This window comes from Terribacillus saccharophilus, from assembly GCF_002272745.1.
GTDB classification, from domain to species: domain Bacteria; phylum Bacillota; class Bacilli; order Bacillales; family Amphibacillaceae; genus Terribacillus; species Terribacillus saccharophilus_B.
Window position 1 is genome coordinate 634,388 of record NZ_NPBD01000007.1, and the last position, 57,671, is coordinate 692,058.

Sequence of the window (57,671 nt, forward strand, 5' to 3'; positions counted from 1 at the left end):
TGCAGACAGCACTCGGACAGCGTGAACATATCAGCATCTTCGGTGACGACTATCCGACAGAAGATGGAACATGTATCCGCGACTATATCCATGTTGTCGACTTGATTGATGCCCATCTGCTGGCTTTAGAATACTTGGATAAAGGCGGTCAGAGTGATGTCTTCAACCTCGGCTCAAGTCAAGGCTTCTCTGTTAAAGAGATGATCGACGTCGCCCGTTCCGTTACTGGCAAAGAAATCCCGGCTAAAGTCGGCCCGCGCCGCGCTGGTGACCCAGCTGTCTTAATCGCAAGCTCTGCGAAGGCGAAGGAAGTACTCGGCTGGAACCCAACACGTACAGACATGACAGACATTATCGGTGATGCGTGGAGATGGCATCAGAATCGTCCCAATGGTTATGATGCATAATTCCTTCCCCTCCTAATTAGGAGGGGTTTTTTCTTTGAGGTAAACAAGTACAGGTTTGTTATGGCGCTCAATTCTTTTCCAAACATGCATCCCTAGCTTCTCCGCAACTCTACAGGATGCGATATTATCTGGATAAATTAAAGCGATGATTCTATTTTTGTTCAATTGCTCAAGTGCAATGTCTCGGAATGCGGCAGCAGCTTCGCTGGCAAAGCCCTTTCCCCAAAAGGCAGGCGCAATCCAATATCCCACCTCAAGCTCCGTTACACCGTCTACCTCTTGTGGAACCAACCCTGCATGACCAATAGATTCGCCGCTTACTTTCTCAACCAAAACCTGCAGCCCAAATTGCTGATCTTCCTTCATATGAGACAAATTCCAATTGAAAAACAAACGGGCTCCTTCCTTGGTTCTCGGTCTTCCGTTTCCGATAAAGCGGACCACTTGCGGGTCGCTGACTAAGCTCTCCAAAAAATGCATATCCTCAGTTGTATAAGGCCGTATTAGCAGACGATCTGTTTCGATCAATCGTATTCCCTCCTTTTCATGCTTAGATGATAGTAATTCAGGTAATAAGTAATCCATATAGTGGTATTATTACTATAGCAGGTAATACATACATAAAGGGAGTGGAGAAAATGGCAGAAGCGAAATTATTAATTGATGCAAAGCAGAGCTTAGCCGAAGGTCCTTTTTGGCGAGAAGAAACGGAAGAGTTATATTGGGTGGATATAAATGGTCAGGCAATTCATGTTTACGATACGAAAACGGAAGAACATCGGGAGATGCCCGTGGATCAGAAAGTCGGCGCGGTCATTTTGAAAAAGGATGGCGGCCTTATTATGGCAATGGAGGAAGGCATTTATGAAACGGATAGCGATCTGAAAGCGAAGGTTCTGCTGCACAGCCCCGAATCCGATAGACCTTCCAACCGCTTTAATGACGGCAAAGCAGATCCTTACGGCAGGCTGTGGGCGGGAACCATGCCTAAAAAAGGCGACGGCTATAAAGGAGCTTTCTATCGGATGGAAGTAGATCAGTCACTAACACGTATCATCGACGGCATCGGTAATTCCAATGGACTAGCCTGGAGCCCGGATCATAAGTATTTCTACTACATCGACACGCCGACTGGTGAGGTGCAGTGCTTTGATTACGATGGAGAAAAAGGTGAGATCAGCAATCCGCGCACTGTTGTTTCGTTCAAGGACGGTAAACCGGATGGTATGACGATTGATGAAGAAGGCAATCTGTGGATCGCTCATTACGGCGGATCCAAGGTGTCCCGCTGGAATCCTGAAACAGGTGAGCGGCTCGAGAACGTTCATTTGCCGGTCAGCCAAGTAACCAGCTGTACGTTCGGTGGTCCGGAGCGGAAGACATTGTTTATCACGACAGCGAGACAAGGACTGACAGAAGAGGATCTGAAAAAGGAACCACTTGCTGGTGGTATCTTTGTATACGAAACTGATGTTGTTGGAGCACCAAGCTATAGATACGGCAAATAAGAAAAGCCCGGCTTAGGCCGGGCTTTTCGCTTTTTAAGTATTAGAAGTCTGTGTAACGAATGGAGTCAGGTATATGCCCTTTTTCAATTGCAGAGTCAGTGAAAGAGTAACCAGCAACGCTACTTAGGATTGTAACTAGCGCTAGGATTCCTAGAATCTTTTTCTTGGCCATTTTGTCACCTCCTTGAATGAAACATGATTAAGTTGTTATGATGACCTAAAGCTAGTCTATAAAAGTGGTTAGCACGCTCAAAATCACGTTCATTGGAATAGAATGTTGCTAATTCATCTGCACAAGTTTGTAACTCATAGAAACGGTTTTTCTCTTCAAAATATTTAACTGCATTATTTAGTACATTTATATAATTTTCTTTTTCAACGTACTTAACATAAAGAATTTTAAATTTCCAATAGTAGTCTTCGTCCGGTTTTTCTTTATGATAATCCATGGCTTTCTCATGATACTGTTTGCCTAAGTCAAAGTCTCCTTCTTCAAAGGCAATGCTTGTAAGCATATAGATAGTGGATAAATAGTTATCAAATTCTGTGTGCTCCAATACTTTAACCAGATATCTTTTAGCCGCTTCAAAGAGCCCTTTTCTTTCATAGAGAAAACCTAAATTGTGATATATGCTAACTTGTAGCATATAGTCATACTTAGTCGATGTATCTTGTAAAGCGGAATGTAAGTATTCTTCTGCTAAATCAAATTCGTTCATGTCGATGTAGTTTAAGGCGATCATGATCTTTGTACGCGTAAGCTTCCGTTCATACGCCGGATACAACTGGTAGATATAAATCGCCTTCTCCGCATAAATAGCAGAACGATTCGTATAATCCAAGTAGTAGAGCGCAGATGCAAACAGATCAAAGAATTCCGCTTTTTCTATTTCGTCGTCGATATAGTTGAGATAGGGTTCGACTTCCCCGTATTCTTCAATGGCGTTGTAATAGTCTTTTACCGAATACAGGTACATGCCTTTGAAAAGGTGCAGATAGTAGAGATGCTCTTCCTTAAGATAAGGAGAAAACCCTTCTACTTGGCTGATCAGCTTTTCAGCTTCCAAATAATTCTTGCAGAGTATATGGTGGCGGCTATGGATCAGAAGTGCTAGCTTGACGACGTCGTCATTCGCTTCACCTTTAGCGAGCTGTTCGGATACTTCCGTTTTAAGCTTTTCCGCTGCTTGGACTTTCTTCAATTTGATATTCATATACCACAAATTGAGCAGTTCCCTTAGCTCTTCTGAGTTGAATGTGACGTCAGAACGCATCAGTTACACTCCCTAGTCTGTAAGATTTTGCCTGAATCAAGCATAGCATGTTTCCTAGTAAATTTTTATTGGGAAAGTAGGTCGAATTTTTAGACATTAATTTGAGATTGAAAGCGTTGTTCGCGGAAACTAGGAAAGTTATACAAAAAAAGCACCTCCGAAATGGAGGTGCTTATACAGCAGCTTGCTCTTGTTTGCGCTGGATGAACCGCAGCCGCAGGAAGAAACCAATAGCGGCACAGGTCAAACCAAGTGTGATGCCAACCCAGAATCCGAATGGTTCGAGGGTGGTAAAGCGGGAAAGTAAGTAACCGCTTGGCAAACCGACAATCCAATAAGATACAAAGGCAATGATAAACGGAATAGTAACATCCTTATATCCTCGTAATACACCTTGCAGGGAAGCTTGAGCTGCATCGGAAAACTGGTACATAATCGCAAACAGCATGAACTGCATCGCCAGCAGTACAACGGTACGATCAGATGTGTAGAAGTAGCTGATCTGTTCCCGGAAAAGGAATAATAACAAGCTTAAGATTCCAATAATCACGAGTGCAGAGCTGACGCCAAGGATGGCATATTGCTTGGCGTGTTTCATCCGGCGGGCACCAACTTCATGAGATACAACAATCGTCATACCAATTGAGATGCTGAGCGGTACCATGAACATGAGTGTCGTAAAGTTTAATGCTGTCTGGTGAGCTGCAATGACTGTCGTGTCGAACAGAGAACCCATTAGCAGCGTAACGACACTAAAGATACTCGCTTCGAAAAATGTGCTGAGTCCCATCGGCACGCCGATTTTCAATTGTTCCTTCCAAGCCTGGAGTGATACCTTATACCAGCGGACAAACAAGTAGTGCGTGCGCATTTCCTTCAGCTTGAATGTCAGGAACACACTTGCACCGAATATGAACCAATATGTAATAGCTGTCGCATAGCCGGCACCAGCTCCGCCAAGCTCTGGAAAACCAAAGTTGCCGAAAATGAGCAGATAATTAAGTGCTGCATTGATTGGCAGAGCCATCAACAAAATGACCATAGATACTCTCGTATAGCCTTGTGCATCAAAGAAATTACGCAGTACGGCGCTTGCAAACAGCGGTATGATACCGATAGAAAGGCCGTGCAGATAATCTGTTGCAACTGTATGTACGTCAGCACTCAAATCCATGATCCCGAGTACAGGCTGCAGAGCAACGGCACCGATAGCCAGTACAACCAATGAAATCACTATTGCTAAATAAAATCCTTGCATAACCGTCCGTCCAACATCGCTCCGACGGTTGTTACCGATCAGTTGTCCAACCATCGGCGTGATGGCCAGCATGATTCCGGTCAATCCGGTATAGACAGGCATCCATAGACTGGAACCGACGGCAACACCAGCCAAATCATCTGTACCAGCTCGTCCAGACATCATTGTATCCAGCACAGTCATGGCATTGTAGCTGATCTGTGTTATGAGGATAGGCCATAATATGTGAAAGAATAAAGACGCTTTTTCGCGTATCGTGTTCGTAGGATACATAAGTCTGCCCCCAGTTGTCGAATAAAGTAAAATCACAGCATTTAGTGTATCATACCCCCTGTTATAAAGCATATTTGTCATGGTGCGAAAGTTTCATAAAGCCTGTGGATAAGTCGTTTACTTTTCTGTTGGAAGGGTACATAACAAGTAGCAAGCCACCTAAGAAAAAGCTTTGCATCTGCTTAGACAGGAAAGGAGTGGTAAGATGACTTGCCCTTCATTGACGTTAAGTGTGCAGGATTTTGTCGAACGAACAAAACAAGGTTCGTCCATCAACGATAAATACTTTTTCGTTTTCAACCACAAGCCGATCGTGGCGAAAATATATATAGCTAATCATATGATCGAAATACCTGATCTTCATGACATCGTACTCGAGAAAGGAACGGATGGTAAAAACAGTCTGTTCTTTATGCCACAATCATTCATTTATGAAAACCCAAAAGCGAAGCGGACACTTGACGATATGCCTCGCATCATCCTGGAAGGAGAAGAATTATCCATGTCGATGGAGCAGAACGACGAAGCCTACACGATGACGATTACAATTCGTTAGTGCAGGCTTTTTTTTATACCCAAAAATGCTTCTATACAGTAAAATATAATAGAAATTAATAACCAGGAAAAAGGTACACGAGAATGGAAATCAAAGACAAACAAAATGTAGTGGCAGGCTTCACTGCAAGGCTTTTACGAAAGCATTTCGGAAAAGGACCAGAAGCGGTATTCGTTTCCTTTGCAGATGATGTCATCTGTATCTATGTACGGGACTTACTCACGCCTGTCGAGAAAGTGCTGTTGGAGAATAATCAATTTGGCATGGTTTATGCAACACGGGATAGCTTAATGGAAAAGTGCCTTCCTGAACTGAAAGAACAGATTAAGGATGAGACTGGTCACTATTTCAACCATTTCTATTATGACTGGAATATGGAGACCAATGGCGGCGTCATCGTTGCAATCAAGGATCATCTTAGCGATGAATCTGATTATCCAGGTATGCAGATGGTGAATGAGCTGGTTGCAGCTGTCACGAAGAAAACAGAGAGGTTGCCGGACAAGGTAAAATCTGTTAAGCTAAATAATAGAACACTCGTAATCTATCGCGAGGGCATACTCGTTAATATCGAGAAAGAGATTGTCCGCAGCGGTGAGGAAGAAGTATTGCGAAAAGCAAAAGGGAATCTTGAAAAGCAGGAGCTGCGTAAGGCATTTGATAAAGAAAGTCAATTGCTGCAAGGCACTGCACTGGAAATTTTCGTCGATTGGTCGTTTGAAAGTGATCAGAGCATGATTGTCGTCATTATCGACCCGAATGATAATTAAATGAATTGGCTAGCATTAGCTGGGCATGGAACTAGCAATAAAGCCAAAGTAAGGACAAATTGTCTTTGCTTTGGCTTATTTTATTGTATCCAAGCCAAAGAAGGGGACCTATCTATCAGTATATGGAATCAAGTTGCGTCAGCTCCTAGTTGTGAGGGGAAGGTGACTGAAATGAAGATAGAATCTGAGAAAGATATCGTCACGAGCAGATCATGCGGCAGGAAGCTTGCAGCTGACCTGGGATTTAGTGCGGTCGAACAAGCACGCATCACTGCAGCCATCTCAGAGCTTGCCCGGAACATTTATAAATATGCAGGCAGCGGAACAATCTGTATTCACAGCGAACAAGACGCAAGAAAGGTTGGTATCTACATTACCGCTAAGGATAATGGACCTGGAATAAGCAATCTGCAGGAAGCCATGCTGGATGGCTATACGACAGGCGGAGGATTAGGACGCGGACTTCCAGGGGTGAAGCGTTTAATGGATAACTTTGATATTACGTCTTCCACAACAGAAGGTACATGTGTACAAGTTGCCAAATATCGGATCATTCATAAAAAAGGCTTATTTCGAATATAGGAATAAGCCTTTTTTGTGTCTAACGATATTTTTTCAAAATTCAATTGAATTAATTTTTATAACATATTACATTCGTTAAGTAAGTAAATCAAATAAAGAAAGAAGGATGAAGATGCAAGTGAAAATCGAAACCATCCCAACTTACCGAATTGCTTTCTTTCGCAGAATAGGACCTTATGGCGCTGCTAATTATCAAACGATGCAAAGATTGAAGGAATGGGCAGCGGCAGAAAAACTGCTGGATGACACCTCGATCATCCTAGGAATCTCGCAAGATAATGTCGAAACGACAGCCCCGCAGAATTGTCGATATGATGCGGCACTTGTTGTACCTGAAGATTTTCAAGATGATGCGGTACTTATAGGAGAGTTAAGAGGAGGTAAATATATCAGTTTAAGAGTGAAGCATACTGTAGAGGCGATGATACAAGCATGGACAGACATATTCCAGAAGCTAGCAGACCTTGGATATAAAGTGGATAGTCGTCCTACTTTTGAAAGATTCACTACGGAAATGCTTAGAGAGCATTATTGTGAAATATGCATACCAATAAAATAAATTGAAACCAATATGCCCTCCGAACCGTCTATTAAGTAACAAACATAGGAGGGAACGACATGTTCCAAATTGTTTTCTATCTCATTGGTGTCCTTGTTATGCTCTTCCTGGTAGCAGAAGTTGCTCGCCAGATGACAGATCTTCGCCTGCTCATTACGCCAGAAAACAAAACAAAAAAGCCTGAGACAGAAGGTTCTGTCCCAAGCTCTTATCATCAATAGAAACGTTTGTAGCTATCGAAATGCTTAGCGTAGTAAGAGTTGCTTGTGCTAGTAATACGTACGCCATCGTTATCCGCATGAATGAACTGACCGCCGCCAAGGTAGATACCCATATGAGAGATACCAGCTTTGTATGTACCTTTGAAGAAGATCAAGTCACCAGGCTGCGGTGAGCTTACATAGTAAGAACGGTTGAAGTAACCTTCCGCAGATGTACGGGAGATATCATACCCAGCGTTCTTAAATGCATAGTAGATAAATCCGCTGCAATCGAAGCCAGCAGTTGTAGCTCCGCCCCATACATAAGGTTTGCCAAGCTGAGTTTTAGCAACGCTGATCAGCTTGTCCACACTCTTAGAAGTCTGTGCAGAATCCACTTGAGTGTTGTTCGCAGGCTTCGAAGAAGAAGATGAACCGCTGCTTGCTTTACCATTGATCTTCAATGTTTGACCAACACGGATCACATCAGAAGATAGGTTGTTCCAGCTTTTCAGGTTCGCAACAGAAACGCCATTGTTGTTAGCAATCTTCCATAGTGAGTCACCAGACTTCACTTTATAAGTAGAAGAAGAACTGCTGCTATTATTATTGGATGAGCTTCCAGAATTGGAGGAAGAGTTATTCGATGAAGAAGAACCACCTGCAGAGACCTTCAGCTTATCACCAGGATAGATCAAATATCCGGAGATATTATTCCATTTTTTTAAGTTGTTCAAAGAGATATTATGTTTAGATGCAATACCACTCAACGTATCACCGGATTTAACAGTATATGTAGATGCACTGCTAGAAGATGATGAAGATGTATTTGTATTAGGTTTATTCGTAGAGCTGGATGAACCAGTTGTCTGCAATACTTGGTTAGGGAAGATAATGGAGTTTTTCAGTCCATTGATTTCCATCAGCTTAGAAACGGAAGTGTTGTTTTGGCTAGCAATCTTCCAGAGCGAGTCGCCCTTCTGAACCTTGTAAGATGCAGCGTCAACAGTTGTGGCATATGAACTAGCAATTACCGCAGTAGCAGCAAGGGTAACAATCGTCTTTTTCATTCTAGTAACGTTCTCCTTTATTTTCATAATCCATAGAAATTAATCATACTATAGCATAATTTGGCACCTAGATTACCAGAATTTACGTCATTGTAATGTAACTGTAATATTAAACTCGTATATTGTAGGGAAATGTAGAATGGATGTTATTGAGTAAGCAAACTTAATATGTTACTATTTTTACAAATCCAGTAAGGGTATAGGGACTTTTGTATGAGTTGTATGACGCCTGTTAACGAAGTTGTTTTATCTTCTGCACATCGGGAAGTATAATTTGTACGAAACACTCTATACGCAATCTACATATACTACATAAAGAGGTGCAGAACGTATGAAAATCAAAAAGGCCATCATCCCAGCAGCAGGTCTAGGTACACGCTTCCTGCCAGCAACTAAAGCACAGCCGAAGGAAATGCTGCCAATTGTCGATAAACCGACAATTCAGTACATTGTTGAAGAAGCTGTTAAATCCGGTATCGAGGATATTATCATTGTCAGCGGCCGCGGTAAACGCGCAATCGAAGACCACTTCGACAAATCCTACGAACTAGAGGATCAGCTTATTAAGAAAGATAAGATGAAGATGCTTGAAGAAATCCAAGACATCTCCAACTTGGCTGATATTCACTACATTCGCCAAAAAGAAGCAAAAGGACTTGGCCACGCCATTTCCACAGCGAAGAAATTTATCGGCAATGAGCCATTCGCAGTATTGCTTGGTGATGACATCGTGAAAACAGATGGCACACCGGCATTGAAACAATTGACAGAGGCTTTCGAAAAATATCGCGGTTCTGTTGTTGGTGTGCAGCAAGTACCAGAATCTGAAGTATCCAAATACGGTGTGGTTGCACCTCAGGGTTCTACGAGCGAACCTAACTTGATGCAGGTTAGTGACTTGGTTGAGAAGCCTAAGAAGGAAGAAGCTCCATCTAACTACGCAATCATGGGTCGTTATGTATTGACTCCAGAAATCTTTGATATATTGGAAACTCTTCCTCCAGGCGCTGGCGGAGAGATTCAGCTTACAGATGCAATCAAGGAATTGAATAAGAAGCAAGCTGTTTATGCTTGTGAATTCACTGGTGACCGTTATGATGTTGGGGATAAATTCGGATTCATCAAGGCAACGATCGAATTTGCACTTGATCGTCCTGACCTAAAAGATCAACTACAGGATTATCTAAATAATAGTGTTGTAACAGAAGATAAATAAGAAAATAAATCAGAAGAAACCGAACCTGCGCAAGTGGGTTTGGTTTTTTTAATATAATTTGGTAATTCTATGTTGCGTCTGGGAAATTTGTGGTATACTTTTCATGTTTTTAACTGCTAACTATGAAATTTGAACTATATATTATAAAGATGTTTCGACAAGATGCAAGTGACAATTGTAGCGCTTACATATTTTCGACAAAAACAGTCATTGCATGGTTAATCAAACCCTATATAATAAAAAAGTACATATAAATTTCTAAAAGTTAGCATTTTTCTTTGTCTTTGGACTTATCTTTTTTTAGTACATCTCATCGGAGGGACATGAATGGAAGAGACAATCTCTTTAAAGGAAATATTTGCAGTATTGAAGAAACGGACGCTAATGATTTTATCCTTAATCGTCAGTTTCGCTGCAATCGCTTTTTTAGTCAGTTACTTTTTGATTACCCCAACCTACCAAGCTAGTGCATCTGTCGTAGTCAACCAGGAAGAAAATGTGGATGTTTCCACACTGAATACCGCCATCCAATCCAATATCAGCTTGATCAATACATATAAGATTGTCATGACAAGTCCAGTCATCCTGGACGAAGTCGCAAAGGAAATGAACTTATCCCTCTCTTCCAGTGAATTGGCAGAGAAGCTGGAAGTTGCCTCCGAAGCTGATACACAGATCATCACCGTAACAGCAACTGATACAAGCCAGGCAAAAGCTGCAGAGCTTGCCAACACTACAGTTGATGTTTTCCAAAAAGAAATTCCGGAATTAATGAATTTAGAAAACGTTAAGCCTTTATCTCTAGCTGAAACAGTAGAAAATCCATCACCAGCTAGTCCAAACGTCCTTTTGAATACTGCTATTGCTCTTGTACTGGGTGCGATGGTGGGAATCGGACTCGCATTCCTATTAGAGTATCTTGATAATACTGTTAAGACAGAAGCCGATATTGAGAAACGCATTGGCATCCCAGTCATCGGCATCATTAGTCATATGACCGAGGAAGATATGAAAACCAATAAGCAATATGCAACACCTGCTGATAAGAGACAAGTTAGGAGAGAGTACAGTGGCCAAAAGAAAAAAACAGTTTAAGACAAATGTCCGATCTCTCATAACAAAGTTCAATCCGAAATCTCCTATATCTGAGCAGTATCGTACAATCCGTACAAATATTGAATTTGCATCAGTGGATGCAACGATGCGCTCACTTCTAGTGACATCGTCGGGTCCATCCGAAGGGAAATCATCTACAACGGCAAACCTGGCTGTTGTCTTTGCGCAACAAGGTAAAAAGGTATTGTTAATTGATGCTGATCTACGTAAACCAACTGTACATTACACATTCAAGCTAGATAATCGTGCGGGTCTTAGCACTGTACTAGTAGGCGAAAAATCTTTAGAGGAAGCAACCAAGGAAACGGATGTTCCGAATTTAGACATTCTTACATGCGGACCTATACCGCCGAACCCCTCTGAACTATTAGGTTCTAACGCTATGAAGCAACTGATTCTAAAAGCACAGGAAACGTATGACATGGTTATCTTTGATACACCGCCAGTATTGGCTGTAACGGATGCACAGATCCTAGCTAATACGTGTGACGGAGCTCTAATCGTCGTGCGCAGCGAACAGACGGAGTACGATGCGATTCAAAAAGCAAAAGAGCTGCTTGAACCTGCGCATGCTAAGCTGCTTGGAATTGTACTGAACGACGTAGCACAAAAGAAATCGAATACTTATTACTACTATGGTAGTTAACCTATGCCAAGATATGTCCTCGATCCACGAGGATATATTTTCGCACTGGATATAGGGAATATGTCATTATTTTTTTCAATAATTTGGGGAAATGAAGGGTGTAGATTGTATGATAGATATTCATTGCCATATACTGCCGGGTGTTGACGATGGAGCAAGAACATTGGAAGACAGTATAGAAATGGCAAAGGCAGCAGCGGCACAAGGTATTCATACCATTGTCGCTACCCCGCATCATCGCAATAATCAATTTGATAATTATCGAGAAGATATTCTGACTCGTGTGGATGAATTAAACAGAATATTAGAGGAAGAAAACATAGAAGTTAATATCCTGCCAGGACAAGAAACCAGAATATACGGTGACTTAGCTGAGGGGTTATCAGCCAAAGAAATTCTACCCGTCAATCTTGATACCCCTTATATCCTTGTTGAATTGCCTACCTCAACTGTTCCTAAATATACGAACAAACTTTTATATGATCTTCAAGTAGAAGGGTATACGCCAGTAATTGTGCACCCTGAACGTAATAGTGAATTATTATCAAAACCAGATAAACTCTATGAGCTTGTCAAAAGTGGAGTGCTGACTCAAGTAACAGCAGCAAGCTTAGTCGGGAAGTTTGGGAAGAAAATAAGGAATTTCAGTCATGAAATTATTCAATCTAATCTTACTCATTTTATAGCTTCAGATGCACATAATGTACATAACAGAGGATTCATTATGCAGGATGCATTACAAGAAATAGAAGATACATATGGTGTAGAACTTGTCTACTATTACCAAGAAAATGCGGAATTTATGATAGCTGGCGGGTCAATAGTTGGAGGCGTTCCAGAAAGAATTGTGAAGAAGAAGTTTTTGGGCATCTTTTAGGGTAGGAGGGAGACAAAAAGTAAATGGCAGAATCAAAGCAAATTTATAAGGCAATTGATGCAAAAGATGTAATAAAAAGTGACAATAAGTACTATCTTTTTACCAAAAGAACTATGGATATTGTGTTGTCATCGTTTGGTATTATCTTACTCTTACCTATATTTATATTAATTGCACTATTAATTAAAATTGAAGATAAAAGAGGTTCTATTTTCTTTTGCCAAGTAAGAGTTGGAAAAGATGGTCAAACTTTTCAAATGTATAAATTTCGTTCTATGGTATCAAATGCAGAGGATTTACTTGAAAAATTAGTTAAACAAAATGAGGCAAGCGGACCATTGTTTAAGATGAAAGAAGATCCAAGAGTAACTAGGATAGGAAAAATTCTTCGTAAAACTAGTCTTGATGAATTACCACAATTATTTAATGTACTAAAGGGTGAGATGTCATTAGTTGGTCCACGTCCCGCTCTACCGAGAGAAGTAGACACATACTCATTATTTGAACGAGAAAGACTTAAAGTGGTTCCAGGATTGACTTGCTATTGGCAAGTTAAGGGTAGAAGTGACTTAACATTTGAACAACAAGTTTTATTAGACCTCAAATATATTAATGACAGAAATATGTTTCTTGATATTAAGTTAGTTTTAAAGACTGTAATAGTTCTTTTTAAATCAAAAGGAGCATACTAAGGATATGAATAATATAAAAAAAGTTAATTTATTCAATATTACTATTGATAATTTCACAATGAATGAAACATTAGAACAAATACAGAGATTGATATATACCAATATACAAAATAGGAAGTATAGCTATGTCTTGACGCCTAATGTAGATCATATTATTAACATTCAAAAAGACGATGAATTTAATAATATATATGAAGGTGCAGAAATTAAAATAGCAGACGGTATGCCTATAGTTTGGGCGTCCAAAATACTTAGGAAACCATTAAAAGAAAGAGTAACCGGAGCTGATTTAACCCCAAAATTAATTGAGATGGCATATCAACAAAAGCTAAAAGTCTTTATCTTTGGTTCAAAAGAAGGCGTTGCTGCAAAGGCAGTTGCCAAGTATAAGAAGAGTTTTGGGGAAGAGTTTGAAATAGAATGTTATTCACCGCCATTCGGTTTTGAAAACTCTATAAATGAAGTGAATAAATCTATAGATAAAATCACTTCATTCAGACCTGATATTCTTCTAGTATCGTTAGGATCTCCAAAAGGAGAATTCTTTATAAAAAGGTATATTGATGAGTTAAGAGTGCCAGTAAGTTTGCAAATAGGTGCAGCTATTGATTTTATTGCTGGGACTGTTAACAGAGCTCCGAAATGGATGCAAAAATGTGGATTAGAATGGTTTTATCGTTTCTTACAAGAACCCAAAAGGATGTTTAAACGTTATTTTGTACAAGATATGTTATTTATAATTTTACTAATTAAAGAATTTAGAAGGAAAAAGATATATGAATAAAATCAATGTGTTGATGGTTGGATCGAGTTTGGATGTAAAAGGTGGGATGACTACTGTTGTAGAGTCATTCTTAAAAGAAAGTCAGAACTCAGAAAGAATTAGCGTGCAATTTATTCCTACTCATTTTGAAAAAAACAATAATCTTATAAAGTTGTTTTACTTCTTTATTGCATGCCTGAAAATTTTCTTAACTTTATTAAAAAGTCAGATTGATGTGGTTCATCTTCATATGTCAGAGCGAGGAAGCTTTAAGCGTAAATACATAATTTTATTAATATCAAAGATGTTCCAAAAAAAAGTGATAATACACACTCATGGGGCTGAATTCAAAGAGTATTATCAAGAATCAAATAATTCCACTAAAGTTAAAATTAGAAAACTCTTACAGAAAGCTGATTTAGTAATTACTCTAGGAGAAAAATGGGACCAAATTATAAGAACAATCGAACCAAAAACAAACACTTATATATTGAGGAATTCTGTAGACTTACCGAGTGACTTCAATGTGAATAAAGAATTCGGCAGTAGCATCAATATTTTGTTTTTGGCAGTAACTACAAAGAGGAAAGGGATTATTGACCTTATTAATGCATCTCCTGGGATAATAGAACACCTAGAATCCAAAAGAAGAAAAGTTATCTTTACTATAGCTGGAGATGGTGATTTATTAAATGAGAGTAAACAGCTCACAAAAGAGCTTAATTTACAAGATAACTTTGATTTTAAAGGTTGGATCTCAAGGCAACAGATTCAAAACTTGCTTAAAGATACTGACTTGTTTGTGTTGCCCTCATACAATGAAGGATTACCAATGTCTATTTTGGAAGCATTAAGTTATGCTGTTCCTGTAGTTTCTACTAATGTAGGTAGTATAAACGAGGCCATTGAAGACAACAAAAATGGTTTTCTCATAGAACCAGGAAACTTAGAAATGATTGAGAATTCAGTAGTGGAAATATTAAATAGCCCTCATTTAGAAGAATATAGAAGAAACTCTAGACTAATATGTGAGAACAAATTTAATAACAAAAAATACTTTAATACAATGTATTCAATATATCAAAGCCTTCAAGGGAGATGAGGTCATGGGGTTAAGTAATATTATACAGAGTATAAAGTTAAAAAGGTTAATCAAGAGAGGTTTGGAAATAGGTGAGAATTGTAAAATTTATGATACGCATATCGATTACGGCCATTGCTTTTTAATCAAGATTGGCAACAATGTTACTATAACAAATAGTTCTATTTTAGCGCATGATGCCTCTACAAAAATATTTCTTGGTAAAACAAAGGTAGGTAAGGTAGAGATAAAAGATAATGTTTTTATTGGCTGGGGAAGTATAGTATTTCCCAATGTTGTGATTGGTGAAAATGCAATTGTGGCTGCGGGGAGTGTGGTAAATAAAGATGTCCCTCCTAATACAATTGTAGGAGGAAACCCAGCGAAAAAAATTGGTGATGTACAGCAATTTATTAATAAGAATAAGATTTTAATGGAAACCTCTCCTACCTATTCAACTGAATGGTCTAAAAAAACTACTGAAGAAATGATAGAAATGAAGGAACAACTCAATACAGGCATAGGATTTGATGAATAGTCTTGGGGGAGCCTAGATGTTAATTATTTTTTTGATTTTAGCGATATATACGAATTTATTGGAAGAGTTTTTACCGTTTTTTAGCTATACAGATGAATTTTTCACAATAATTCTTACTCTATATGGAATAGTATCACTTTTTATATATTCCAAAAGAAATGAAACAATATTTAACAAGTTTGAAAAAATAGCGTTCTTATTTTCTATATTAGTAGTACTAACTGGAGTTCTATCTACTGTACTTAGTGATTATAGAAACTCTTTATTTAATGAAATATATACCCTGTTTGGAGATGTTAAATTTATTTTAATTTACTTTGGAATAAGGTTATATTGTCACTCCTTAAACAAACAAAAATTTAAAAGAGTAGGTAAATATGTTATTTCCTTCTCTTACATTTTTACTGGATACAACCTACTGCTATTCTTTTTGGATCTGCCATTTAACTTTCTTACAGAATATAGTTATAGATTTGGTATGAAAAATGTGGCATTTGGTTTTGGCCATCCATCGGAATTTGCTATATCACTTCTTCTTATAACAACGTTAAACCTTTATTTTTCAATTAAGTATTTCAAGAAAATTAATTATATCTACTTATTCTTGAATTTATTTCTTTTGATTATAGGAGGGAGATTAACTTCAATTGGATTCTATATTGTTATTTTGTTGTTGCTAATCTCCTATCGTTATTTTAGAAGATATATTGTTGGAGGGCTCATTGTCAGTGGTGTAGTTGGCTTCATTTTTGTGAAAGATAAATTAATAGAAACTTTCTTCAGTCTTGAACAGCCAAGAGGGGTACTGATGGTTGCTGGTTTAAAAATTAGCCAAGAGCATTTTCCTTTAGGTAGTGGTTTTGGAACCTACGGATCGAATGCTGCAAGGTTAATATACTCGCATGTTTATTATGAGTTTGGTTTTGATAAGATCTATGGTTTAGCACCTTGGTATGATAATTTTCTTACAGATTCATATTGGGCGATGATACTAGGGGAGATAGGAATTTTAGGGGCAATACTAATGTTGATTGTAATGATATTCCTCCTATTAAATGCTTACTCTATAAATAAAAGTACCGTGGGATTAATAGTATCAATACCCTTATTTTACACGTTCCTAAGTACTCCTGTTGATACAGCGATTGTTTCGAATAGTGCTTTTTCTATAATGGTAATTGCAGGCTTGTTGATTACTGTAGAAAAAAAAGACAAAACAGAGATATTACGGAGGTAGTATTTTGAATAATGTAGCTTTTATAATTCCGTCATTATCTGGAGGAGGAGCAGAACGTACTGTTTCAAACTTATCCAAAGCTGTTCCAGATAATATTAATAAAATCATTATAATTTACCATGAGAAGGAAAACTCTTATGAACATGATGGAACTGTTATAAATCTTAACGTTGAAGGTAGCAACAATGTATTAGTTAAGTTTACTAAAACCTTGAAAAGATTAAAACAAATAAGAGATATCAAAAAAGAATATGCAATAGACAAGACGTTTAGTTTTTTAGATAATCCCAACCTATTAAATGTTTTGTCATTTAGTGATGATGAGGTTTATGTTTCCATTAGAAATCAACAATCTCTTGAATTTAAAGGGTTTAAAAAGATATTGCATAGATGGATAGTTAGTAAGATATATACAAAAGCAAAATATATTGTGGCGATATCTGAAGGTGTCAAAAGCGATTTAATTGATCATTTTGATATTGATAAAGAAAAAATAAAAGTTATACATAATCCAGTGGATACAAATATGATTGATGCTATGAAAATGGAGAGGGTTGATCTTAATGATTCTCCAACCATTGTAACTGCTGGAAGATTAGAGAATCAAAAGGGACAATGGCATTTAATTAGAGCCTTTAAGAAAGTCGTTAATAGTTTCCCTAAGGCACGATTGATAATCTTAGGAGAAGGTAGTCTGAAAGAGAGATTAGAAGTACTGGTAGATGAACTAGATCTTAAAGAAAATATACAGTTTATTGGGTTTCAAAGTAATCCATATAAGTATATATATAATTCTCATTTATTTGTTTTACCCTCTTTGTATGAGGGGTTCGGAAATGTTATTTTGGAGGCAATGGCCTGTGGGATTCCAGTAATTTCTACGGATTGCAAGTCTGGTCCACGAGAAATAATAGCTCCAAATACCTCATATAGTTTAGAGTTAAAAGACTATGAGATTTGTGAGTACGGTATACTAACGCCAAATTTAAACAACAATAATTTCAATTCGGTGGATAGACTATCACGAGAAGAAGAAAGTATAAGTACAGCAATTATAAATGTGTTGCAAAATGCAGAATTAAGAGAGCAATTATCTGAAAAAAGTACTTTAAGAGTTCAAGATTTTAAGCCGGAAAATGTTATTAAGAAATGGTTAGAGATGTGACGATATAAAATGGTAAAACTAATTTTTAAGTATGCACCCTCTGTAATAATTCCAACAATGTTGTCTTTAATATTATTTATTATCTATGGTAACCACTTATCGCCTAGTTCTTATGGGAAATATAACTTATTTATGACTACTGTTATCTTGTTGGACTCAACCCTGATATATTTCATGTACGGATCAATATTAAGACTGTATAACAATTACCATAGACAGGGACAAGTCGTAAAGCTTTTTAGCACATTCACCTTGTTGACTGTGATTATTGTGTCTAGTTTATTTATTTTAGGAGTACTAATTAACAAACCTATCTTATCTTATTTATCACTGGCCCTATGTGGTTTTTCATTTATCAATATACTTTCAAATTATATAAGAGCTCAAAATAATTTACTGTTATTTAATATACTTAAGATGTGCCCACCGATTTTCACTTTATTGTGTATATTATTGATTATTTTCTTCGATAAATTATCGGTTGAATCAGCTGTTTTTAGTCTTTATGGACCAATGTTAATTGTATCTTTAATTATAATTGTGATTTTCTATTTGAAAAAGAAATTTATTTTCAATATAAACATAAAAATAATTAGCGATGCGTTTACTTACGGAGTACCACTAACTGTAGTAGGGTTAATGGGTTTTATTATATCAAGTTCTAGTCGATATATAATTAGTTTTGTACTAGGAGATGAACAATTAGGATATTACTCTTTTTCTTATAAGTTGGCAGAATTATTACTTGTAACTATCTCAATGTCAATAGTTATGGCAATGTATCCGCAACTAATTAAAGAATATGAAGAGAAAGGCAGATTTAAAGCAGAAGATTTGTTAAAGAGATTTGTAAGTGTACATTTTATTATTGTTATACCGGTTATTTGTCTTCTATTTCTCTTTGTAGATGATGTTGTAGAAGTCCTTTTTAGTCAATATAAAGACGCAGCTTCACTGATTAAATTCACATCATTAGCTCTGATTTTCTTAAGTCTCACCTTCTATACTAATAAAGGATTTGAGTTAACAAAAAACACTAAGCAAATGATGTTTATATTAATATGGTCGGCTATTATAAGCGTTGTATTGAATATAATATTAATTCCTATTCTGGGTTTAAATGGTTCTATAGTTTCTACTCTGATTAGTTATCTAATCTATGTGGTAATCTCGATTATTAAAAGTAAAAAGAATTTTACGATAAAATTCCCATATAAGAATATATTATGGATTTTTTTAATTAGTCTACTACTATGTTTTCCAGTAAAACTCATTAGCTTCAGTGGACTAAATAATTTTGCTAATACCATAATCTGTATAGCTATATATCTTGGTTTATATTCTTTCACAACTTTTATGTTAATAAAAGTAAAACTATTAAAATTTTAAGGGGGATTACGCATGCAACTAATTTTATTATCTGGGGGGTCAGGTAAAAGGTTATGGCCCTTATCAAATGATTCTAGGTCAAAACAATTTTTAAAAGTACTTCATAACAAGAATAATGATAAAGAATCAATGATTCAAAGAGTGTGTAGGCAACTAAAGGAAAATAATCTTTTAGATAAATCAATAGTTTCTACGAGCAAAGGGCAGGTTGAAATTATTAAGAATCAAATAGGTGATGATATGCCTATCGTTATTGAACCCTCCCGTAGAGATACATTTCCTGCTATTGCTCTTTCTACTTCTTATCTTCTATCCAAGTCAGTTATTAATAAAGAAGACGTTGTAATTGTTCTACCGGTTGATGCATATGTAGATAATTCATTTTTTAAAAAGGTTAAGGAGTTAGAGAAAACTCTTATCGAATCTAAGGCAGATATTGCTTTATTGGGTGTAACACCTTCAAGCCCTTCTGAAAAGTTTGGTTACATAGTTCCTGAAGAAACTATACATAGCCATTATCTTCATGTTGATTACTTTCAAGAAAAACCTACTAAAGAGGTAGCAAAACATCTAATTGAAAAAAATGCTTTATGGAACTGTGGTGTCTTTTGTTTTAAAGCTGAATATTTAATAAAATTACTTACACAGAATGGTTATAGTTATGAGTACGATGATTTATTTAATTTCTATAATGACTTATCTAAGAATAGCTTTGATTATGAGGTGGTAGAAAAAACAAAAAATATAGTTGTTTTACCTTATGATGGTTCTTGGAAGGACTTAGGAACATGGAATTCACTTACAGATGAAATGAATTATTCACTAACTGGAAAAGGCATAATAAGTGAAGATAGTATAGGTTCTAAAGTAATAAATGAATTAGATATTCCTATAACTTTAATAGGAATAGAGAACGCAATAGTTGCTGCAAGCCCAGACGGTATTCTAGTAACTAATAGGGAAGCTAGTCCTACTATAAAAGAATATATAGGGGAATTTAACAATCGACCTATGTACGAAGAACGAAGATGGGGATGGTATAAAGTATTAGAATACGTTAAATATGAAGAAGGAAACGAAGTATTAACAAAAAGAATAGGTATAAATGCTGGTAGTAACTTAAGTTATCAATTGCACTTTAAAAGGACAGAAACTTGGACAGTTTTAAAAGGAGAAGGTATTTTATTGCTGGAAGGGAAACCTTTTCACTTAAGAATTGGGGATACCATAACCATACCTTTGGGGAAAAAGCATGCTTTAAAAGCAATAACAGTTATGGAAATTTTAGAGGTCCAAAGTGGAATAGAATTAGTAGAAGATGATGTACATAGAATTTCTTTGAATTGGGAAGAAATAATAGCAGAACATCAATTAAGTAGTTAGAAAAAAGTTAAGAGTTCAAATTAACTAGTTTGAACTTTTATTTGCCCGAGTTGTTAAAATACTGAATTAATAAAATTTCCAATTAACTTATTGATAGCCATAAATTACAAGTTATAGAGAGAGGGAATGCTTTGAAAACTACTACACTTGGTAAAGTGGCAGGAAAACTAAATATTAGTAATACAAAATTAATATCGAATAACGTTTTTTCATCTATTATAAAAAGCCGGATACCAGAGATTAACTTTAATATTAGGGATACTAATTACGCAAGGGAACTACTTGAAAGTTACTCTAACAAGCCTTCTGCATATAGTTTGATAGATAATAAAAATATCCAAAACATAGATGTTGATTTATGTTTTATTATACCAGCATACAATGTAGAAGATTTTATAGAAGATTGTATTGATTCCATTTTAAATCAGAAAACAACATATAGCTATCAAGTCATTGTAGTTAATGATGGGTCAACTGATCAAACAGCACAAATTCTAAAAAAATATTCTCAAACGTCTAACTTGAAGGTCATACACCAAGATAATAAAGGATTTTCTGGATCTCGTAATACCGCTTTGGAATATGTTACCAGTAAGTATATTATGTTTGTAGACTCGGATGACAAGTTATTTGATGATTCAATCGAGAATTTATTGAGCACAGCTTATAATGGTGATTTAGACATAGTAGAAGGTGGCTATTCTACGTTCAAAGGGGATAAAACTCTTCGAGAATATCGTCACTCTAATGTTAATTCCAGCAGAGCAATAGGATTAATAAGAGGATTCCCGTGGGGAAAGGTAATTAAATCAAGCCTATTTTCCAATATTAGATTTCCAGAAGGCTACTGGTTTGAAGATACCATATTTGCTTATCTTGTATTTCCACAAACACGTAAAGTTGCTACTATTGATACCCAGGTGTATCTATATCGAAGAAACCTCAATAGTATATCGCATACTGCAAAAGTGAAAAATAAGTCAATAGATACTTATTGGATATTAGAACTTATGTTAAATGAGATAAAAAAGATAGAATTAGATACATATCAAGATATTTATGAGCATACATTACAACAAGTAATAACTAATTTTAATCGTACTGCAAGGTTAGCCGAAGAGATTAAACAAAGTATATTTATACTTACTTGTCATCTTATAAATGACAATTTTAAAGATTATAAGACACAGAATGATAAATTGGTAAGATTAGAAAATTCAATAAAAGAGATGAACTATAAGGAATATTATATTAATTGTTGCTTTTATTAGAAGAAAGAAGTAATCAATTATATATATATATAAGGACAGTATTTAAATAGGTGCTTTACAGCAAAAGTGTTCTAGTATTTGATGGAACATCTTTTACTCCATCGCTCATGAACGGGATAATATCTGCACATACTCTGTTTCTTACATTAGACATCTGGTGTAGTTGTTTGATTGATTGTTATATTTATAAATTCCTCCTTCTTTTTATGACATGTTAAGGACATTAAGAAAAGAAGGAGAACTAAACTTGTTCTCCCTCAATCATTTTCTAATGACAGATTGAGAGGGAATTTTTGTTACAATACTTTAAAATCATTATCTAGTATTGGTAGTTCCCTCACCCGCTTTGCCGGGACTCCCGCATATAGTCCATGGGGTAGGCAATCTTTTGTTACAACCGAACCTGCGGCTACTATGCATCCTTCACCAATAGTTACCCCTGGTAAAATTGTAGCCCTTGCGCCAATCCAACAGCCATTCCCAATTATAACTGGTTTTTTAATAACTGGGCCACCCCTTCTTCCGGGATATCCAATTTCGTGAGAACTTGTGCAGAAAAGAACCTGCATTCCAATTCCACAGTTCGAGCCAATATGAATATTCTCGTTATCTCCATCAAAAAAGCAATTACTATTAATCCAGCTGTCATTTCCTACGTTTACCTTTAATCCGTTAAAATAACTTCCTGGGCTAATTGCTACGTTTTTACCGATTTTCATCCCACATTTAATGTAAAAATAACGTCTTACTCGAACTGGAAATATGCCATAACCAGCAATGTTCACTATATTCTTCTTTATTTTATCAATTACCCCAATTTACTCACTCCTTCGAGAATATTTTACAATATCTTATAAGAAATAAACTTAGTTTCTAAAAATAAATTTACCTTTTTACAATCATCCTCAATAAAGCAAAAGAGGCTTTGTAACTCCCAAAACAATATATTTAAGTTGTTAGATATTCAAGTATAATATAACAAATCTAAAATAGGCAGAAAGATGTAACAGAGCTAAGCCAACATGAGACATACATGAGACGTCTTTAACTTAGTCTCATGCTACAATTTCAGTAACAACAGCTTACTGAAATTGGGGGATTCCTGATGATAGATATTCACTGCCATATCTTGCATGGTCTGGATGATGGTCCGAGTACGTTGGAGGAAAGCTTGAAGATGGCGGAGGAAGCTGTATTTGAGGGAATTGATACGATTGTGGCTACTCCGCATGACCAGAGTAAGAATAGTTATAATAATAGACAAAGGATCTATGCCAGCATAGATGAATTTAATGAAGTACTTCGGGAAGAGGGAATTCCGCTACAGGTTCTCCCTGGACAAGAGACGCTTGTATCCAATGATTTGCTCGAAGAACGGGATTTTATGGATTTGCTAGCGGTTAATACGAATACAAGCTATGTTTACTTGGAATTACCGGAAAATCCGCTGCCTAGCTATGTGAAACAATTGATACGGGAGATGCAGGCTTCTGGATTTCATCCGGTGATTGCTAGCCCAGAGAAGATTGCGTATGTGAATCAGCAACCGGAATTTCTCTACGAGCTAGTTAAAAATGGCAGTTTCGTTCAGATTGCGGCGGGTAGTATTATTGGGGATTATGGTGGAAAGGTGCGGAAATTTACGCAGCAGTTGATTGCTTCCAATCTGGTTCATTTTATTGGGTCAAATAACCATCAATCTGGTAAAGGCTTTGGTTTGCTGAAGGCATATCAGGAAGTGGGAAAACAATTTGGCAATCAAGCTGCTTATATGTTGATGAATAACAGCTGGAAGATGGTAGAAGGTTCAGTGGTCATTAGGGAAGAGCCTGAGAGAATTGGAAAAAAAGGGCATAAGAAGCGATTTGTATAATACATAAAGAAGCGACACTATGACTCACAGTGTCGCTTCTTTTTTACAATGCTAACATATCAGTCAGCTTTTTTATTGCCTTCTTCTGATGGCGATAAAAAGTGGCTCTGCTCATATTGCAAGCAGCTACTGCTTTAACTGTATTATTCGGGTGGCGGACGAAGCTGCTCAATAATACTTCTTGTTGTTCACTGGTAAAGCCGACTGGATTATGGAGAATTTGCATAACCTTTTGTTGCACAGCGTGTCCATCACTACAGTCCGTGAGCAACCTGCAATATTGGCTTAGCTCGCTAGGCGATTGAATGGTTTGGAGAATACGCCGCACGTGATTTACAGTCAAGCTGTTATTCTTTTGTTCTTCCGGCATCATGTGCAAAACCCAATCACCGAAAGGTCGTGTACGCAGGTCCAGCTCCATAATTTCTGCTTTAGACCAAGATGTATCGCAGCTTGTGTCTGCTGTAGGGCGGCTTTTAAAGCCTATTGTACGCAGGAACTGTTTCAGTGAATCATTCGTAGCTACGATTATAGCTCTTCTTCCAGACTCGAATTTTACAAGCTGTTCGACAATCAGCATGCCAACTAGTTCTTCCCTTGTATAAGCAGTCAGGTTATCCTGTGCTGACACTAGGATAGGTATATAAGTATCCGCTTGCAGTGCTGCTTGCCGGCAACCTTCTGCCGTAAAGATAGCATTTAGCTCATCCTGAAAATGCTGGAGCAGCAAAGGAGCGGTTCTCGTCGTATAAAGCAGCACGATGAACATGCCGATCGGCTTATTATTAAAATCGCGTAAAATCGTTATACTGTCTGGTTCTGTTTGAACAATTGCATCCAAGAAATCATGGTAGTTCTGGTTATGTTCTTTATCTACACTATAAGAACACCAGTCTTCCAAAAGATCATGAAGCAGGGGAAGGTCACTAGCAATTAGTTTGCCTGTTCGAACCTGATGTATTCGCTGCGTAAAACTCGCATAGACATTATGTTTCGGCCACATAGCTTGATTCATTTTGAGCAGGGCAGACGCGATAATTGCTCTATCAGTTTGCGAAGCATGTGTAAGCTCTTGATACAGTGCCTGCATACAAGATCGGTGCAACTGATATAGTCTTGTCGGCTCCCGCAGCTGGAAGTCTTGTAGTAAGTAGCTCTTGGCTACATCATGCAGCTTCAATCCGTAAGGGTGCAAATCAATGAACGACAGCATTTGCAGATTGCGATAATCTTGCAGGCTGACCTGCCGCCCGAGTACAGCTTCCAATATCTCTTGGTTGGCATATTCCATGACAATCAATACCTCAAGAAGCGGGTGGAGTGAAACAGCTGTCACTTCCTTTAATATTTTCGCGCTGATCGTTTGACTAACAACTCGTACATCTGGATTCGTACTCTTTGTCATCATATCAACCGCTAAGGCAAGACTTAAAGGCAGTCCGTCTGTCTTGTTCGCTAAGTCTTGAATTTGTTGCGGAAACAAAGAGGTTGTCTTTTCGATATACTGTACCGATTCCTCATAGGAAAGATATTCAAGAGGGAAAGATTGCGTCTGTATATGCGAAATTGATACAGGCAAAGGCTTTCTTGCTGCAATCACTATTCCAATACCATTAACAGCTAGTTGAGGAATAAACGTATGCAAAAACCATTCTGACAAATCTGCAAGCTCTTCGAAATGATCGATACACAAGAGCAGTCTGACTCCTGTTGGGTTATGGAACAGCATATCTAAAGGTGTCTCTTGATGGAAGGATTGTAACAGGTTATGAACATATTCGATGAAACTTGCTGGTGTTTGCGGACAAGCATTGCCATCAAGGAAAATGGTTCTGAAGTGTTCTTTTTTTGCAAGATAGTTCATCCTTGCAAGCAAAGAACTTTTCCCAATACCGCCCATACCGGAGATGACGAATAAAGCAGACATTGCTTCCTTATCTTTTAACCAGTCCTGGAATACTGTTAATTCCTTTTGGCGACCAACAAATACTGGCTGGCGTGCTGCCGATTCAATGGGGGCTATTCCTTCCACCTTGCTTTGTCCTCCCTCGGTAATTATCTATTAATTGTATAAGAATATATTACTATAGTTTCAGAAAGTAATAAGAAAAATGACAAAAATAGACAAAAGAACATCTAGTTTTTTATTAAAGCATCACGTACATATATACCGGGCTGTTATACATAATAATAGGTACATTTAAAATCAGACAGGCAAGGTATCAAGATGAATTATTTATGCTGGATATTCTTTGCAAAAATTATAAAAACTATATGCCATATAGGTATTTCATGCTATTATCTTTAGTAGGTATTTTCAGAAAGGCGGATAATTGTGACATTACAACGTCAGAGGCGTAAGAAAAAGAAAGTGCGCAAATTCAGACTGTTTATGATGGTATTCCTGATCGCATTTTTAGCGATTGGAAGTTATGCTGCATATGAATATATTTCTGCCTCGCGAGCTGCGAACGCAGATAACAACTTAAGTGATGAAGTCGAATTCAATGGTTCGGATGAGAATGTGGATAATGTAAATGTACTTGTACTCGGCAGTGACTCCCGCGGAGGAGATAGTGCACGGGCAGATACAATAATGATTGCCAATTACAGCTCAGATTCGAAGCAGCCCAAGCTGATATCTATCATGCGCGATACGTATGTGAATATTCCAGGCTACGGTTTTAATAAAATCAATGCCGCTTATTCAATAGGCGGACCGGAGCTAGTACGTAAGACAATCACCGAAAACTTCGGTATTGAGATTAATTACTACGCAGAAATAGATTTCAAGGGCTTTGAAAAGCTTGTTGATGCAGTAGCACCGAACGGAATTGAAGTGACAGTAACACCGGAAATGACGACTGATGAGAAAGCGTTGGGTGTCCAATTAACGGAAGGTACTCAGAAACTTCATGGTGAAGAGCTGTTAGCATATAGCCGTTTCCGCCACGATGCGAATGGTGATTATGGCCGTGTACAGCGTCAGCAAGAAGTCCTTGGCAAGCTGAAAGAAGAAGTTGCCAGTGTGACGACTGTTGCGAAGCTGCCGAAGATGATTGGTATTGCTAATGGGTATGTCACTACGAATGTCCGTAATGGTTTGTTGTTATCAATGGGAACAGATGTCCTAAGAGGAAAAACAGAGGATATGGAGACCATGCGTATTCCTGTGGACGACACATATCATGATGCTCGCTACGATGTGGGAGCAGTGTTGGAATTTAATGTGGGCGGCTTGGAACAGAATGCCCAGGAAGCTCAAACCTTCTTAAATCAGTAATATAGACCTCTTCTTTTTACAATAATACGGAAAAAGAAGAGGTTTTTCATGATATAATTTAATTTCCAGTTGTAACAGAATAAGGGGGATATGGTTTTGGGTAGGAAAGAAAAGCGTAAAAAGAAAAGGACTTGGCTGAAAGTCACCTTAAGTATTATAGCGGTATTAATAATTGCAGTAGCAGCAACAGGTATCTACGCTGCCAATAAAGCGAAGACTACAGTTAACACAATGCAAAAAGGCTCAGACTCAATTGATATGAAACAATCAGTTACAAAAGTGAAGGATCAAGAGAAATTGAATGTATTGCTCCTTGGAGTAGATCAGCGTGACGACGATGCGGGCCGCTCCGATGCCTTGATGGTGCTGTCGATTGATCCATCGACTGATTCTATGAAACTAATAAGCATTCCTCGTGACTCACGCACGGAAATTGTAGGCCATGGTACGACTGATAAGATTAACCACGCCTATGCATTCGGCGGTGTGGATATGGCAATTGATACGGTAGAGAACTTCCTTGATACAGATATCGATTATTTCGCAGAAATGAATATGGAAGGTCTGTCTGACTTTGTTGATGCAGTTGGTGGTATTACTGTTAATAACCAGCTTGACTGGATTGATGAAGGATATTACCAGAAGGGCTACCATTATGCACAAGGTGAAATACAGTTAGATGGACCGAAAGCAATGGGCTATGTACGTATGCGCCACTTGGATCCGGATGGTGACTTTGGACGTAACGCGCGTCAGCGTCAAGTAATCCAAGCGGTAATCGACAAAGGTGCAAGCATTAACTCTGTGAATAAGATTGATGACATACTTAGTGCGCTAGGAGACAATGTTCAGACAAACATGGACTTCTCCACAATGACCGATCTATTTAAAAATTACCGAAATGTACGCCAGAACTCTGAGAACTATCAGATGCAAGGAACAGGTACAACGATTGATAAGGTATACTATTATGAAGTTTCTCAAGAGGAACGAGATAAAGTCCACGATATGATTTCCTAAAGACTTCGAGAAATAGCCTTCCTAAATATTGGGAGGCTATTTCTTTTGTCCTTATTATCACCCATATAATTGTTATAAATTAATTAGAAAGCCTTGTTCTTACCCGTGCAATCAGAACTGTTTTTAACTGCTCCTGCCTCACATCATCTAGCCTTATCGCTCTATTTATACCTTAAAATAATAATGATAACCTAGATAATACTTATGTTTTTACTACTAACCTGAGACAACTAAAAGGAGCACACAGCATGAAGCAGCCATTAAAAATAGGTTTGATTTGCTTAACATTATTGCTATCACTCATCATCCTTCCCATAAACCTTTCCCCTTCCACCTATGATAAAACAAAGGTGGTTTTTAATTCCTACGACTACAATGATTCACTATACTATGTAACGAAAATCTATTATCAAAATGAGATTGGTAAGACGTCACCCGTTAAAAAGGCGTATGCAAATGATGGCTTCGGCAAGGGGTTAGAAGAAGTACTATCCTTTTCAGAGCGGCATGGACCCAGTGTGGCGATTAATGCTAGTGTATTCAATCCCGACAAGGGTGAGGCTTATGGTATCCAAATGAAAGATGGAGAATTCCAAAGAGAGCAAAGTGATTTGGGTAATAGCTGGCTGCTTGGCAGTGATCATGCAGGACGGCTGTATACGTTTCAGTCGCGGGCTGCAGATAAAGAGATTAAAACGAAGAATATCGTGAATACATGGCAAGGATTCTTTCCTTTAGTTGTAGAAGGAGAGTGGAAAAACTATTATCGCTCCTTTTCTATTCCGAACATAAGGATCGATAATCCTCGGCAAATCATTATGCAGGATTATTATAACAATACATACATCTATACATTCGATGGCAGGACAGAACAGAATAGTGGAATAACCTATACGGACTTTTATCACATCATCAAAAATAAAATAAAATACATAAGGGTTGCATATGTGCTGGATGGAGGAGGAAGCACATCTCTTGTCCTAGATGGAAAGGCGAAGAATGATTTAATTGGAACTAGTAAGGAAAAAGACGGGAGAAAAGTTGCTGATTATATCTATTTCGACTAAAAAAGTTCATTACTTTCGTCATCTTTCGTGCTAAGAAGGATGAATCTATAATTTTAAGCGAATGTTAATTATCTTTTTTATTTGTAAATTATTAGTAAAGATATGAGAGGAGACAGCAGATTGTCCGTCTACAGCGAAGTATCTAATGGCTCTCTCGTTTTCAAGGATGGTTTTCTGGACTTCAACGGTTCAGTGAATTTGATTACGAGAAAGAGAAGCTCCAATAAGAAATACTATGTGTATGATGCAGCAGGCCAGATTATTTCGGAAGAGAACGACGAGTCTCATACCGTTACGATTAAGGAAATTGTCTACCACAAAGGAAAGCAAGTGATTTTTTATTTGGACAAGCGGATGAGATTATCCTTCATTGTGACTCGGAAGCATAAACGACTTACGGAAGAGCAGATTATTGAAAAAGCTGAATTAGCTCCTTCACAGCGTGTCTGGAGCATTCCTCTTTTTAATATGATCTTGTTCATAGGAGTTTTACGATTCAGGTATACAAATATACAGGAATATGAGATTGCCCTCGGATATGACAAGAAATATAGATTTCCGATCAAGTATTTGTTTTCAAAGACAATACGTGAGAAGAATACATTCAATACCAGTAAGCTGAAGTTGTTATGTCATACATTCTTTTGCATCATACCAACCAAGGATCTGGAAAAAATATACATAGAAACAAGTTCGATCAATTTACCAATGTTTCTTCGAATACATAACGATACGGCCAATTATTATTATCCGTTCAAGAAGAGCGGATTTGATAAGTACAGCCGCAAGCATTATCTTTACAACACGTTCAATTACCGTATAAGCAAGAGTTTATCTGTATTTATGAGAAAATCTGTAACTGGTCAGTTAGTATTTGTGTACTCCAACAAGCTGCATAAATCGATCGTAATGAAAGAGGCAATTGCGTATGTGATTGTGAAACTATTCGCTCGTAAAAATAATCGGATCATTCTTTTTGAGAAGTTTTGTGAAGGAGCCAGCGAGTCGGCTTATGAAATCTTTAAATACGCCAGACAGCAAAAAGATACAATGGCAAGATTCATTATTGATGCTAAATCGGACTTATATCCTGCATTAATCGAGCAGTTTGGCAAGGAATATATTATTAAGAAAAATACGCTAAGAAGCTTTTATAATATCTTCAAAGCAGATGCATTGATTTCCTCAGATTTAGCTACTCATATCCAGCGTCGTCTGTACGATAATGATCGATTGATCAAGAAGAAGATTCTGGATAATAAAAATAAAATATTCCTTCAGCATGGTGTAGCATTAGCCACAAATGTATTCGAAAGAGGCTACTTCAATAAAAGAGTGCCGATTGCACCGGATTATATCGTAACGAGTTCCAGAAGAGAAAGTCGGAATTTTTTGAAGTATGCAAATTATACAAACGAAGATATTATACCTACCGGCCTTCCTAATCTGGACCTGTACGTCGAATCAAAAGAGACAGTCCAAAAAGAAGAAATAACCTTCATGCTTACATGGAGACCTTGGGATCTGACAGGCGGTAAAACTGAGGGATCTTATGTGGGCAGGTACATCCAATTCATCCGTATGATCCACAGTGATCCTTTCTATGAAGGGAAAAAAATCAATGTAGTGCTGCACCCGAAAGCAAAGGTGATATTGCGTGATCAATTCCCTGATATCTATGCCGAAATAAAATCCAAGCTATATGCTGGAGATATAAAAGATATTCTACTTAGAAGTAAGGTGCTCATCTCTGATTATTCATCAGTTACGTTCTATGCTTTTGCTGGCGGAAGCAATGTCATCTTCTATTGGGAGGATAAAGTAAAGGCTGAGAAGGAATATGGTGCCCGGAACATCTTACAAAAGGAAAATGCATTTGGCGACATTATATACGATTTCAATCAATTGAATGCTTTTATCCAGAGCAATTATCCACAGGAGCAGAAAGCTGCCTACCAATCGAAGTTCAGCCTGATGGTTGAGAGAACCGACGGAAACAATACGGAAGAAACATACAACTATATACGTAATATTCTCGATAAGGAGAGGGGATTGGCTGATGTTGAATATCGAAATAAAAGGTTCTTGCGTAACGAGAGAGTCCTTCAATTATCAGGACAAGAAAACATACAAAGTAAATAAATATATCTTCCAAAAGCCTTTAAAGGTCATCTCCACTGCTCCAGCAGCTCTTGCTGATGAGGCTGCTATTATTAGAGAAATAAAGCTACAGCTTACGAATAATGAAAGTGTCAGTGACTTCGTTTTAAAACAGGTAGATGATAGCTTCACCAAGCAGTTCATTATTGGCGGCGCAGATTACTTCATTTTCGATTTGATTGACGAACGGATGCCTACACTTAAAATCGGGGAGTCCTATGTGGAACGCCGTCCAGAGATCCAGAAGGTTCTGGAGAGCTTCGGAGTGGATTTTCTGAATGAACCAGGTAATGCTGACGATTTATACCGTTACATCGATATCTTTATCGAAGGTCTGCAGGAGTATTATCCTTTAGAACAGGTCATTCTGCATAAAGCCTTTGCTCAGTTTAAGGTTTCGGACGGGGAACAGCTTGTTCCTCTCTCTTATACATTTCCAGATGAAGGTCATCGGAAGTACAGTGCCAAAAGAGCAGTAGAGACTAATTTATATTTAAGCTCGTTATACGAATACATTGAAGCAAAATTTCCTGAAATCCATATTATCGAACTCAAGCATGTGGACTACTATTCCACGCATGACCATGTATACGGCCGGGGTTATTATCATTATAATGACGAATATTATCAGGACTTCTTATCTGCATTAGATGGTATTGTGAGTGGGAATCCAGCTGACGAGGAGAAGCAAAAGCTGATTGCTGATGATAATCTTCACCTTTTCAAGCTTCAGCAAACTATCTTGGATATTACCTCAGGATTCGAGACAGATAGAAGACTGCTTCTAACAGAAATACCGGATCACAAGCCAGTCGATGCACTCTTCCACGATAAAAATGGATTGAGAATGTGCAAAATTTATTATCCTAACGGTGCAAAACGCGGTTTCATGTTTTATGTCAGGAATAAAATTATAGCAAAAGTGATAATCAAAGAAGGAAATCATTATATTTACACACCAGATGAGACGGGTAAATTCGCGGCAGCAGTTGCTTGGAGCACCCGAGGATATCGTTTATTACGAGAGGGAAGTAACTATATCGAAAAAGCCAATGAAGTATCGATTGTTATCAATAAACTTCAAAGGGTAAAGATCTTGTTTAGAAAAGATGATTTTTCTATCCTGCTGTATAACTACAATGCATTAGTTGCAAGGCATGAGTTCCAGCAAGGGTTCCTGCATACTGCCAGAGTGTTTTCAGCAAATGGGAAACTACAAGAAGTACTTTATGCAAAAGGATACAAACGAGCAGGAAGAATGGCGTCTTCCTATAAATATGATGAAGAGGGCAATTTGGAAAATAAAACGGATTTTTATCTGGATGGCAGTCTGTACACGAAACTAGAGTACAACCCGGACGGAACTTACTTCCGAAAGATATTTTACAAAAAAGATAAGCCGCACCGAGCGGTTCAGTTCCAAAATAATAAACAAGTGAAGCGTTTTGTTTATTATCCGGATGGATCTTCTTTACAACAGGAAGTCGACTTTTTTGAGAATGGTACAAGGAGAAAAGTTACGGTGTTTGATGAAAGTGGACACATTAAAAGAATATTGTCTCGTGAGACCCCAAGTGAGAATCTTACTGTGAAGGATGCTGCTCTTCAAGAGGTCTGATAAGAACAAAAAAGGACTCCTATCCGGCTGGATAGGAGTTCTTTTGTTAGTTCACTGTATGCATATGCTTCGATTCCCCGAGCACAGCTTCTGCGATATTCACTGCATGGTCTCCAATTCGTTCGAGGTTGCTGATGATATCGATGAAGACAACACCGGATTGGCCGCTGCAAGAGCCTTCTGTCAAGCGCTGGATATGCTGCTTGCGCAGTTTACGTTCAAGCATATCAATTTTCTTTTCCTGTTCGACAACGTGTGATGCTTGTTTTTTATCATTGTTTTGCAAGGAAAGCATAGCCTCTCGAACTGTATCTGTTGTAAGGAGGAACATATCTGTCAATTCTTCCATTGCAGAGGTTGAGATTTTAACTTTATTGGTCTGCTGGTACTCGACGAGCTCAATGATGTTCTCAAAATGGTCGCCAATACGTTCGATATCGCTGACTGCATCAATCAATGCACCGTGCTCCTCCGATTCCTGAGCGGACAGTGACTCAGCGGAAATTTGGACGAGATAGTCCATGATCTTGCGGTCGAAGTTGTTGATTGCTTCTTCTATTTGATAAGCATTATTTGCATGTTTCACTTGTTTTGTCTGTAAGAATTGATTTGTTTCTTCCAAACCTTGAACAGCCACTTCTCCCATACGTACAACTTCTTGCTTCGCATTGCCTAGTGCCACAGAAGGAGACTGCTGGATCATAACTGGGTCCAGCCCTTTTGTATTGTAGTCAACTACCTTATCCTCACCAGGAATCAATTTCGTAACGATCCAAGCGAGTACAGCTACAAATGGAAGCTGAATCAACGTGTTCGTAATGTTAAACGTTCCATGTGCAAATGCAATGGTCATACTAGGGTTCAAATCCCATGTTGCCTGCATCCAGTTTACCACTGCAGTATACGGAATAAGCAGGATTAAGAAGATTACTGTGCCGATCAAGTTGAATAGTACATGTGTTGCTGCTGCTCTTCTTGCTGCAATGGAAGCACCGATGGAAGCAAGGACAGCTGTAATCGTCGTTCCGATATTATCTCCGAAGAGGATAGGTAATGCTGCCTGAAGATCGACAAGCCCCTCCGAATATAATCCTTGCAGAATACCGATTGTCGCACTAGAGCTTTGAACGACAACTGTAAATAGCGTACCAGCCACTACTGCCAAAATTGGACTGTCGCTTAGCTGCACCGTTAGATCGTGGAAAGATTCTAAGCTGCGTAGCGGCTTCATTGCTCCGCTCATCAGTTCAAGTCCATAGAACAATGCACCGAAACCGAAGAAGATTTGACCAATATTGTTGATTTTTTTGTTTTTAAAGAAGAATAGCATTAAGGCACCGACCGCTAGAATTGGCAGTGAATAGGCACCGACATCCAAACCGATTATGAATGCAGTGATCGTTGTACCAATATTAGCACCCATAATGACACCGATTGCCTGGCGCAAAGTCATGAATCCAGCGCTTACCAAGCTAACCGTTATAACAGTAGTACCAGAGCTGCTTTGAATCAAAATAGTGACGAGCATCCCGGCTAGTACACCCATTAAAGGATTTGTTGTGAATCGATCAAGAATATCACGCAATTTATCTCCAGCCGATCGTTGAAGTCCATCTCCCATCGACTTGATACCAAATAGGAAAATACCTAATCCCCCGATAAATGAGAAGATAAGTTCCTGAAAATTAATTTCCAAAATTTCCACCCCTAAGGTTAATAATCTGCCTCAAACACGATTATTATGTCTAATTGTTAAGGGTATGTAAAGGTGAAGCTTAATTAATTTACAAAACCTTTACAAAAGTATGGAGGGAGGAGTCAAAAGGTGTCACATAAGCAAGAAAATACAAAAAAAGAGCTGTTCCTGTAAAGGAAGAGCTCTTTAAATTCAAAGCAAATCGCTATATCCGTCAATCACGAAATAAATCGTTAAGATCATCATTACAGCTAGTAATACTAGCATAGTGTAGAAGAACGCCTTTTTACCCTTAGATGGTTTAGAATCCATTATACTGCTCCTTTTGCGTAATCAATAAGAACATCATACCACGCTTGTCTTACATAATTCCAACGTTACTTCTCATACTAACAGGACGAGGAGGGAACGGGAATTGAAAAAGCATCCAGGTAATAACGGGCAGGGTAAGACATCAAATACAGGTAATATGAAATGGTGGCAGCTGTCGCTTGTCGGGATCGGCTGTACGATCGGGACGGGGTATTTTCTTGGTTCGGTAATTGGTATCCATTTGACTGGATCTTCCATCGTCATTTCTTTTGTTTTGGCTGCGATTGGTACACTGATTGTATTTCTATCACTAGCTAAGATGACAGCGAATGATCCACAGGAAGGGTCGTTTTGTTATTATGCAGGCAAAGCTTTCGGTGGCTGGGCTGCTTTCAGCTGCGGTTGGAGCTATTGGTGCTCAAATATCCTAATCATGGGCAGTCAGCTGACCGCAATTTCACTCCTGAGTCAGTTCTGGTTCGAGAAGATCCCTTTGTGGGTGTTTTCTGCTATCTACGCAGTGCTGGCGATTATCGTCGTATTGGCAGGAGCGAAAGGGTTCAATAAGATGGAGAATATATTTGCGGTCGTCAAGACAGCTGCAATTACAATGTTTATAGTATTAGCAGCACTTGTCTTATTTAATGTCATCTCTACGGAATCGACGTATAAGCCATTTGAGGAATCCTTCCTGCATGATGGATACAAAGGATTATGGGCTTCGCTTATATATGCTTTCTACGCTTTTGGGGGTATTGAAGTTATCGGACTGATGTCTATGCAGTTGAAGAAGAAGGAAGAAGCGGCAAAGGCGGGGACAGTCATGCTGATTGGTTTGGCGATACTTTATGTCGTTTCTTTGCTGTTAGCTATCAGTATGGTCAAAACGCACGATTTCAAAATGAATGAAAGTCCATTTGTTACAGCACTATCGAAGACACCGCTTGATTTCTTTCCGCATGTGTTCAATGCAGCTGTCATCATCGCCGGATTCTCTACTTTATGTGCGGCACTGTTTGCAGTAACTAATTTACTTGTTACATTAGCGAAAGACAAAGACGCTCCGCAGCTCTTTGCCAAGAAGCTGAAATATAAGGATTTGCCATTAGCTAGTATGTCGCTTGCTGCAGTAGGTTTGCTTGCTAGTATTATCACCGCTTTATTATTGCCCGGGAAAATTTATGAGTACATCACCACAGCGGCAGGATTGCTGCTGTTATATAATTGGCTGTTCATTTTAGCTTCTGCATGGAAAAACGAAAAATTCAAGATGGGTAATAAGTTGGTCACGATCATTGGTGGTATCCTTCTGCTCGCAGGAATCAGCGGAACAGCAGTTGAAGCCGAAATACGTCCAGGCTTGTATGTAAGTGCCGGCTTCGCTGTACTTATTCTGATCATCGGTATCTGGGTAAAACGTAAGAAATCAGAGCACACTCAAAATGCCTAGATACCCAAAATAGATACCGAACCCGAGCAAAGACATTCCGGATACAAGAGTGATCAGCCGTAGGAGCCGATCGTTCAAGAAACGGCGCAGACTACTGGATAAAAGTGCGATCACATTATCCCATAAAAACACACCAACAAAGATGCTAATCGTATAGAGAAGCAAATGGTTTGCCTCACCTTGCTCAACAATTTTGGCGAGTACGGAGCCGTAGACACCGACCCAGAACATGATAGAGATTGGATTGACGAGAGCGAGAAAGAATCCGTAACGGAGTCCTTGCAGTGGAGCAACTGTCGTCATGCTGGCACGAGTCAACGTCCGCGTTTTCAGAACGCTCTCTATACCAAGATAAAGGAAGACGAAACTGCCGAAGAAATAAAGAAAAGACTGAACGACCGGAATCATGATCACATGATAAAATCCAAGATAGACAAGCAGCATATACAGGATATCGGCCAGCATAGCACCGAACCCGACAGATAAACTTTGCAGGAATCCCCCGCGGATTCCTTTTTCCATTTGAGCAGCATTGACTGGTCCGACGGGTGCGGAGAGACTGACTCCTAATAATATATAATTGAGTATATTACCCATGCTTGGCCTCCTTTTGGCTGACTTGTACAGCCTATTCAGAGCAGTGGAAGGGTAGTCCATCTTTTTATTTTTACAAATTATTAATACACTAGCTGAAACACGCATTTCTTAATAGAAAATGCGTGTTTTCTTTTTGATTCTCGAAAATGCGACAAATCTTGCAGTTAAGTAACTGTAAAAACGAGCGGTTTATACTTCAAGATGTCGAATATGGTAAATTAACCCTTTTCTTGCAAAACATTCGATTATAAGACAGAATAGCGAGGGGTGAATAAAAAGTCCTAATTTTTGCCAAGGAGGATAGAGGTTGATAAGCTGTTCTGCCCATAAAAAACTAAGGGAGAAGATACCGATGTCGGACATCCGCAATATTGATTTTCATACAATTCTCGAGCAGTACAAGAATATGATTCATTACCATATCCACCGATTAGGTATCAGGGACACTCACGATGAGTTTCTGCAAGAAGGCGTGATGGCATTATTTTTTGCCTACAACGGATATGATGAAACAAAAGGCACCTTCGATTCCTACGCCAGTCACATGATACGTCACCGACTCATCGACTACCTCAGAAAAATCATCCGCGAACAAGAAAAGACCGACCTCATCATCAATGAAGCCCACACAAAGGAAGCAATCCAGCAAGAAATCGACTTAATCGAGAAGCAAGAATTCTGGAAGCGTGTCAAACATACACTGACTGATAAACAATGGAAATGGGTGTACTGGTACATAATCCATGGTTATGCAGTGAAGGAAATTGCCGCGATTGAAAGCACTACAGAGGATGCTGTGAAGAATTGGGGCAAAGAAGTGAAAAGAAAGCTCCGGGACAGTACATTTATTCAGGAATGCAGAAAATAGTTAAGAATAAAAGAGGGTACAACTTTATGTACCCTTTACATACACATTAAAATTGTAAATTTAATGAAAAAATACAGTAAATTATATCCGCAAATTGGATATTTTATAGTAAACTATTAACAATATCATTAGAAAAATTTTGGTTAAGCAATAGCTTAGTAGAAGTGTTTATACACCTCGAAACAAGAAGGGATCGTAAAAATGAAGAAAATTGCAATTGTTGGAACAGGATATGTAGGCTTAGTAACGGGAGTGGCACTTTCTGATATCGGACATGATGTCACATGCGTGGATATCGATGAGACGAAAGTAGCCAAGATGAATCAAGGCTTGTCTCCAATCTATGAGCCAGGTCTAGCAGAATTAATGACCAAAAATATCGAAAGAGGCAATCTTCATTTCACGACTGACCACAGCATCGCCTTCCATGATTCGGATGCTATCTATATTGCTGTCGGTACCCCAGAGAGAGCGGACGGTTCTGCTAATCTTGACTTTGTACAGCAGGTAGCAAGAGACATCGCTGCTCATGTAACAGATAAAGGTGCTGTTGTAGTTACAAAGAGTACGGTGCCTGTCGGTACGAACAAGCTTGTGAGGCATTGGATCACAGAAGCACTGGATCGTGATGTACAGATTGAGGTTGTATCCAATCCGGAATTCCTTCGGGAAGGCTCTGCTGTATACGATACATACAACGGTGACCGTATCGTAATCGGTTCAGAGTCTGAAGAAGCAGCAAATCTAATCGAAGAAATTAATAAACCATTCGGCGTACCCGTATTCCGTACGGATATCGAGAGTGCCGAAATGATCAAATATGCGTCTAACGCCTTCCTGGCAGCGAAAATCAGCTTTATCAATGAGATTGGTACGATTTGTGGTAAGCTTGGTGCCAATATTGAGGATGTTGCTAAAGGAATGGGTATGGATAAACGTATCGGAGATAAATTCCTGAATGCTGGTATTGGGTATGGCGGCTCTTGCTTCCCGAAAGATACGAAAGCGCTCGTTCAGATAGCCGGTGACGTGAATCATACGTTTGACTTGTTAGAATCGGTTATTAATGTAAATAACAAGCAGCAGCAAATTCCTGTTGATATCGCACAAATGGTTCTACGCGGTGGATTGAAAGATAAGAAAGTTGCGATGCTTGGTCTTGCGTTCAAACCGAATACCGATGATATGCGCGAATCAGCAAGTATTGTTCTTGCACAGAAATTGACTGATCTTGGGGCGAACATCTCTGCATTTGACCCAATCGCCATGGACAATGCGAAGCGTTTGCTTCCAGAGACTGTTCATTATGCAGCAAGTACAAAGGAAGCACTGCAGGATGCTGATGTAGCAATCATCGTGACAGAGTGGGATGAGTTCAAGGATCTTCCGCTAACTGTTTACGAAGAGCAGATGAAACAGCCAATCGTTATTGATGGCCGTAACTGCTATCCACTCAGCTATGTAGAAACAGCGAATATCGATTATTATAGCATCGGACGACCTTCTGTCATCCGTGCAAAAAAATCGAATCAGCCAGCAAATTAATTTAAAGCCGACAGCTTCTGCTGTCGGCTTTTTCTATGTCTGCTCCCGGAATTTCCGAGGTGTGAGGCCGGTATGTTTCTTGAACACTTTCGTGAAATAGCTTTGGTCGTGAAAGTGGAGCAGAGCACAAATATGCAGCAGTGATTGATCCGTCATCCTCAGCAAAAGCTTGGCTTCCTCTATGCGAAGATGCTGAATATAAGTTCGTATCGGCATGCCGACCTCCTGTTTGAATCGGGCGGATAAGTAAGTTGGATTCATTTTTAGCATATCGGCCAGCTGCTTTAGTGTGAAAACCTCGTAAAGGTGCTGGTAGATATAGTGGACGCAATGGGCGATTTTGCGCGAATAGGTCCCTGCCTTTATGTCGCTTACTTTTTCAGCAAATGCGCACAGTGCTTCAGTTTGGAGACGGATCAGTGCAGGTAGATTTGTCTTCTCCTCGATTTGCTGGATGTACACATCACTCATCGTAAAGGCAAGCTCTGGTGCCAATCCTCCGTTGATAGCGGCTCGTGTTGCTAATGTGATTGCTGTTATAGCAAGGTTCTTCCGGTTCCGCAATGCATTTTGCTTCGCCAATGTTCCGCTCAATTCATCCGGGAAGCTCAGCAGCTGTTTTTTAACGAGCTCAGGCTTGCCGGCACGAATACAATCGAAAAGCTTTTCCTCTAAATAAGGGTGATGGTGCAAAATGATATTCTGTCTGTTTTCAGCTGATTTAATCATCGGCAGTTCAAAGGAGCTTTTTCGCAGTGCAGCCGTATCTAGTTCTCTCTGGTACAGCATGTAATAAGCGAGTGAGCCGATATCGATTAATCTATCCTTTGATAGGTTTGCTTCGAGTGTAGGGCCAAGCTGCAGCATACCTCCATTACCTTCAAATGGTATGTATAAAGACACTCCAGCAGCCTCTTCCATAAGATATGGAACATGGGAGAGTGCGGCTTCTGACTGATATGTAACAGGTATAGAAAAAGTCTGGTGAAGCAATCGTGTGACGGTGGACCATTCGTTCGGCATACATAACCTCCATTGCAGAAAGTAGAAAGTAACTACCAAAAAAACGAAATTAATACCAGAAATGTAATCGGTGTCATTATATCATAAACATGCAGGGTTTTTGTAATAGGACAACTGGAGGAGGTGCTGAGCATGTATCTAGTAGTAGACATCGGCGGAACCTTGGTCAAAACCGCTTTAATGGATAGAGGCGGCAAAATCATCAAAAAGGACAGCCGACCATCTTCCAGAGAAAATATCGAAGCTTTCGATAAGATATTGTTTGCTAGCATCGATGACATGTACAGCGAGGATGTACGTGGCATTGCAGTCAGCACGCCAGGAGCTGTCGACACAGACACCGGTGTTATTTATAATGGCGGGTCTTTCCCGTTCCAGCATGGCGTGAATATGAAAGCAAAGCTCAAGGAGCGCTATGGTGTGACAGTTGCAGTTGAAAATGATGGCCGCTGTGCAGCTCTCGCAGAGCTTTGGCTCGGCAGCCTTAAGGACAAGCGTGATGCTATCGTCTTAGTGCTTGGCAGCGGAGTGGGCGGCGGTATCCTCATGGATGGCAGAGTTCACCATGGCCGAAATCTGCTTGCAGGAGAACTGAGTTATGTGATGGAAGCAGTTGATGCGGAATCAAAGAAAGCTACCTTCTTCGGAGGAACTGGCTCCGCTGTCAACATGATCAAACGTATCAATAAGGAAAAAGAAGTTGCGGATATCACAGATGGGAAGAAAGCATTCGAATTTATCAATGCTGGCGATGCTGCTGCGAATCAGATCTTTGATGAATTTTGCCGGAGCATTGCAGTGCAGATTTTGAATCTCCAATATATTTTTGATCCAGAAGTGTTTGCAATTGGCGGCGGCATCAGTGCGCAGCCAATTGTGACAGAACGAATTCGGCAAACCGTAAAAGAGTTAAAGCAAGCAAATCCATTCCATGTAGCTGATCCAACAATCGTCAGCTGTCATTATCAAAGTGATGCGAATTTATATGGAGCTCTTTATCATTATTTAACGGAACATGAAAAGACAGGGAGGAACTAAATCATGGCAGAAGTGAAAAAAGAATTTCCACAAGGTTTCCTATGGGGGGGAGCTGTTGCAGCTAACCAGCTGGAAGGAGCGTATCAAGAAGATGGCAAAGGTTTGTCGACAGCAGATGTATCACCTGATGGTATCATGTATCCAACATCTGAGGATCCAGCTAAACTGAATCTGTATCATGATGGTATCGACTTTTATCATCGTTACAAAGAAGATTTGGCATTGTTCGGTGAGCTTGGTTTTAAATGCTTCCGTACAAGCATCGCGTGGACGCGCATTTTCCCGAATGGTGATGATGCGGAGCCGAATGAAGCAGGCTTGAAATTCTATGACGACTTGTTCGATGAAATGCGGAAACAAGGCATGGAGCCTGTTGTTACTATCTCTCACTATGAAATGCCTTTGAATTTAGTGAAAAAATACGGGGGCTGGCGTAATCGTGAAGTGATTGGCTTCTATGAGAAGTTTGCGAGAACAGTACTAGAGCGCTATAACGGTAAAGTGAAATACTGGATGACCTTCAATGAAATCAATGTTGTGCTGCATGCGCCATTCACAGGTGGCGGTCTCGTATTCGAAGAGGGTGAGAACAAGCTTAACATCATGTATCAGGCTGCTCATCATCAATTCGTTGCTAGCGCATTGGCAGTAAAAGCATCTCATGAAATTAATCCAGAGGCGCAAATCGGCTGCATGATCGCGTCTATGACGACGTACCCACTTACACCGAATCCAGATGACGTATTTGCAGCTTTGGAGCAGGATCGCAAAACATTGCAATTCTCCGATGTGCAAGTACGCGGCTACTATCCTACTTATCTAAAGCGCTATTTCACTGAAAACGAGATAGAGTTCGAGATTGCTGCCGGCGATGAAGATTTAATGCGCGAGCACACTGTCGACTATATCGGCTTCAGCTATTATATGAGTTTCATTGCGACAACAGATGAAGAGAAGCTGAAAGAAGCAGCAGCAGGAAACTTGATGACAGGAGTTAAAAACCCTTATCTCAAGTCTTCTGAATGGGGCTGGCAGATTGATCCGAAGGGATTGCGTACGACGCTGAATGTTCTTTATGATCGCTACCAGAAACCTCTATTCATCGTTGAAAACGGTTTGGGTGCGGTAGATAAAGTCGAAGAAGACGGCAGTATTCAGGATGATTATCGTATCGACTACCTACGTGCTCACATCGAACAAATGAGAGAAGCAGTAGCTGACGGCGTTGATTTGATCGGGTATACAACTTGGGGACCGATTGACCTAGTCAGTGCTTCGACAGCGGAATTGAAGAAGCGCTATGGCTTTGTTTATGTCGACCGTGATAACGAAGGCAATGGCACATTGGAAAGAACGAAGAAGAAGAGTTTTGCTTGGTATCAGCGCGTAATTGAGACAAACGGACAGGAACTTTAATATAGAAGCACCTTGCTGCTCAGCAGCAGGTGCTTTTTTTTAGTATATTATGGGTGTGTATCCATTGGACTATCATAATTTGTCATTATAGATACAATAGTGCTAGATTGTACCACCAAAATTCTACAAATTTTGCTATACTAAAAGCAACTAAGTTGAAAAAGGTTGATGGGGATGCGGGAACACGAAGCTAGTCGGAATGAAATGGCTGAGTCTACTTTGAAGGTCGGTCAAATGAGAATAGAACGGATCAAACCGGACAGTGTCTGGACAAAGATCGAAACGTGCAAGCTGACGACATTGACAGCTCCCTCTGGCTATGGCAAAACGACAATGCTCCAGGAATGGGTAGCACAGACTGATTTGGAAGTAGGGTGGATAAGCCTCGAGGAAGAAGACATACAGCGTGTCGCTTTCTGGAAGAAGACGATTTTACATATGCCGGGTCTGCCAGAGGAGGAACGGAAAAATCTATTGGATATTATCCAGTCTGCCTCCTATTCGCCGACCCATTTCATTGCGACATGGTGTGCTTATTTGCGTGAGCATTCTGTGGCTGGTGCACTTATCATCGACGATTTTCACTTGATGACTAATTACAATGAACTGCATGAATTAACATCACTACTGGAAGAAATGCCAGAGACATTCCATATTATTGTATCCGGACAGGTACTGCCGGGTCTTTCTATGAAACGGCTGCTGCGGCAGCGTCAAGTATTACAGATCACAAAGCGGGATCTAATTTTTACAGAAGAAGAGATTGAATCATACATCCGAGAACATCTCCATAAGGAACCGACAGATGCTGTTGTTCAAAATATTATGCAGCAGACACAAGGGTGGGCTGCCGGTCTTCAGCTTATCCACATGTATGAGCAGTTCCGGGAGGACTATTCTGAACTCCAGTTTTCGAATGTTGTAGTTGCAAGACAGCTGATTCAGGAGATTGTTCAAAGTCTTCATGAGAATGAGCGGAACTATCTGCTATGCACTTCTATTTTGAATACGATGCATGTTCATTTATGTGACTATATCGTAGGCACAAGACGGGGTCGAGTAATCATGAGACGGCTAAAAACTCAAGGATTGCTTATTGAGAACCAAGGAGAGCCTGGCTGGTTCACCTATAATAAGCACTTCCGTACATATCTGAAAGAAATGCTCAATATGCAGGCCACAGATATCAACGACTTATATATTCGTGCAAGCGTTTGGTACGAAAACGAGCAGATGCTGCTCTTGGCTATCCAGTATGCTTGGAAAGGCAATGACTTGGATAGAGTTAAACGACTTCTAGTTGAGGCAGCTCCTCGCCTCCTGCATGAAGGGCGCGTCGACCAGCTGCAGGAATGGATTGGTAAACTGCCACGGAAGTTTATTTACCAGCTGGAGCTAGGTATCATTTATGGATGGGTACAATGCCTTCGCTTTCAGCCAGAGCTTGCCCAGCGTCATGCCTATATGATGGAGGAGCAGCTGCTGCGCCGAGAACTAAAGTTTTCGGAAGAAGAAGAAAAAAAGCATTTTGCCGATTTGTATACTTTAAAAAGTTTTATTTCCCTGTTAGAGGATGATGCAAAGAGTACGCTGGATCATGCAAGCAAGGCATTGATATACAGTGAAAATTCCAGCAAGTACTTTTCTCATTCGGTCGACTATAATCGTCATGATGCCACGATTCTTCAATCCCCTATGGGTGGAGGCGGTGATTTACGTGCGGTTCAGCGTGTATACGATGCTTTGGCTCATACCGTTACAAATGAATCTATGTTCAGCGGTTATTATCATTTAGCTATGGCAGAGCTTGCCTATGAATGGGGCATGGCCAGCAAAGTGAAAAATCATCTGGAACAAGCATTAACTATCGCTGATTTGTTCGGACTGCCTGGTCTGCTTGTACCGGCATATATTCTGAAGGCACGACATGAAATGGAGCAGCAGGGCGATGCTCAAACAGCCAAAGCGACGCTTCATGCGCTGAAGGATATGCTGACAAGGAGCAATACTTCAGCAGATTGGTTCAAGAAAGCAGAAGCAGCGAGAACTCGTATTGCGATTCATCAAGGAGATACAAAGCGAATTCAAAATTGGCTGTCTCTATTCGTTCTTCAAGAGCCGCCATTGCAGCAGAAAAGTCTATTCGAATATATAACCCTCGTGTGGTCTTACGCAGCACTGGGTGAAGTAGAAATGGCGCAGAATTATATTAAGAAACTGTTGCCGCTCGTGAAATTCGGTCATCGTATAAGTGCTGAAATAGAATTGTACGTCATCCAAGCGGTGCTTCTGTATCCAACTGATCGTGATCAAGCATTGCTTTCTATGAAAGATGCGCTGCGCCTCAGCGCTGATCATAAATATTTACGCACCTTTTGGAAGAACGGTGAGATAGTACGCGATATTTTGAATGAATTGATGGAAACATCAGAAGTACCGAAGAAACATCAGAAGTACGTTGAACAGATCCTAGCGTACTGGTCAGAGGGAACAACAGAGCAGAAACTGCAGAACAAGCTAACAACCCGAGAGCTGCAGCTTGTCTATCATCTCCAGCTTGGCAAACGGAATAATGAGATAGCAGAGGATCTGGAATTATCACTTGGTACGGTAAAAGTATATTTCCACCGAATCTATGAAAAGCTTGGTGTGAAAAATCGCAAGCAAGCGAAGGAATTAGCAGCTGGTCTTGATTTTTCCGACATATTGTAAAGAAGAAAATGATTTTGCAGAATGGTGCTGAATAGTGGAAGTAATTGTAGTAGAATGGAAGAAATGGAAATGTGGGAAGGAGGCAGCACTTTGCTGCAAGCTGTGCATCATATAGCGATTATTTGCTCGGATTATTCAGAATCCAAGCGATTTTATACAGAGGTATTAGGTTTACAAATTATACGGGAAGTATATCGAGAAGAACGGGATTCCTATAAGTTGGATCTAGCTCTTGGAGATGCATATGTTATCGAATTGTTCTCCTTCCCAAATCCTCCGGCACGGCCAAGCTATCCAGAAGCTGCAGGGCTGCGGCATCTTGCTTTTTCCGTGGATGATGTTGAAAAGGAAGTAGCTCGACTTCAAGAAATGGGTGTGAAGACGGAGCCTGTTCGGATTGATCCTTTCACAGAAAAAGCATTTACTTTCTTCCAGGATCCTGATGGTTTACCAATTGAGCTCTACGAAGAGGAGGCCGCTCAAAAGTGAAAAAGGAGACACTGCTGATTGGAACATTCATCCTTTTCCTTGGTATTGCAGTCTCTGCATTCTTCTATGTACAAAACAAATCTGTAACAAGCAGTTCCTTGAAGGCAAATGAGCAAAAGGAGCAGTCTTATGCTGCTAAAGCGAAACTAACGGAAGAACCGAAAGAAGTTAAGATCGAGCATATCGACGGCGAGTTTGCCCTCCAGAAGGAAATGATCGCAGTTGAAGATGAAGAATCAGCTGAATTAGATTCTGACACTGAGGAAGAAGTTCTGATGACTGAGGAACCAGTCATTACGGAAGATGACACAGAGACCGATTATAGCTCTGATTCTACTTATCAAGCACCTAGCTCGAGCTACACCGCGCCAGCAAGCAGCTCATCTGGCAGCAGTTCGTCTAGTTATAGTGGAAGCGGCAGTTCCGGCAGCTATGCTGGAGATGCTTCTAGCAGAGGCTCATCCAGTGGCAGCGGTTCAAGCGGCAGTGGTTCTTCTGAAGACAGGGATGCAGAGAAAGTGGAAGATAGTAACACTGCACCGTCAAAAGAGAAAGATGAATCAGCAGGAAAACCTAAACCAGCTCCGAAGCCACCTGTAAAAGAGGAACCGGAAGAGGATACAGTACCTGAACAAGATTCCGAGCAACCGGAGCTTCCTGGTAATGATGCAGAAGAAAAAGAAGAAATCGAAGCAGTAGGATAAATCATAACAGTCGCACAATTGTGCGGCTTTTCTTTTAGGGACAATGTTACGAGAGCTTCAGTTTGGGTAATATGGAGAGAAAGGGCTTTCGACTTGGGGGGACGACTTGTTATGAAGACAAAATATTATGCCATTATTGATATAGGGTCAAATACGATGCGCCTTGTTGTGTATTTACGTGATAAAAGCGGCAGAATCAAAGAAAGAGAGAATGTGAAGGTCGTCGCGCGTTTGCGCAATTATTTGACTGCAGATGGTGTCTTGGATAAAAAGGGAATTCAGACATTGGTTAAGACACTTCACAGTTTCCAAGAAGTGACGCGCTTTTATGAGCTGGAATCAACGACATGTGTGGCAACGGCAACGGTCCGTCATGCGAGGAACCAACAGGAATTACTAGAACTGGTAGATAAAGAAACTGACTTCACTATCAGGGTTCTATCAGACTATGAAGAAGCGTATCTCGGATATTTGGCTGTGGCTAACAGCACGCCGTTCCAGGATGGAATCACTGTTGATATCGGCGGCGGCAGCACCGAGGTGACGTATTTTGAGAATCGTAAGCTGCGATTCTATCACAGTTTCCCATTTGGAGCTTTATCGCTTAAGCGGCAGTTTGTTGCAGGAGAGAAGCCGACAGAGGAAGAATTGGAGCATATCCATACGTTTGTATGTGAACAGCTTAAGACATTGGATTGGCTGCCGGACAAACAGCTGCCGATCATCGCTATTGGCGGCAGCGCACGGAATGTCGTCCAGATACATCAAGAAAAAGTCGGCTATCCATTAGCTGGACTGCATCAATATAAGATGAAGAAGCAAGATATCGAAGACATGGAATCAGAGCTTGCTCCGCTCAGGTTTTCCGAGCTGCAGAAGGTGGATGGTCTCTCGAAGGATAGAGCAGATATCATCCTGCCGGCGATGCAAGTATTCCGCTGTTTGCTTGATATTGTAGGAACAACAGATTTTGTCCTCAGTCGGAAAGGATTGCGGGACGGATTGTTGTATGAAGTGCTGCATCGCCGTAATGAGATGACATTATTCGCGGATGTACAGGAACGCAGCTTCGAGGAGCTTGCGAAGGATTTTGAGATAGATCGAACGCATGCACTGCAGCGCCAGAACACGGCTGTATTGCTAGCGAAGCTAGTGGAGAAAAAAGGTCTAGTGGAATTGAATGACCATGATACTTTCCTCGTGAAGTACGCTGCTTATGTTTATAATGTCGGAGCTTATATCGATACCGAATCAGGAAATCAGCACACATTCTACCTGTTGGCAAACCGGACGATTGATGGCTTGCTGCATAAAGATCGCATTATCCTGGCGTTGCTTGCGTCCTTTAAGAATAAATCATTTTATAATCGCAACGCTGAAGTATTCCAATCCTGGTTCAGGGAAGAGGAGCTTGCGCATTATAGGTTGCTGGGAGCGATTATCAAACTGGCAAACAGTTTGCATGCGACGAAGCGGAACGTTGTAGCTGATATCGAATTGCAGGAGGATGGAGACGATCTGCTGCTCACCGTAATTTGCAATAAAGACTGGCGTGCAGAATGGTATCAAGTAGAAAAACAGAAAAAACATCTAGAAAAACAGCTGCGAAGGAATGTAGAGCTCGTTTTCCGCGAAGATACTCATTCCTATATCAGTTAAATTTTACAATAACTTCATAATCTCTCTTTTTGCTGACTGATATACTAGAAGTGAAGAATACTGTCGAAAAGTGGTGCATGGAAATTGAGAACAGAGGAACAGCTGCGGGTGGAATTGAGCAACCCTAAAAATTACAATAACCGAGAGTTGAGCTGGCTTGCTTTTAATGAACGAGTGCTGGAGGAAGCGATTGATGAGCGCAACCCTTTGTTGGAAAGGCTAAAGTTCCTGTCTATTTTCAGTTCCAATTTAGATGAGTTTTTTATGGTGAGGGTGGCTGGTTTAAAGGATCAGGTGAAGGCCGGTTTCAATCGGCCTGAGAACAAAGCTGGCATGACACCGAAACAGCAGCTCCAGAAGATCGGGGCTAAAGCACACCGTCTAGTAGAAATGCAGAACAATTTATTCCAGGATGTTATTATCCCGGAGTTAAAGGAAGAAAAGGTAGAACTATTGAATATGGAGCAGCTGTCCAGTGCCCAGCTGCTCCGGTTGGAAACATATTTTGAAGAAGAGATATTTCCGGTGCTTACGCCGATGGCAGTTGATGCCTATCGTCCGTTTCCGATGCTTTTGAACAAAAGTCTGAATCTGGCTGTATCCTTGTTGGACGAGCATGAATTGGATGAATCCGCTCAGCAGAAGACAGCGATCGTACAAGTGCCAGCTGTCCTGGACCGTTTTATCCAGCTTGAGGACACAAAGGAAGATGAACTGCATTTTGTTCTGCTGGAAGATATAATCAGTCACTATATTTATAAATTATTCCGTGGCTATCAGATCAAGTCTGTCACTGTTTTCCGGATCACGCGTAATGCCGACATGACCATACATGAAGAAGGCGCACGTGATTTATTGAAGGAAATTGAGAAAGAACTTAAGAAACGTAAGTGGGGAGCAGCTATCCGTCTGGAAATCCCTAAACAAGAGTATGACTACAAAATGATCACCTTCCTGACAGAGACATTGGATATTCATCGGAAGGATGTCTATGAAATCGATGGTCCGATCGACATGACGAGAATGATGCAGTTCTACAAGCTGGTTGCAGCAAAACGGGAGCACCTTGTCTATGAGACACTTATCCCGCAGCCGCCTGCTGAAATTGGCACAGATGAGAATTTATTCGATGCCATCAATGATCGAGATATCTTCCTGCACCATCCGTATGAATCATTCGAGCCTATCGTTGATTTCGTTTCGAAAGCAGCAGATGATCCCGATGTATTAGCGATCAAGCAAACGCTTTACCGTGTGAGTGGTGATTCGCCTATTATCGATGCGTTAAAGCGTGCAGCGGAAAAGGGGAAACAGGTTACCGTGCTGTTCGAGTTGAAAGCGCGCTTTGATGAGGAAAATAATGTACAGTGGGCAAAGGAACTAGAAAAGTCCGGCTGTCATGTCATCTATGGGATGACCCATCTGAAGACGCATAGCAAGATCACACTTGTCGTGCGGAAGAAGCATAATCGAATCGAGCGCTTTGTTCATCTTGGCACAGGGAACTATAATGATCAGACTGCCAAGCTGTATACGGATATGGGACTGTTCACCTCCAAGCGGAAGTTCGGAATTGATGCGACTAACTTCTTTAATTATCTGAGCGGCTATACGGAGAAGCCGACTTTCCATCATCTGTCGGTAGCTCCATTTGATATCCGTTCTGATATCATCTCAATGATTGATGAGGAGATTCGCTTACATAAGCGTCATGGTAACGGGCGGATCATTATGAAAATGAACTCCATTACTGATAAGCCTATTATTCAGAAACTATATGAAGCATCCATCGCCGGGGTTCAGATAGACTTAATTATCCGTGGTATCTGCTGCCTGCGTCCTGGGATTAAGGGCGTCAGTGAGAATATACGTGTACGGAGTATTGTCGGCAGATACTTGGAGCATACACGAATCTATTATTTCCATCATAACGGCGAGGAAAAGATACAGCTTTCTTCAGCAGACATGATGACGAGGAATATGGAGAAACGGGTAGAAATCCTTTTCCCGATATTCGACGGACCTATCAAGCGACGAATCCGCGGAATACTAGATGTCATGCTTCGAGATAATAGCAAAGCAAGAGAACAGGATGAAAACGGCGTCTATCATTATGTGTTGCGTGGCGACAAGGAAGAGCTGGTGGATAGTCAGCTGATTCTATTTAATGAAGCCTATCAAGTGATGGATGACGAGGAATAAGAATGGGACGCAGTAGCGTCCTATTTTTTTTGCCTTTCGACAGAATCTGCTGGGAATTATTGCTATAATGGAATCTAGCAATCTTAAACTGGAAATTCATTCTAACAGAGGAGTGGAAGGCAGTGAAGGCATTTTTCATAACTTTATTATGTATTTGTGTACTTGCGATAGTTGGTACTGGCATCTACTTCTTCCTATCACAGGAAGAAAACGATACAGCCAGCGGGAAAGAGAATGAGGCGCCGCAGCAAGAACAATTACCTGCTGAAGTGCCGGAAGAGAAAGAACTGAAACCGGTAGAAAAAGGAGAAGGAGCTTCTCAGCTGGAAGAACTGTCTGGCGATACGAAGGACTTCCTTTCTACGTTCACATACGAGACCTATGATGAACAAATAGCTTACCAGAACGAAGAAATAGTCAAACAGATTATTAGTGACCAGCATGCGTATTTGAATGATCTGACTGGCTGGGGACACATCGATAATGTAGACATCGACTACCTGGCTCAATCAGAGGAATGGCAGCAGCTGCAAGAGGATGTCGAAAGGCTTCGAACAGAAGGCTTCGCCCCATCGGAAGCTGTGAACGATATGTGGAACGCCGAAGCATTCATGCGAATCGCTACAGACAGCGCGGACTTGAACAGTCTGCGGTATGTGCATCGGATTATCCATGACATGGATGAAGAAATCAATGGAGCAGAAGTGGATAAGATTTGGGGTGCAACACGTGCGTTTGGCGCTGAGGCGGAGACACAGGAGTTGTATGCTTATATTAAGGGATAAAAAAGAGCAGTCATTGACTGCTCTTTTTTTCTTCATATAATGTTGCTGCATAAGAAGCATACATATAATCAAAAAAATGAATATCATTGTAATTTGGTTTCAATTGCAAGGGTGATTGTTTCTGCAGCCGGCTATATAATATCTCGGCCGTTTTCTGATCATCTACTGTTAAACTATAAATCACACCAAGTGCATATACAGCGCTGGATTCATAATCTACAGCGGGTTTGCCTGTGTTACGGTTATAACTTCCGTATAATATACCATAATTTTGTACTTGGGTATTAACCCAATCGTGAAAGCTTTTAGGCTTTTCATGTGTACTTTCTGCATACTGAATAGCAATCAAGAACTGATCAATCATATTTACCGTCTCACTATTCGCTGTTTGATAGCTATTGTTTTCCGGGTCGTAGATTTCATAGAAAAAAGGATTGTCAGTCTGACCTTTCGACAAGATTTGCTCATATCTATTTAACTTTGAAGCTTGCATTTTCTCTAGCACATCATAATCTATATAACTGAGATGAATCTCGGATGTTCTTTGTTGTGATGACCAATCATAGAAATCAACGATTAAACCATTAACAGTTTGTGTTTTATTCATAGTGGTCCATATCTGTCTTGCAAAATTAATGTAAGAGGAATTATGAAACTGCTCTCCCCCTCTTAGCAGTGTTCTTATTATCCGATAATCGTCTACTGAAGCATTTGCAGTAACATCTTCTTCAAGCTGCCATTTTAGAAAAATTCCTTCATCGGTATCGACTGTGAAGTTAGATTGAAGCAGGAGAAATTGCTCCTCAAATTCTTGGCTATCTCCAACTGTGAGTAAATATTCCATATATTGGCCGAGACTTTCAAGTAGAATAGGGCTAGTGCCGCGTTCTTTATCTCCATAGCTAGTAATGAAGCCATCTTTGTTCTTATATTGTTGCTTGACAGTCCGAGTGACTGTTTTTTGGTCAACAGAAGAAGAGAAATTAAGGAACAGCAGAAGGCTACAAGCTAGCAGCAAAAGTATTTTGGCTACAAAACTTTTATGCTGCATCATCCTTGAACCTTTCTGTTTTATCCCACTTAATAGTTTGCTTAGTCAGTCTGCTCCATATATAAGAAAGACCACTCCGTAAAAGTAAGAGTAGGAAGATCTGAGCATACGTAAAGTACATGATTAAGCCGATGAGCACATTAAACGGTGTAATTGTCCTTTCAAGCACCATTGCACTTACGACTTGGGCAGTATAAACTACATAACTCATAAACCAGAACAATAGCAGGGGTGAGTCAAAATCAGGCAGGTTTACACCAAACAAACTTAGAATAAACCATGTATTTGAAAATAACAGCATCAATACAAATAATAAATATGTCAGAACATGCTGGAAGCTATGGACAAAAGTCTTTCCTTTCCAATAACTCCATTCATGAAAAGACTTTTCTAAAAGATAAATGTTACCTGTCAGCCATCTTGTACGCTGCCTGACAAAAATACTGATTTTTTCCGGTTCCTGTTCCCAGGTTTTCGAGTGGTGAACGACAGGTAATTTCCAGCCTAAGGCAGTTAGCCTAACGGTAAGTTCTGCATCTTCAGCAAGAGCATAAAGGTCATATCCCCCTGCTTCTTGCAGTACACTTCTTCGAAGCAGCATATTGGTACCTGCTAGGGAACCTGTCTTGAACATCTTCCATCTTCCACTTTGCATCAAGAGCTGGAATACTTGAAATTCGATTGAGATCATTCTGGTCAAGATATTCCGGTCTGCATTGATTGTTTTAACGTAACCTACTGCTCCGCCGGCCTCAGGAGTCCGTTCTGCTGCGTGAACCAATTCTATTACACTGTCCTCAGCGGGCTGGTTATCAGCATCAAACACTATGAAATAATCGGATTTCGTTACTGATAATCCATAATTTAGAACTCTTGACTTTCCTTTGGGAGAACCGGGAGGAACCTTTAAATAATGAATGCGAGAGAAAGTACTACTGAATTTTTGTATAATCTCAGATGTATTATCCGTAGATGCATCATCCAATACATAAACGTCTAAAGCTCCGGGGTATGTAAGACGAATCATGGCGTCTAGAGTCTGCTTTATCACTACTCCTTCATTATGTGCAGGAATTAAAACAGCAACAGAAGGATAGGAAGATAAAGTAATATCTTCTTTCCTTTTTAAGCGCTGTAAAACACCGGCGATTGTAAGAATAGAATAATAGATAAGTAAAATCCAGAAAAAGGCCATAACTGCTATCAGAATAATCTTCATCCTGCTACCCCTTTGGATGGCGTGTTCATCTCTAAGATAGATTCTATCTTATCCTCTTCTATAATTTCACATATGAGAGGCGGATCAATTAAATTGAATTGTTCTCGGAGTTTTCCCATCAATCTATCAATCACGATATGGCACCCTGATTCATTGGTATTTTGAAGGAAGATGAGGAACTGCTCGCCCTTTACTTGTGTGACTAAATCGAATTCGGCGCGTATTGAACCTAAGATTCCCTCACTTACAATGTGGGAAGTAGAGACTGTTGTTTCGGACTTTTTATCAGGAGTAACGATAGAAACCAAAACATAATAATTCTGTTCATTCCGTCGTCTTGTACCGGTTGATATCAGTTTTACTCGACTCTTAAATTCAGCCAAAGTCAGTAATTGGGAAGAACCTGCATATTTCTCAAGTGTTTGAATCTTCTCTTTTAAAGCTATATTTTCGGTGCGATAGCGGGAGGTAATTCCATACGTAAGCCAAATTAAAACCATACTTACAGTCACAAGAATATGGCGAAGTAAATAATTAACCTGTTCAGTCAGCGATGCATGTGTAAATAATGCATAGAAAAGTAAGAAGAAACCAAAAGCAAGACTAAGCGAAAGCAGCGTGATGAATTGTCTCGTAAAGCTTCCAGTGTGGATAGATAAAATAGCTAAAAGCAGTATTAAACCATCTATCAAGGGAATGGAGGACGAAGTTGTAAAAGATAAGGCCATAAAACTCAGTAACAGAAATGACAACAACATGCGAAGCTGCATCAAAAACCTACTCTCTTATTCAAAATAAAAACAACCGCCATTAAAATGGCGGTTGCACTAGTAGCTCTCCTTTATCCAAGTGCCCACATGCAGATAAAGAGTCGAAGCTTCATTTTCTATTGTCATAATATATCATTTCTTGTTGAGATGTCCATATTTATTTTATGCAGTATCCGAATCTGCTGTCTCTGTCAGGAATCTCAATCCTGCCAAGTATTTGCGTCCGCGCTTTTGTACCCATTGGACACGCACATCACTTTCGCGGAAGCTGTTGTGATCAGCGTGCAGCCGCAGAACTAGACCTGGCTGGATTGGTTTTCTCAGTTCGATTTGGCAGCCGCTCAGACTGTAATCGACCAGAGTGGTTTCCACTTTTCCTTTATCCGCAAAATAGAGGATACCTGGTACTGAGATAGTTTCCCTGATGCTCTGCCGTTCGGATTGTTTTGGTTCAGCTCGTGTTTGACGGAAGAAGCGGGAAGTTGCATTCAATAGTGTTGAATTTACATATTCACGGCTGGAATAAATGTCTGGTGCATCGACGAATAGGATTTTGACTAGGGCACGGTACTGCTCTTGGGTGACATCCTCGAAGGATACGCCGGCATAGTAGCTTTTTCCTTGCTGGGACACCCAGTGTTTGTGGAGCTTCAAGCCTCGAAGTGAACCTGACGATAGTGTCAGTGCGTTTCCAGCTGACAGCAGGTGAGCAGCTTTCGTATCAAGCAGTTCCAAACGGGCGCCATATTCGCTTAAGTCGATAATTCGTATTGGGTGTGTCCTATCATTCATACTGTCTTGCAGTTCTGCTTCAAGCGTCACGTCAAAGCGTTCCGCTTCACGGAATCGTGGTCGTTCCACCGAAATGATCAAAGCCATGACGAGTGCAACCGCATTGTACAGCACCCAGAAAATGTTGATATAAAGCATATCGACACTATCGTAAAGTTGTATTGGTGTATAAAGGTCGATTCCAATCATGATCAAACTGATAATGCTCATCGCGAGAAGAATGACATATGGTGTGCTCGTCCGCCAGAGGAAATGCCGGCGATTATTCAATATTCCTTTGCGAGTAACGTTAAATTTAATTGATTTCCGGAAGAATAGTTCCGTAAGTACCGATACAGCCATGTAAGGGGCGAGTGCCACTTCATAAATATGACTCCAAATCGTCGAGCGTTTATTATCTGCCATTCGGCGAAACGCGAGCTGTGACGATAGAAACGCTGGCAGCCAGAACATCACTAGAGTCGTGAAATCAGTCTGCAGACTATAGATGGAAAATAGCAGGAACAGCAATGGAGCCAGCAAATACACCATCTTATAAATCCCGAAGAACCAGTAATGAATGCCATCCATGTACAACAGACGCTGCATAAAACTCAGACCCTTGATTGTGAGCGGATTCCATTTTCGAATGACCTGGATATTGCCTCGGCACCAGCGGTCGCGCTGCTTCAGCAAATCGGCATATGTTTCCGGGGACAAGCCTACCGCTAAAGTTTCATTAACGAAAACAGTTTTTTGCCCATTTGTCTGAAGAAGAATTCCTGTTGCCATGTCTTCAGTAATGACGCCTGTCGCAAATCCGCCGATTTTCTCTAATGCACTGCGGCGGAACAAGGCATTACTTCCGACATACATCGTCGCGTTGAAGCGATCCTTACCTTCTTCTAAGCGGCGCATAAAGAAGTCTTGTTCATTCGTAATATTATCCTCGAAGAAAAGATTGTACTGAAACGCATCCGCATTGTAAAACACTTGAGGTGCCTGGATGAATGATACTTTTTCGTCGGTAAAGTAGCCGAGCGTACGCTCAAGGAAATTGGCGCGCGGCACCATGTCTGCATCCATCGTGACGATGATTTCGCCGTCTGTTTTTGTCATAGCGTGATTCAGGTTTCCAGCTTTCTGATGTTTGTTGTCGGGACGATCCAGATAATACGCGCCCATTGATTCAGTCAGCTGCCGGATGTCTGCTCGTCTGCCGTCATCACAGACGTAAATTTTGAGCTTATTCTTTGGATAAGTCATCATCTGACTCGCAGCGATTGTTCGCTTTAAAAGGTCAGCAGGTTCATTGTAGGTGGCAATATACACATCTACAGTCGGCAGCTCTTGGAATTCTGAAAGCGGAATTATTTTACGTTGGAACGGTTTCCAGGAGAGAATGGTAAAGACAACGGATTGTAAATAACCTGCCCATTCGGTCACGAGCAGCAGAATACCGAGTATCAGACTGAGTATGCCTACTGTCGGCAGGGTGAATGCAGTCCGCCAAATCAAGTAAACAAGGTTAATAGCTAGAAAGACTGCCAGCAGCAAATATTTAGCAGCTAAATGTTTCCGAGCTAAACCATAAAGAACGAACAAAACGACTGTGGAAGCGATTAGCCAAATGATTTCTGAAGTTTGCACGATGTATCACTTCCTTGCTCAGAATAATAGTTTTCGTTTCAGTGTGTTATAGGCCTTCTTCGGCTGTCCGTTTTCATCGAAAAGCAGCGGGTTGCCATTAGGGGATTCCTGCTCCGTAACCCAGCTGTGATTATCGGATATGCCCCATACGGTGAACTCTCCGCAGGCAGGTATATCCAGACACACTTCCATCACGTCTCCGAATCGTTCAGCTTGGACATTTTTTGCATCCCCATTGTTCAGATTCTGCAGCTTGACGTCCATTTCTGTGACGGCGATATCAAAGCCTGCATCTTCTACACGCGTGAACCATTCCTGAATGCGTTCCTTTGAAAAGTGAGGATCAGCTGCATCTACATGCGTTTGTAAGCCAATACCGTCAATGGGAATGCCGTCTTCCTTCCAATTGCTTAAGGCTTCCAGCATTGCTTCTGATTTGGTATTAGACATTTCATTACCAAAGTCATTGTAATACAGCTTGGCATCTGGATTGGCTTCACGGGCCCATTGGAAGGCAAGGGGGATATAGTCTGGTCCGATCGTGCGGAGCCAAATTGTATCCCGTAATGTACCATCATCATTCCACGCTTCGTTGACGACATCAAATGTGTCGATGCTGCCCTTGTAGTGCGTAACAATCTCCTGAATATGGGTTTTGAGTACCTGCTCTGCTGAAGCACGATCTACAACCTGTTGGGATACCCAATCTGGGAGTGCTTCTCCCCAAACAAGTACATGTCCCCGGAGTTTGATGTCATGCTCCTCTGCCATTTGCACCATCTCATCTACTTTTACAAAATTGAAGGCTCCTTGCTCTGGCTGCATAGCATCCATCTTCATTTCGTTCTCAATTGTCCAGCTG

At 40.1% G+C, this 57,671-nt stretch carries 52 protein-coding genes and 1 riboswitch (2 of these 53 running past the window's edge); of the genes, 37 read left to right on the forward strand and 15 right to left on the reverse strand.

Features of this window, described 5'->3' with window-relative positions:
* A protein-coding gene (gene galE / locus CHH58_RS10270) for a UDP-glucose 4-epimerase GalE (RefSeq protein WP_095262474.1) crosses the window boundary here: on the forward strand, positions 1-407 show its 3' portion. 583 nt of this gene lie to the left of the window's left edge; the window shows 407 of its 990 coding nt (coding positions 584-990); the start codon falls outside the window, past its left edge; it ends in the stop codon at positions 405-407.
* A 12-nt stretch (positions 408-419) separates the two neighbouring features.
* Here the strand turns inward: galE and CHH58_RS10275 are convergent, their stop codons facing one another.
* Positions 420-935, reverse strand: a complete 516-nt coding sequence (locus CHH58_RS10275) for a GNAT family N-acetyltransferase (RefSeq protein ID WP_170937590.1) — start codon at positions 933-935, stop codon at positions 420-422.
* A 110-nt stretch (positions 936-1,045) separates the two neighbouring features.
* Here CHH58_RS10275 and CHH58_RS10280 point away from each other — a divergent pair, with 110 nt between their 5' ends.
* Positions 1,046-1,915, forward strand: coding sequence for an SMP-30/gluconolactonase/LRE family protein (locus tag CHH58_RS10280; RefSeq protein WP_095262475.1), 870 nt, complete (start codon positions 1,046-1,048; stop codon positions 1,913-1,915).
* A 40-nt stretch (positions 1,916-1,955) separates the two neighbouring features.
* Here the strand turns inward: CHH58_RS10280 and CHH58_RS18785 are convergent, their stop codons facing one another.
* The 3 genes from CHH58_RS18785 to CHH58_RS10290 all read right to left on the reverse strand — a co-directional run bounded on the left by CHH58_RS18785 (position 1,956) and on the right by CHH58_RS10290 (position 4,720).
* On the reverse strand, positions 1,956-2,087 hold the full coding sequence (locus CHH58_RS18785) for a hypothetical protein (RefSeq protein ID WP_255212169.1): 132 nt from the start codon (positions 2,085-2,087) through the stop codon (positions 1,956-1,958).
* A gap of 4 nt (positions 2,088-2,091) precedes the next feature.
* Positions 2,092-3,189, reverse strand: coding sequence for a hypothetical protein (locus CHH58_RS10285; protein ID WP_095228202.1), 1,098 nt, complete (start codon positions 3,187-3,189; stop codon positions 2,092-2,094).
* Between the two features lie 172 nt (positions 3,190-3,361).
* Positions 3,362-4,720: an MATE family efflux transporter gene (locus CHH58_RS10290; RefSeq protein ID WP_095228204.1), complete on the reverse strand. Its 1,359-nt coding sequence runs from the start codon at positions 4,718-4,720 to the stop codon at positions 3,362-3,364.
* A gap of 205 nt (positions 4,721-4,925) precedes the next feature.
* Here CHH58_RS10290 and CHH58_RS10295 point away from each other — a divergent pair, with 205 nt between their 5' ends.
* From CHH58_RS10295 to CHH58_RS18415, 5 genes are all read left to right on the forward strand, one after another.
* Positions 4,926-5,276 (forward strand): hypothetical protein, encoded by a 351-nt coding sequence (locus CHH58_RS10295; RefSeq protein ID WP_095228206.1) that lies wholly within the window; start codon positions 4,926-4,928, stop codon positions 5,274-5,276.
* Positions 5,277-5,359: 83 nt separating this feature from the next.
* Positions 5,360-6,046, forward strand: a complete 687-nt coding sequence (locus tag CHH58_RS10300; RefSeq protein WP_095262476.1) for a Na-translocating system protein MpsC family protein — start codon at positions 5,360-5,362, stop codon at positions 6,044-6,046.
* Between the two features lie 171 nt (positions 6,047-6,217).
* On the forward strand, positions 6,218-6,628 hold the full coding sequence (locus CHH58_RS10305) for an ATP-binding protein (protein ID WP_095228210.1): 411 nt from the start codon (positions 6,218-6,220) through the stop codon (positions 6,626-6,628).
* 112 nt (positions 6,629-6,740) lie between these two features.
* Positions 6,741-7,187, forward strand: a complete 447-nt coding sequence (locus tag CHH58_RS10310) for an AraC family transcriptional regulator (RefSeq protein WP_095262477.1) — start codon at positions 6,741-6,743, stop codon at positions 7,185-7,187.
* Between the two features lie 59 nt (positions 7,188-7,246).
* Positions 7,247-7,408, forward strand: coding sequence for a hypothetical protein (locus CHH58_RS18415; protein ID WP_170937591.1), 162 nt, complete (start codon positions 7,247-7,249; stop codon positions 7,406-7,408).
* Here CHH58_RS18415 and CHH58_RS10315 read toward each other — a convergent pair.
* Complete coding sequence (locus CHH58_RS10315; RefSeq protein ID WP_095228214.1) at positions 7,402-8,457, reverse strand: LysM peptidoglycan-binding domain-containing protein; 1,056 nt, start codon at positions 8,455-8,457, stop codon at positions 7,402-7,404. The genes CHH58_RS18415 and CHH58_RS10315 overlap by 7 nt on opposite strands.
* Before the next feature lie 331 nt (positions 8,458-8,788).
* Between CHH58_RS10315 and galU the strand changes: the two genes are divergently transcribed.
* The 13 genes from galU (at position 8,789) to CHH58_RS10380 (ending at position 21,831) form a co-directional block, all read left to right on the forward strand.
* A complete protein-coding gene (gene galU, locus CHH58_RS10320) occupies positions 8,789-9,673 on the forward strand; it encodes a UTP--glucose-1-phosphate uridylyltransferase GalU (RefSeq protein ID WP_095232306.1) in 885 nt (294 codons plus the stop codon).
* 327 nt (positions 9,674-10,000) lie between these two features.
* Positions 10,001-10,768, forward strand: coding sequence for a YveK family protein (locus tag CHH58_RS10325; protein WP_095232307.1), 768 nt, complete (start codon positions 10,001-10,003; stop codon positions 10,766-10,768).
* Positions 10,743-11,435 carry a CpsD/CapB family tyrosine-protein kinase gene (locus CHH58_RS10330; RefSeq protein WP_249275095.1) on the forward strand — a complete coding sequence of 231 codons (693 nt, stop codon included), beginning with the start codon at positions 10,743-10,745 and terminating at the stop codon, positions 11,433-11,435. The genes CHH58_RS10325 and CHH58_RS10330 overlap by 26 nt, the downstream gene beginning before the upstream one ends.
* 109 nt (positions 11,436-11,544) lie before the next feature.
* Positions 11,545-12,312: a tyrosine-protein phosphatase gene (locus tag CHH58_RS10335; RefSeq protein ID WP_095262478.1), complete on the forward strand. Its 768-nt coding sequence runs from the start codon at positions 11,545-11,547 to the stop codon at positions 12,310-12,312.
* A gap of 23 nt (positions 12,313-12,335) precedes the next feature.
* Entirely contained in the window at positions 12,336-13,004 is a 669-nt protein-coding gene (locus CHH58_RS10340) for a sugar transferase (protein ID WP_095262479.1), read from the forward strand.
* A 4-nt stretch (positions 13,005-13,008) separates the two neighbouring features.
* Positions 13,009-13,788 carry a WecB/TagA/CpsF family glycosyltransferase gene (locus tag CHH58_RS10345; protein WP_249275096.1) on the forward strand — a complete coding sequence of 260 codons (780 nt, stop codon included), beginning with the start codon at positions 13,009-13,011 and terminating at the stop codon, positions 13,786-13,788.
* On the forward strand, positions 13,781-14,869 hold the full coding sequence (locus CHH58_RS10350) for a glycosyltransferase family 4 protein (RefSeq protein ID WP_095262480.1): 1,089 nt from the start codon (positions 13,781-13,783) through the stop codon (positions 14,867-14,869). Before CHH58_RS10345 ends, CHH58_RS10350 begins: the two co-directional genes overlap by 8 nt.
* 4 nt (positions 14,870-14,873) lie before the next feature.
* Entirely contained in the window at positions 14,874-15,386 is a 513-nt protein-coding gene (locus CHH58_RS10355) for an acyltransferase (protein ID WP_095262481.1), read from the forward strand.
* Positions 15,387-15,402: 16 nt separating this feature from the next.
* Positions 15,403-16,623, forward strand: a complete 1,221-nt coding sequence (locus CHH58_RS10360) for a hypothetical protein (RefSeq protein ID WP_095262482.1) — start codon at positions 15,403-15,405, stop codon at positions 16,621-16,623.
* A 4-nt stretch (positions 16,624-16,627) separates the two neighbouring features.
* Positions 16,628-17,788, forward strand: a complete 1,161-nt coding sequence (locus CHH58_RS10365) for a glycosyltransferase (protein ID WP_095262483.1) — start codon at positions 16,628-16,630, stop codon at positions 17,786-17,788.
* 9 nt (positions 17,789-17,797) lie between these two features.
* Positions 17,798-19,177 carry a lipopolysaccharide biosynthesis protein gene (locus CHH58_RS10370; protein WP_095262484.1) on the forward strand — a complete coding sequence of 460 codons (1,380 nt, stop codon included), beginning with the start codon at positions 17,798-17,800 and terminating at the stop codon, positions 19,175-19,177.
* 12 nt (positions 19,178-19,189) lie between these two features.
* On the forward strand, positions 19,190-20,560 hold the full coding sequence (locus CHH58_RS10375; protein WP_095262485.1) for a sugar phosphate nucleotidyltransferase: 1,371 nt from the start codon (positions 19,190-19,192) through the stop codon (positions 20,558-20,560).
* Between the two features lie 131 nt (positions 20,561-20,691).
* Complete coding sequence (locus CHH58_RS10380) at positions 20,692-21,831, forward strand: glycosyltransferase family 2 protein (protein WP_170937592.1); 1,140 nt, start codon at positions 20,692-20,694, stop codon at positions 21,829-21,831.
* 296 nt (positions 21,832-22,127) lie between these two features.
* Here CHH58_RS10380 and CHH58_RS10385 read toward each other — a convergent pair whose 3' ends face one another.
* Positions 22,128-22,616, reverse strand: coding sequence for an acyltransferase (locus CHH58_RS10385; protein WP_249275097.1), 489 nt, complete (start codon positions 22,614-22,616; stop codon positions 22,128-22,130).
* 320 nt (positions 22,617-22,936) lie between these two features.
* Between CHH58_RS10385 and CHH58_RS10390 the strand changes: the two genes are divergently transcribed.
* Positions 22,937-23,704, forward strand: a complete 768-nt coding sequence (locus CHH58_RS10390; RefSeq protein WP_095262487.1) for a tyrosine-protein phosphatase — start codon at positions 22,937-22,939, stop codon at positions 23,702-23,704.
* Between the two features lie 43 nt (positions 23,705-23,747).
* On the opposite strand, the gene CHH58_RS10395 is transcribed toward CHH58_RS10390, so the two are convergent.
* Complete coding sequence (locus tag CHH58_RS10395) at positions 23,748-25,736, reverse strand: ATP-binding protein (RefSeq protein WP_095262488.1); 1,989 nt, start codon at positions 25,734-25,736, stop codon at positions 23,748-23,750.
* A gap of 303 nt (positions 25,737-26,039) precedes the next feature.
* Between CHH58_RS10395 and CHH58_RS10400 the strand changes: the two genes are divergently transcribed.
* From CHH58_RS10400 to CHH58_RS10420, 5 genes are all read left to right on the forward strand, one after another.
* Complete coding sequence (locus CHH58_RS10400; RefSeq protein ID WP_249275098.1) at positions 26,040-26,987, forward strand: LCP family protein; 948 nt, start codon at positions 26,040-26,042, stop codon at positions 26,985-26,987.
* A 96-nt stretch (positions 26,988-27,083) separates the two neighbouring features.
* Complete coding sequence (locus CHH58_RS10405; RefSeq protein ID WP_430980835.1) at positions 27,084-28,007, forward strand: LCP family protein; 924 nt, start codon at positions 27,084-27,086, stop codon at positions 28,005-28,007.
* Positions 28,008-28,255: 248 nt separating this feature from the next.
* On the forward strand, positions 28,256-29,074 hold the full coding sequence (locus CHH58_RS10410; protein WP_095232322.1) for a phosphodiester glycosidase family protein: 819 nt from the start codon (positions 28,256-28,258) through the stop codon (positions 29,072-29,074).
* Positions 29,075-29,194: 120 nt separating this feature from the next.
* On the forward strand, positions 29,195-31,216 hold the full coding sequence (locus CHH58_RS10415) for a CDP-glycerol glycerophosphotransferase family protein (protein WP_170937593.1): 2,022 nt from the start codon (positions 29,195-29,197) through the stop codon (positions 31,214-31,216).
* Complete coding sequence (locus tag CHH58_RS10420) at positions 31,134-32,852, forward strand: DUF6270 domain-containing protein (RefSeq protein WP_095262490.1); 1,719 nt, start codon at positions 31,134-31,136, stop codon at positions 32,850-32,852. Before CHH58_RS10415 ends, CHH58_RS10420 begins: the two co-directional genes overlap by 83 nt.
* 46 nt (positions 32,853-32,898) lie before the next feature.
* On the opposite strand, the gene CHH58_RS10425 is transcribed toward CHH58_RS10420, so the two are convergent.
* Positions 32,899-34,548: a Na/Pi cotransporter family protein gene (locus CHH58_RS10425; protein WP_170937594.1), complete on the reverse strand. Its 1,650-nt coding sequence runs from the start codon at positions 34,546-34,548 to the stop codon at positions 32,899-32,901.
* Between the two features lie 469 nt (positions 34,549-35,017).
* Here CHH58_RS10425 and CHH58_RS10430 point away from each other — a divergent pair, with 469 nt between their 5' ends.
* Positions 35,018-36,310: an amino acid permease gene (locus CHH58_RS10430; protein ID WP_095229112.1), complete on the forward strand. Its 1,293-nt coding sequence runs from the start codon at positions 35,018-35,020 to the stop codon at positions 36,308-36,310.
* Here the strand turns inward: CHH58_RS10430 and CHH58_RS10435 are convergent.
* A complete protein-coding gene (locus CHH58_RS10435; protein ID WP_095228951.1) occupies positions 36,287-36,907 on the reverse strand; it encodes a LysE family translocator in 621 nt (206 codons plus the stop codon). The genes CHH58_RS10430 and CHH58_RS10435 overlap by 24 nt on opposite strands.
* A 352-nt stretch (positions 36,908-37,259) precedes the next feature.
* Between CHH58_RS10435 and CHH58_RS10440 the strand changes: the two genes are divergently transcribed.
* Together CHH58_RS10440 and CHH58_RS10445 are read left to right on the forward strand one after the other, a co-directional pair.
* Positions 37,260-37,775 (forward strand): sigma-70 family RNA polymerase sigma factor, encoded by a 516-nt coding sequence (locus tag CHH58_RS10440; protein WP_095228953.1) that lies wholly within the window; start codon positions 37,260-37,262, stop codon positions 37,773-37,775.
* 201 nt (positions 37,776-37,976) lie between these two features.
* On the forward strand, positions 37,977-39,320 hold the full coding sequence (locus CHH58_RS10445; RefSeq protein ID WP_095262491.1) for a UDP-glucose dehydrogenase family protein: 1,344 nt from the start codon (positions 37,977-37,979) through the stop codon (positions 39,318-39,320).
* 33 nt (positions 39,321-39,353) lie between these two features.
* Here the strand turns inward: CHH58_RS10445 and CHH58_RS10450 are convergent, their stop codons facing one another.
* Positions 39,354-40,343, reverse strand: a complete 990-nt coding sequence (locus CHH58_RS10450; protein ID WP_095260424.1) for a helix-turn-helix domain-containing protein — start codon at positions 40,341-40,343, stop codon at positions 39,354-39,356.
* A gap of 132 nt (positions 40,344-40,475) precedes the next feature.
* Here CHH58_RS10450 and CHH58_RS10455 point away from each other — a divergent pair, with 132 nt between their 5' ends.
* From CHH58_RS10455 to CHH58_RS10490, 8 genes are all read left to right on the forward strand, one after another.
* Positions 40,476-41,381, forward strand: coding sequence for an ROK family protein (locus tag CHH58_RS10455; protein WP_095262492.1), 906 nt, complete (start codon positions 40,476-40,478; stop codon positions 41,379-41,381).
* Between the two features lie 3 nt (positions 41,382-41,384).
* On the forward strand, positions 41,385-42,797 hold the full coding sequence (locus CHH58_RS10460) for a 6-phospho-beta-glucosidase (protein WP_095228961.1): 1,413 nt from the start codon (positions 41,385-41,387) through the stop codon (positions 42,795-42,797).
* A gap of 174 nt (positions 42,798-42,971) precedes the next feature.
* Positions 42,972-45,509 carry a LuxR C-terminal-related transcriptional regulator gene (locus CHH58_RS10465; RefSeq protein ID WP_170937595.1) on the forward strand — a complete coding sequence of 846 codons (2,538 nt, stop codon included), beginning with the start codon at positions 42,972-42,974 and terminating at the stop codon, positions 45,507-45,509.
* 90 nt (positions 45,510-45,599) lie between these two features.
* Positions 45,600-45,998 (forward strand): SMU1112c/YaeR family gloxylase I-like metalloprotein, encoded by a 399-nt coding sequence (gloA2, locus tag CHH58_RS10470; RefSeq protein WP_212551793.1) that lies wholly within the window; start codon positions 45,600-45,602, stop codon positions 45,996-45,998.
* A complete protein-coding gene (locus CHH58_RS10475; RefSeq protein WP_095232330.1) occupies positions 45,995-46,702 on the forward strand; it encodes a hypothetical protein in 708 nt (235 codons plus the stop codon). The genes gloA2 and CHH58_RS10475 overlap by 4 nt, the downstream gene beginning before the upstream one ends.
* A gap of 111 nt (positions 46,703-46,813) precedes the next feature.
* Positions 46,814-48,361, forward strand: coding sequence for an exopolyphosphatase (ppx, locus tag CHH58_RS10480; protein ID WP_095262493.1), 1,548 nt, complete (start codon positions 46,814-46,816; stop codon positions 48,359-48,361).
* A gap of 84 nt (positions 48,362-48,445) precedes the next feature.
* Positions 48,446-50,563, forward strand: a complete 2,118-nt coding sequence (locus CHH58_RS10485) for an RNA degradosome polyphosphate kinase (RefSeq protein WP_249275099.1) — start codon at positions 48,446-48,448, stop codon at positions 50,561-50,563.
* 122 nt (positions 50,564-50,685) lie between these two features.
* Positions 50,686-51,348, forward strand: a complete 663-nt coding sequence (locus CHH58_RS10490) for a hypothetical protein (protein WP_095232332.1) — start codon at positions 50,686-50,688, stop codon at positions 51,346-51,348.
* Positions 51,349-51,358: 10 nt separating this feature from the next.
* Here the strand turns inward: CHH58_RS10490 and CHH58_RS10495 are convergent, their stop codons facing one another.
* The 5 genes from CHH58_RS10495 to CHH58_RS10515 all read right to left on the reverse strand — a co-directional run.
* Positions 51,359-52,402 carry a hypothetical protein gene (locus CHH58_RS10495; protein ID WP_095232333.1) on the reverse strand — a complete coding sequence of 348 codons (1,044 nt, stop codon included), beginning with the start codon at positions 52,400-52,402 and terminating at the stop codon, positions 51,359-51,361.
* Positions 52,389-53,618 (reverse strand): glycosyltransferase family 2 protein, encoded by a 1,230-nt coding sequence (locus tag CHH58_RS10500; RefSeq protein WP_095228970.1) that lies wholly within the window; start codon positions 53,616-53,618, stop codon positions 52,389-52,391. Before CHH58_RS10500 ends, CHH58_RS10495 begins: the two co-directional genes overlap by 14 nt.
* Positions 53,615-54,391, reverse strand: coding sequence for a hypothetical protein (locus CHH58_RS10505; RefSeq protein WP_141234981.1), 777 nt, complete (start codon positions 54,389-54,391; stop codon positions 53,615-53,617). Before CHH58_RS10505 ends, CHH58_RS10500 begins: the two co-directional genes overlap by 4 nt.
* A 34-nt stretch (positions 54,392-54,425) precedes the next feature.
* A riboswitch (cyclic di-GMP riboswitch) is annotated at positions 54,426-54,509 on the reverse strand.
* A gap of 41 nt (positions 54,510-54,550) precedes the next feature.
* Positions 54,551-56,809: a glycosyltransferase family 2 protein gene (locus CHH58_RS10510; RefSeq protein ID WP_095262494.1), complete on the reverse strand. Its 2,259-nt coding sequence runs from the start codon at positions 56,807-56,809 to the stop codon at positions 54,551-54,553.
* An 18-nt stretch (positions 56,810-56,827) separates the two neighbouring features.
* A protein-coding gene (locus tag CHH58_RS10515; protein ID WP_095228976.1) for an endo-1,4-beta-xylanase crosses the window boundary here: on the reverse strand, positions 56,828-57,671 show its 3' portion. Its footprint extends 194 nt past the window's final position; only the last 844 of its 1,038 coding nucleotides appear in the window; its start codon lies beyond the right edge, outside the window — the gene reads right to left on this strand; it ends in the stop codon at positions 56,828-56,830.

Coding starts and splice junctions, on each gene's coding strand:
- CHH58_RS10280 (WP_095262475.1), top strand. CDS start 1,046: ATGGCAGAAGCGAAATTATTAATTGATGCAAAGCAGAGCTTAGCCGAA.
- CHH58_RS18785 (WP_255212169.1), bottom strand. CDS start 2,087: ATGGCCAAGAAAAAGATTCTAGGAATCCTAGCGCTAGTTACAATCCTA.
- CHH58_RS10285 (WP_095228202.1), bottom strand. CDS start 3,189: ATGCGTTCTGACGTCACATTCAACTCAGAAGAGCTAAGGGAACTGCTC.
- CHH58_RS10290 (WP_095228204.1), bottom strand. CDS start 4,720: ATGTATCCTACGAACACGATACGCGAAAAAGCGTCTTTATTCTTTCAC.
- CHH58_RS10295 (WP_095228206.1), top strand. CDS start 4,926: ATGACTTGCCCTTCATTGACGTTAAGTGTGCAGGATTTTGTCGAACGA.
- CHH58_RS10300 (WP_095262476.1), top strand. CDS start 5,360: ATGGAAATCAAAGACAAACAAAATGTAGTGGCAGGCTTCACTGCAAGG.
- CHH58_RS10305 (WP_095228210.1), top strand. CDS start 6,218: ATGAAGATAGAATCTGAGAAAGATATCGTCACGAGCAGATCATGCGGC.
- CHH58_RS10310 (WP_095262477.1), top strand. CDS start 6,741: ATGCAAGTGAAAATCGAAACCATCCCAACTTACCGAATTGCTTTCTTT.
- CHH58_RS18415 (WP_170937591.1), top strand. CDS start 7,247: ATGTTCCAAATTGTTTTCTATCTCATTGGTGTCCTTGTTATGCTCTTC.
- CHH58_RS10315 (WP_095228214.1), bottom strand. CDS start 8,457: ATGAAAAAGACGATTGTTACCCTTGCTGCTACTGCGGTAATTGCTAGT.
- galU (WP_095232306.1), top strand. CDS start 8,789: ATGAAAATCAAAAAGGCCATCATCCCAGCAGCAGGTCTAGGTACACGC.
- CHH58_RS10325 (WP_095232307.1), top strand. CDS start 10,001: ATGGAAGAGACAATCTCTTTAAAGGAAATATTTGCAGTATTGAAGAAA.
- CHH58_RS10335 (WP_095262478.1), top strand. CDS start 11,545: ATGATAGATATTCATTGCCATATACTGCCGGGTGTTGACGATGGAGCA.
- CHH58_RS10340 (WP_095262479.1), top strand. CDS start 12,336: ATGGCAGAATCAAAGCAAATTTATAAGGCAATTGATGCAAAAGATGTA.
- CHH58_RS10345 (WP_249275096.1), top strand. CDS start 13,009: ATGAATAATATAAAAAAAGTTAATTTATTCAATATTACTATTGATAAT.
- CHH58_RS10350 (WP_095262480.1), top strand. CDS start 13,781: ATGAATAAAATCAATGTGTTGATGGTTGGATCGAGTTTGGATGTAAAA.
- CHH58_RS10355 (WP_095262481.1), top strand. CDS start 14,874: ATGGGGTTAAGTAATATTATACAGAGTATAAAGTTAAAAAGGTTAATC.
- CHH58_RS10360 (WP_095262482.1), top strand. CDS start 15,403: ATGTTAATTATTTTTTTGATTTTAGCGATATATACGAATTTATTGGAA.
- CHH58_RS10370 (WP_095262484.1), top strand. CDS start 17,798: ATGGTAAAACTAATTTTTAAGTATGCACCCTCTGTAATAATTCCAACA.
- CHH58_RS10375 (WP_095262485.1), top strand. CDS start 19,190: ATGCAACTAATTTTATTATCTGGGGGGTCAGGTAAAAGGTTATGGCCC.
- CHH58_RS10390 (WP_095262487.1), top strand. CDS start 22,937: ATGATAGATATTCACTGCCATATCTTGCATGGTCTGGATGATGGTCCG.
- CHH58_RS10410 (WP_095232322.1), top strand. CDS start 28,256: ATGAAGCAGCCATTAAAAATAGGTTTGATTTGCTTAACATTATTGCTA.
- CHH58_RS10420 (WP_095262490.1), top strand. CDS start 31,134: ATGTTGAATATCGAAATAAAAGGTTCTTGCGTAACGAGAGAGTCCTTC.
- CHH58_RS10430 (WP_095229112.1), top strand. CDS start 35,018: ATGAAATGGTGGCAGCTGTCGCTTGTCGGGATCGGCTGTACGATCGGG.
- CHH58_RS10435 (WP_095228951.1), bottom strand. CDS start 36,907: ATGGGTAATATACTCAATTATATATTATTAGGAGTCAGTCTCTCCGCA.
- CHH58_RS10440 (WP_095228953.1), top strand. CDS start 37,260: ATGTCGGACATCCGCAATATTGATTTTCATACAATTCTCGAGCAGTAC.
- CHH58_RS10445 (WP_095262491.1), top strand. CDS start 37,977: ATGAAGAAAATTGCAATTGTTGGAACAGGATATGTAGGCTTAGTAACG.
- CHH58_RS10450 (WP_095260424.1), bottom strand. CDS start 40,343: ATGCCGAACGAATGGTCCACCGTCACACGATTGCTTCACCAGACTTTT.
- CHH58_RS10455 (WP_095262492.1), top strand. CDS start 40,476: ATGTATCTAGTAGTAGACATCGGCGGAACCTTGGTCAAAACCGCTTTA.
- CHH58_RS10460 (WP_095228961.1), top strand. CDS start 41,385: ATGGCAGAAGTGAAAAAAGAATTTCCACAAGGTTTCCTATGGGGGGGA.
- CHH58_RS10465 (WP_170937595.1), top strand. CDS start 42,972: ATGCGGGAACACGAAGCTAGTCGGAATGAAATGGCTGAGTCTACTTTG.
- ppx (WP_095262493.1), top strand. CDS start 46,814: ATGAAGACAAAATATTATGCCATTATTGATATAGGGTCAAATACGATG.
- CHH58_RS10495 (WP_095232333.1), bottom strand. CDS start 52,402: ATGATGCAGCATAAAAGTTTTGTAGCCAAAATACTTTTGCTGCTAGCT.
- CHH58_RS10500 (WP_095228970.1), bottom strand. CDS start 53,618: ATGAAGATTATTCTGATAGCAGTTATGGCCTTTTTCTGGATTTTACTT.